General features: G+C 67.2%; 61 protein-coding genes and 1 pseudogene (2 of these 62 cut by a window edge). 16 read left to right on the forward strand and 46 right to left on the reverse strand.

All coding sequences use genetic code 11. The annotated features are described in order from the left end of the window. The 4 genes in view from QUE68_RS23405 to QUE68_RS23420 are tightly spaced (at most 29 nt apart) and all read right to left on the reverse strand, a layout consistent with a single transcriptional unit that may run on beyond the window. Positions 1–979, reverse strand: partial view of an ArnT family glycosyltransferase gene (locus QUE68_RS23405; RefSeq protein ID WP_284235103.1) — the 5' portion only. It extends 671 nt beyond the left edge of the window; 979 of the gene's 1,650 nt are visible here — the first part of the coding sequence; it begins with the start codon at positions 977–979; the stop codon falls past the left edge of the window. Between the two features lie 29 nt (positions 980–1,008). Continuing rightward, positions 1,009–2,499: a glycosyltransferase gene (locus QUE68_RS23410; RefSeq protein WP_284235102.1), complete on the reverse strand. Its 1,491-nt coding sequence runs from the start codon at positions 2,497–2,499 to the stop codon at positions 1,009–1,011. Beyond that, positions 2,496–4,028, reverse strand: coding sequence for a hypothetical protein (locus tag QUE68_RS23415; protein ID WP_286274541.1), 1,533 nt, complete (start codon positions 4,026–4,028; stop codon positions 2,496–2,498). The genes QUE68_RS23410 and QUE68_RS23415 overlap by 4 nt, the downstream gene beginning before the upstream one ends. 1 nt (position 4,029) lies before the next feature. Then, on the reverse strand, positions 4,030–5,661 hold the full coding sequence (locus QUE68_RS23420; RefSeq protein WP_284235100.1) for a hypothetical protein: 1,632 nt from the start codon (positions 5,659–5,661) through the stop codon (positions 4,030–4,032). Between the two features lie 136 nt (positions 5,662–5,797). Between QUE68_RS23420 and QUE68_RS23425 the strand changes: the two genes are divergently transcribed. Beyond that, complete coding sequence (locus QUE68_RS23425) at positions 5,798–6,031, forward strand: hypothetical protein (RefSeq protein WP_284228661.1); 234 nt, start codon at positions 5,798–5,800, stop codon at positions 6,029–6,031. A 100-nt stretch (positions 6,032–6,131) separates the two neighbouring features. Here QUE68_RS23425 and rpsQ read toward each other — a convergent pair whose 3' ends face one another. From rpsQ to rpsJ, 11 genes are read right to left on the reverse strand one after another with little or no spacing between them, the layout of a single operon-like run. Continuing rightward, positions 6,132–6,422 carry a 30S ribosomal protein S17 gene (gene rpsQ, locus QUE68_RS23430; RefSeq protein ID WP_284228662.1) on the reverse strand — a complete coding sequence of 97 codons (291 nt, stop codon included), beginning with the start codon at positions 6,420–6,422 and terminating at the stop codon, positions 6,132–6,134. A 1-nt stretch (position 6,423) separates the two neighbouring features. Further along, complete coding sequence (rpmC, locus tag QUE68_RS23435; protein WP_284228663.1) at positions 6,424–6,657, reverse strand: 50S ribosomal protein L29; 234 nt, start codon at positions 6,655–6,657, stop codon at positions 6,424–6,426. Next, entirely contained in the window at positions 6,657–7,073 is a 417-nt protein-coding gene (gene rplP, locus QUE68_RS23440; RefSeq protein WP_284228664.1) for a 50S ribosomal protein L16, read from the reverse strand. Before rplP ends, rpmC begins: the two co-directional genes overlap by 1 nt. Next, a complete protein-coding gene (gene rpsC / locus QUE68_RS23445; RefSeq protein ID WP_284228665.1) occupies positions 7,074–7,967 on the reverse strand; it encodes a 30S ribosomal protein S3 in 894 nt (297 codons plus the stop codon). Then, a complete protein-coding gene (rplV, locus tag QUE68_RS23450) occupies positions 7,967–8,491 on the reverse strand; it encodes a 50S ribosomal protein L22 (protein ID WP_284228666.1) in 525 nt (174 codons plus the stop codon). The genes rpsC and rplV overlap by 1 nt, the downstream gene beginning before the upstream one ends. Before the next feature lie 3 nt (positions 8,492–8,494). Next, positions 8,495–8,776, reverse strand: a complete 282-nt coding sequence (gene rpsS, locus QUE68_RS23455) for a 30S ribosomal protein S19 (protein WP_057167020.1) — start codon at positions 8,774–8,776, stop codon at positions 8,495–8,497. Positions 8,777–8,788: 12 nt separating this feature from the next. Beyond that, positions 8,789–9,625, reverse strand: coding sequence for a 50S ribosomal protein L2 (gene rplB / locus QUE68_RS23460; RefSeq protein WP_284228668.1), 837 nt, complete (start codon positions 9,623–9,625; stop codon positions 8,789–8,791). Positions 9,626–9,658: 33 nt separating this feature from the next. Continuing rightward, the gene (rplW, locus tag QUE68_RS23465; protein WP_284228669.1) at positions 9,659–9,961 is read right to left on the reverse strand and encodes a 50S ribosomal protein L23; all 303 of its coding nucleotides are present in this window, start codon (positions 9,959–9,961) and stop codon (positions 9,659–9,661) included. Continuing rightward, on the reverse strand, positions 9,961–10,623 hold the full coding sequence (gene rplD / locus QUE68_RS23470; protein WP_286274542.1) for a 50S ribosomal protein L4: 663 nt from the start codon (positions 10,621–10,623) through the stop codon (positions 9,961–9,963). Before rplD ends, rplW begins: the two co-directional genes overlap by 1 nt. Then, positions 10,623–11,276 (reverse strand): 50S ribosomal protein L3, encoded by a 654-nt coding sequence (gene rplC / locus QUE68_RS23475; RefSeq protein ID WP_284228671.1) that lies wholly within the window; start codon positions 11,274–11,276, stop codon positions 10,623–10,625. Before rplC ends, rplD begins: the two co-directional genes overlap by 1 nt. Positions 11,277–11,290: 14 nt before the next feature. Then, positions 11,291–11,596: a 30S ribosomal protein S10 gene (rpsJ, locus tag QUE68_RS23480; protein ID WP_003925843.1), complete on the reverse strand. Its 306-nt coding sequence runs from the start codon at positions 11,594–11,596 to the stop codon at positions 11,291–11,293. 861 nt (positions 11,597–12,457) lie between these two features. Between rpsJ and QUE68_RS23485 the strand changes: the two genes are divergently transcribed. After that, positions 12,458–13,351, forward strand: a complete 894-nt coding sequence (locus tag QUE68_RS23485) for a phytanoyl-CoA dioxygenase family protein (RefSeq protein WP_284235099.1) — start codon at positions 12,458–12,460, stop codon at positions 13,349–13,351. A 33-nt stretch (positions 13,352–13,384) separates the two neighbouring features. On the opposite strand, the gene QUE68_RS23490 is transcribed toward QUE68_RS23485, so the two are convergent. Together QUE68_RS23490 and QUE68_RS23495 are read right to left on the reverse strand one after the other, a co-directional pair. Next, positions 13,385–13,885: a TetR/AcrR family transcriptional regulator gene (locus QUE68_RS23490; protein ID WP_286274543.1), complete on the reverse strand. Its 501-nt coding sequence runs from the start codon at positions 13,883–13,885 to the stop codon at positions 13,385–13,387. Positions 13,886–14,415: 530 nt separating this feature from the next. Next, a complete protein-coding gene (locus QUE68_RS23495; RefSeq protein WP_286275925.1) occupies positions 14,416–15,957 on the reverse strand; it encodes a carboxylesterase/lipase family protein in 1,542 nt (513 codons plus the stop codon). A gap of 161 nt (positions 15,958–16,118) precedes the next feature. Between QUE68_RS23495 and QUE68_RS23500 the strand changes: the two genes are divergently transcribed. Then, complete coding sequence (locus QUE68_RS23500; protein ID WP_284228689.1) at positions 16,119–17,372, forward strand: cytochrome P450; 1,254 nt, start codon at positions 16,119–16,121, stop codon at positions 17,370–17,372. On the opposite strand, the gene QUE68_RS23505 is transcribed toward QUE68_RS23500, so the two are convergent. Beyond that, entirely contained in the window at positions 17,338–18,000 is a 663-nt protein-coding gene (locus QUE68_RS23505) for a TetR/AcrR family transcriptional regulator (RefSeq protein ID WP_284228690.1), read from the reverse strand. The two genes, QUE68_RS23500 and QUE68_RS23505, sit on opposite strands and share 35 nt — an antisense overlap. Positions 18,001–18,082: 82 nt before the next feature. On the opposite strand from QUE68_RS23505, the gene QUE68_RS23510 reads away from it, so the two are divergent. Together QUE68_RS23510 and QUE68_RS23515 are read left to right on the forward strand one after the other, a co-directional pair. Beyond that, positions 18,083–19,660: an MFS transporter gene (locus QUE68_RS23510; RefSeq protein ID WP_284228691.1), complete on the forward strand. Its 1,578-nt coding sequence runs from the start codon at positions 18,083–18,085 to the stop codon at positions 19,658–19,660. A 4-nt stretch (positions 19,661–19,664) separates the two neighbouring features. After that, positions 19,665–20,330: an aspartate/glutamate racemase family protein gene (locus QUE68_RS23515; RefSeq protein WP_284228692.1), complete on the forward strand. Its 666-nt coding sequence runs from the start codon at positions 19,665–19,667 to the stop codon at positions 20,328–20,330. On the opposite strand, the gene mftG is transcribed toward QUE68_RS23515, so the two are convergent. The 7 genes from mftG to mftA form a co-directional block, all read right to left on the reverse strand. Beyond that, positions 20,320–21,732 carry a mycofactocin dehydrogenase MftG gene (gene mftG / locus QUE68_RS23520; RefSeq protein WP_284228693.1) on the reverse strand — a complete coding sequence of 471 codons (1,413 nt, stop codon included), beginning with the start codon at positions 21,730–21,732 and terminating at the stop codon, positions 20,320–20,322. The genes QUE68_RS23515 and mftG overlap by 11 nt on opposite strands. An 8-nt stretch (positions 21,733–21,740) precedes the next feature. Next, positions 21,741–23,153 (reverse strand): mycofactocin biosynthesis glycosyltransferase MftF, encoded by a 1,413-nt coding sequence (gene mftF / locus QUE68_RS23525; RefSeq protein WP_284228694.1) that lies wholly within the window; start codon positions 23,151–23,153, stop codon positions 21,741–21,743. Beyond that, the gene (gene mftE / locus QUE68_RS23530) at positions 23,150–23,896 is read right to left on the reverse strand and encodes a mycofactocin biosynthesis peptidyl-dipeptidase MftE (protein ID WP_284236136.1); all 747 of its coding nucleotides are present in this window, start codon (positions 23,894–23,896) and stop codon (positions 23,150–23,152) included. Before mftE ends, mftF begins: the two co-directional genes overlap by 4 nt. Before the next feature lie 126 nt (positions 23,897–24,022). Next, the gene (gene mftD / locus QUE68_RS23535) at positions 24,023–25,207 is read right to left on the reverse strand and encodes a pre-mycofactocin synthase MftD (RefSeq protein ID WP_286274544.1); all 1,185 of its coding nucleotides are present in this window, start codon (positions 25,205–25,207) and stop codon (positions 24,023–24,025) included. 2 nt (positions 25,208–25,209) lie between these two features. Beyond that, positions 25,210–26,397: a mycofactocin radical SAM maturase gene (gene mftC / locus QUE68_RS23540; protein WP_284235094.1), complete on the reverse strand. Its 1,188-nt coding sequence runs from the start codon at positions 26,395–26,397 to the stop codon at positions 25,210–25,212. Continuing rightward, entirely contained in the window at positions 26,394–26,711 is a 318-nt protein-coding gene (mftB, locus tag QUE68_RS23545) for a mycofactocin biosynthesis chaperone MftB (RefSeq protein ID WP_454786387.1), read from the reverse strand. Before mftB ends, mftC begins: the two co-directional genes overlap by 4 nt. 2 nt (positions 26,712–26,713) lie before the next feature. Then, the gene (gene mftA / locus QUE68_RS23550) at positions 26,714–26,809 is read right to left on the reverse strand and encodes a mycofactocin precursor MftA (protein ID WP_284228698.1); all 96 of its coding nucleotides are present in this window, start codon (positions 26,807–26,809) and stop codon (positions 26,714–26,716) included. A 91-nt stretch (positions 26,810–26,900) separates the two neighbouring features. Between mftA and mftR the strand changes: the two genes are divergently transcribed. The 3 genes from mftR to QUE68_RS23565 all read left to right on the forward strand — a co-directional run bounded on the left by mftR (position 26,901) and on the right by QUE68_RS23565 (position 29,430). Further along, positions 26,901–27,509 (forward strand): mycofactocin system transcriptional regulator, encoded by a 609-nt coding sequence (gene mftR / locus QUE68_RS23555; RefSeq protein WP_286274545.1) that lies wholly within the window; start codon positions 26,901–26,903, stop codon positions 27,507–27,509. A 107-nt stretch (positions 27,510–27,616) separates the two neighbouring features. Beyond that, a complete protein-coding gene (locus QUE68_RS23560) occupies positions 27,617–28,135 on the forward strand; it encodes an RNA polymerase sigma factor (RefSeq protein WP_286274546.1) in 519 nt (172 codons plus the stop codon). After that, positions 28,132–29,430 carry a VOC family protein gene (locus QUE68_RS23565; RefSeq protein WP_286274547.1) on the forward strand — a complete coding sequence of 433 codons (1,299 nt, stop codon included), beginning with the start codon at positions 28,132–28,134 and terminating at the stop codon, positions 29,428–29,430. The genes QUE68_RS23560 and QUE68_RS23565 overlap by 4 nt, the downstream gene beginning before the upstream one ends. Before the next feature lie 61 nt (positions 29,431–29,491). Here the strand turns inward: QUE68_RS23565 and QUE68_RS23570 are convergent, their stop codons facing one another. Then, positions 29,492–30,667, reverse strand: coding sequence for an NAD(P)/FAD-dependent oxidoreductase (locus QUE68_RS23570; protein WP_284235092.1), 1,176 nt, complete (start codon positions 30,665–30,667; stop codon positions 29,492–29,494). A gap of 57 nt (positions 30,668–30,724) precedes the next feature. Further along, positions 30,725–31,171, reverse strand: coding sequence for an Lrp/AsnC family transcriptional regulator (locus QUE68_RS23575; RefSeq protein WP_284228703.1), 447 nt, complete (start codon positions 31,169–31,171; stop codon positions 30,725–30,727). A gap of 125 nt (positions 31,172–31,296) precedes the next feature. Here QUE68_RS23575 and ddaH point away from each other — a divergent pair, with 125 nt between their 5' ends. The 4 genes and pseudogenes from ddaH to QUE68_RS23595 all read left to right on the forward strand — a co-directional run bounded on the left by ddaH (position 31,297) and on the right by QUE68_RS23595 (position 35,892). Continuing rightward, complete coding sequence (ddaH, locus tag QUE68_RS23580) at positions 31,297–32,199, forward strand: dimethylargininase (RefSeq protein WP_454786480.1); 903 nt, start codon at positions 31,297–31,299, stop codon at positions 32,197–32,199. A 56-nt stretch (positions 32,200–32,255) separates the two neighbouring features. Continuing rightward, positions 32,256–33,461, forward strand: a complete 1,206-nt coding sequence (gene rocD / locus QUE68_RS23585) for an ornithine--oxo-acid transaminase (protein ID WP_455013525.1) — start codon at positions 32,256–32,258, stop codon at positions 33,459–33,461. A gap of 19 nt (positions 33,462–33,480) precedes the next feature. Further along, positions 33,481–34,979 (forward strand): annotated as a pseudogene (locus QUE68_RS23590) (amino acid permease). Positions 34,980–35,010: 31 nt separating this feature from the next. After that, positions 35,011–35,892 carry a universal stress protein gene (locus QUE68_RS23595; protein ID WP_284235090.1) on the forward strand — a complete coding sequence of 294 codons (882 nt, stop codon included), beginning with the start codon at positions 35,011–35,013 and terminating at the stop codon, positions 35,890–35,892. 37 nt (positions 35,893–35,929) lie between these two features. Here the strand turns inward: QUE68_RS23595 and QUE68_RS23600 are convergent, their stop codons facing one another. From QUE68_RS23600 to QUE68_RS23640, 9 genes are all read right to left on the reverse strand, one after another. Then, positions 35,930–36,661 carry a dienelactone hydrolase family protein gene (locus QUE68_RS23600; protein ID WP_284235089.1) on the reverse strand — a complete coding sequence of 244 codons (732 nt, stop codon included), beginning with the start codon at positions 36,659–36,661 and terminating at the stop codon, positions 35,930–35,932. A gap of 62 nt (positions 36,662–36,723) precedes the next feature. Then, positions 36,724–37,569 carry a mycofactocin-coupled SDR family oxidoreductase gene (locus tag QUE68_RS23605; protein WP_284228708.1) on the reverse strand — a complete coding sequence of 282 codons (846 nt, stop codon included), beginning with the start codon at positions 37,567–37,569 and terminating at the stop codon, positions 36,724–36,726. A gap of 169 nt (positions 37,570–37,738) precedes the next feature. Further along, positions 37,739–38,602, reverse strand: coding sequence for an SHOCT domain-containing protein (locus QUE68_RS23610; protein WP_284235088.1), 864 nt, complete (start codon positions 38,600–38,602; stop codon positions 37,739–37,741). A gap of 79 nt (positions 38,603–38,681) precedes the next feature. Continuing rightward, positions 38,682–39,410: a PP2C family protein-serine/threonine phosphatase gene (locus tag QUE68_RS23615; RefSeq protein WP_284236134.1), complete on the reverse strand. Its 729-nt coding sequence runs from the start codon at positions 39,408–39,410 to the stop codon at positions 38,682–38,684. A 157-nt stretch (positions 39,411–39,567) separates the two neighbouring features. After that, positions 39,568–40,758, reverse strand: coding sequence for an elongation factor Tu (gene tuf / locus QUE68_RS23620; protein WP_284228710.1), 1,191 nt, complete (start codon positions 40,756–40,758; stop codon positions 39,568–39,570). A gap of 87 nt (positions 40,759–40,845) precedes the next feature. Then, positions 40,846–42,948, reverse strand: coding sequence for an elongation factor G (gene fusA, locus QUE68_RS23625; protein ID WP_284228711.1), 2,103 nt, complete (start codon positions 42,946–42,948; stop codon positions 40,846–40,848). Positions 42,949–43,026: 78 nt separating this feature from the next. Next, positions 43,027–43,497, reverse strand: a complete 471-nt coding sequence (gene rpsG / locus QUE68_RS23630; protein ID WP_056557334.1) for a 30S ribosomal protein S7 — start codon at positions 43,495–43,497, stop codon at positions 43,027–43,029. Beyond that, a complete protein-coding gene (rpsL, locus tag QUE68_RS23635; RefSeq protein ID WP_140690792.1) occupies positions 43,497–43,871 on the reverse strand; it encodes a 30S ribosomal protein S12 in 375 nt (124 codons plus the stop codon). Before rpsL ends, rpsG begins: the two co-directional genes overlap by 1 nt. A 321-nt stretch (positions 43,872–44,192) precedes the next feature. Beyond that, complete coding sequence (locus QUE68_RS23640; protein ID WP_284228712.1) at positions 44,193–44,804, reverse strand: TetR/AcrR family transcriptional regulator; 612 nt, start codon at positions 44,802–44,804, stop codon at positions 44,193–44,195. 151 nt (positions 44,805–44,955) lie between these two features. On the opposite strand from QUE68_RS23640, the gene QUE68_RS23645 reads away from it, so the two are divergent. After that, positions 44,956–45,333, forward strand: a complete 378-nt coding sequence (locus QUE68_RS23645) for a DUF3060 domain-containing protein (protein WP_454786304.1) — start codon at positions 44,956–44,958, stop codon at positions 45,331–45,333. Positions 45,334–45,335: 2 nt separating this feature from the next. Beyond that, positions 45,336–45,728, forward strand: coding sequence for a DUF3060 domain-containing protein (locus QUE68_RS23650; protein ID WP_284228713.1), 393 nt, complete (start codon positions 45,336–45,338; stop codon positions 45,726–45,728). Here QUE68_RS23650 and QUE68_RS23655 read toward each other — a convergent pair. The 4 genes from QUE68_RS23655 to QUE68_RS23670 all read right to left on the reverse strand — a co-directional run bounded on the left by QUE68_RS23655 (position 45,715) and on the right by QUE68_RS23670 (position 49,887). Beyond that, the gene (locus tag QUE68_RS23655; protein WP_284228714.1) at positions 45,715–46,503 is read right to left on the reverse strand and encodes a crotonase/enoyl-CoA hydratase family protein; all 789 of its coding nucleotides are present in this window, start codon (positions 46,501–46,503) and stop codon (positions 45,715–45,717) included. The two genes, QUE68_RS23650 and QUE68_RS23655, sit on opposite strands and share 14 nt — an antisense overlap. After that, positions 46,500–47,234, reverse strand: coding sequence for a PaaX family transcriptional regulator C-terminal domain-containing protein (locus QUE68_RS23660; protein WP_284228715.1), 735 nt, complete (start codon positions 47,232–47,234; stop codon positions 46,500–46,502). The genes QUE68_RS23655 and QUE68_RS23660 overlap by 4 nt, the downstream gene beginning before the upstream one ends. Next, on the reverse strand, positions 47,235–48,173 hold the full coding sequence (locus QUE68_RS23665) for a crotonase/enoyl-CoA hydratase family protein (RefSeq protein WP_284228716.1): 939 nt from the start codon (positions 48,171–48,173) through the stop codon (positions 47,235–47,237). A gap of 85 nt (positions 48,174–48,258) precedes the next feature. After that, positions 48,259–49,887 (reverse strand): acyl-CoA dehydrogenase family protein, encoded by a 1,629-nt coding sequence (locus tag QUE68_RS23670; RefSeq protein WP_284235083.1) that lies wholly within the window; start codon positions 49,885–49,887, stop codon positions 48,259–48,261. 139 nt (positions 49,888–50,026) lie between these two features. Here QUE68_RS23670 and QUE68_RS23675 point away from each other — a divergent pair, with 139 nt between their 5' ends. Beyond that, entirely contained in the window at positions 50,027–50,368 is a 342-nt protein-coding gene (locus QUE68_RS23675) for a cupin domain-containing protein (protein ID WP_284235082.1), read from the forward strand. Here QUE68_RS23675 and QUE68_RS23680 read toward each other — a convergent pair. The 5 genes from QUE68_RS23680 to QUE68_RS23700 form a co-directional block, all read right to left on the reverse strand. Beyond that, on the reverse strand, positions 50,273–51,418 hold the full coding sequence (locus tag QUE68_RS23680) for a phosphatase PAP2 family protein (RefSeq protein ID WP_284228719.1): 1,146 nt from the start codon (positions 51,416–51,418) through the stop codon (positions 50,273–50,275). The two genes, QUE68_RS23675 and QUE68_RS23680, sit on opposite strands and share 96 nt — an antisense overlap. 88 nt (positions 51,419–51,506) lie before the next feature. Then, the gene (locus QUE68_RS23685; RefSeq protein WP_284235080.1) at positions 51,507–52,256 is read right to left on the reverse strand and encodes a deoxyribonuclease IV; all 750 of its coding nucleotides are present in this window, start codon (positions 52,254–52,256) and stop codon (positions 51,507–51,509) included. Between the two features lie 31 nt (positions 52,257–52,287). Next, a complete protein-coding gene (locus QUE68_RS23690) occupies positions 52,288–53,223 on the reverse strand; it encodes a 1-phosphofructokinase family hexose kinase (RefSeq protein WP_284228721.1) in 936 nt (311 codons plus the stop codon). Beyond that, positions 53,220–53,993, reverse strand: coding sequence for a DeoR/GlpR family DNA-binding transcription regulator (locus QUE68_RS23695; RefSeq protein WP_284228722.1), 774 nt, complete (start codon positions 53,991–53,993; stop codon positions 53,220–53,222). The genes QUE68_RS23690 and QUE68_RS23695 overlap by 4 nt, the downstream gene beginning before the upstream one ends. Next, positions 53,990–55,267 (reverse strand): FGGY-family carbohydrate kinase, encoded by a 1,278-nt coding sequence (locus QUE68_RS23700; protein WP_284228723.1) that lies wholly within the window; start codon positions 55,265–55,267, stop codon positions 53,990–53,992. The genes QUE68_RS23695 and QUE68_RS23700 overlap by 4 nt, the downstream gene beginning before the upstream one ends. 69 nt (positions 55,268–55,336) lie before the next feature. On the opposite strand from QUE68_RS23700, the gene QUE68_RS23705 reads away from it, so the two are divergent. Then, on the forward strand, positions 55,337–56,179 hold the full coding sequence (locus tag QUE68_RS23705) for a class II fructose-bisphosphate aldolase (RefSeq protein WP_284228724.1): 843 nt from the start codon (positions 55,337–55,339) through the stop codon (positions 56,177–56,179). Between the two features lie 83 nt (positions 56,180–56,262). On the opposite strand, the gene QUE68_RS23710 is transcribed toward QUE68_RS23705, so the two are convergent. After that, positions 56,263–56,405: the end of a type IV toxin-antitoxin system AbiEi family antitoxin domain-containing protein gene (locus QUE68_RS23710; RefSeq protein WP_284228725.1), read on the reverse strand. The gene runs 721 nt beyond the window's last position; the window shows 143 of its 864 coding nt (coding positions 722–864); its start codon lies off the right edge, out of view; it ends in the stop codon at positions 56,263–56,265.

Genomic DNA, 56,405 nt, shown 5'->3' on the forward strand with positions numbered 1-56,405 from the left:
GCAGGAACGGAAACGTCGACCCCGTGGCATAGCTGAGGGCCTGGAAGGCCAAGGCCGCCCCGTACACGAACGTCGGCACGAGCAGCACCGTCCAGTTCGGTTGGCGGTAGCGCCGAATTCCGCACCACAGCGCGAGTGGCACCAGGGTGGGGGCTAATAGCGTGATGCAGACCAGCGCGAAGGTCAGGCCCGCGGTGAAGGTCCCCGTCGGCTGACCGGACTGAGCGAGAATGGCGGCGTTGCCGTACTGAGAGGTGAACTGCGCGAAAGCCTCCCCAGTGATCAACCAGCTGGCCCCCGCCCAACCCACGAACGCGGCGAAGCCGGGCCCGCTGACCAACAGCGCGTCCAGCAGTGCGCGCCGAAACCGCGGCTGGGGCGTGGCCCGCAGATAGGTGGTAGCTCCCACCAGCAGCCCCGCGGCTGCCACGCACGCGACCGCGTCGTAACGGGTCAGATAGGCCAACCCCATCGCGATGCCACCAGCGGCGACGAGGTGATGGACGTCGTCGTCGACCATCCACGTGATGAGGCGGCGCACCGCCCATGACATGAAGAAGATGAACGGAGCCTCACTCATCCCGTTGGCGCCGTAGAACACGATCATCGGGTTGAGTGCGAACAACGCCGTGACGGCGAGGACGTAGCCGCGCGGCAGTCCACGGTCGGTGCCCATTCCGAGGATCTGGACGACGCCGCCCGCCATGAAGATCGCGGACATGATGGTGCCCGAGAAGGCGCGTTCGGTCATCGCCGGCCAGAGCGGGCTCAGCAGGATGGCGGGTATCTGCGCCACCGACGTCAGCGGAGTGAAGATGAAGCCGATGGCGGCCAGATGTGGGTCGCGGCTGAAGATGGCGCTCTGGGCGGCCGAGACCCGGGCCAGCGCGTCGCCGAGGATGAAACCGTTGCGGACCTGGAGCCAGTATCCGACGGCGAGGTAGACCGTCAGCGCCACCAGGTAGACGGCGATCTTCAACCGCCGGTCGGACCTCCGGACACCGGTAATCACGGTACCGTCGAATCGGGTTCATCCTCGAGATCGGGACGTTGCGACAGCCCGTGAAAAGTCTTCTCCCAGTAGGACGGATTGCGGATCAACTGATAGCAGCCCTTGGCCGCGGCCACGCTCATCATCACCCAGAACACCGGCACGGTCAGCCCGGGAACCAACAGGTCGGACCGATCGTCCTCGCGAAGCGCGATCAAATTCATGTAGAGGGTGGCGCCGTTGCCCAGGATGAGTGCGATGAGCGCGGGAAAATAGATGTACGGCGGGAAAACGGCGCCGACGAGAGCGGGTTGCCCCAGGAACCAGGTCATCGTGATGAACCAGAACACCAGGTTGAGCACCGCGATGATGGGAGTGCCGGCCAACACCAGATTGAACCGGACGAAGCTGCGAAGGCCGATGGTACGCAACAGTTGCCGTGGCCGCCGGATGTGCACCAGCCAGGTCTGCAGGTAGCCCTTGTACCAGCGTGAGCGCTGCCGAATCCAGTTGATCGGGTCGCTGTTGGCTTCCTCGAGGGTTTCGGAGTCGACGACCGCGGTGCGGTAGCCCGAGGCGGCAATGCGCAACCCGAGGTCGGCATCCTCGGTCACGTTGAACGGATCCCAGGAGCCGATCTCGTCCAACACCGATCTTATGAGGTGATTCGACGTGCCGCCCAACGGAATTGGGGCCGTCGTCCGCATCATGCCCGGCAGCAGGTAACCGAACCACAATCCGTACTCCGCGGTGAACCAACCGGTCAAGAGGTTCTGATGCCCGTTGTGATATTTCAGCTTGGCCTGCACGCACACGACGTCGTCCGGTAACTGCCTGAACGTGGCGACCACGCGGCGCAACTGCAACGGCTCCGGCAGGTCCTCGGCATCGTAGATCGTGACGATGTCGCCGGTGGTGAAGTGCAGGCCGTAGTTGCAGGCCTTCGGCTTGGTGCGCGGCTCGGCGGGTGGCACCAAGACGATCTGGATGATGTCGGAATCTCCGCACGCGCGTGCAGCCGCGATCGTCACGTCGTCATCTGCCTCGAGCAACAGAAGCACCTGCAGCTTGTCCGGCGGATAGTGCAGCCGAGCCATCGCACCGATCAGATCGCCGACTACTTCCGGCTCGTTGTAGGCGGGGACCAGGATGGTGTAGCGCGGCAGGTCGGCGTAGGGGATCGCCAGGGCTTCCTCGTCGGAGATGGCAATCGCCCGAGAGGCCAGGCCCTGGCGAAAGATCATCACCCGATCGAGCATGGTCACGACGTAACCGAAGGTGCAGATGCCGATCAGCGCCACGGCGGTCGCCATCGGCGCTGCGAGTAGACAGACCACGAGGATCAACAGCAGCGCCCACAGTACGGGCCGCTGCCAACCAACGAGCGGAGTCGATGCCGAGTTCAGCGGATCGTTGTCGCGCAGACCGTTGATTGCCAGATAGAGCGCTTGTTCGCCCTCGCTGTCGATACGGACATCCGCTGCAGGGCGGCCGACCTCGGCGTTCACCGCCCCTCACCCTCCCGAATACCTTGTGCGGCAACCAGAGCGCGACCGAACTGTGTCAACAGATCCGCGTCCTTGAAGGTTGGTGTGCGGTCGGTCGTGGCAGCGTTACCCCGCAGCAGGATGGTGAACAACGTGCCAAGCGTCGGCACGAAACCACCGGAGGGTGCCGGAAACGGGGCGCCGGCTTCATGGTTGTCGACCGCGAACAGCACCACTCGCTGGGCGACGTCGGCGTCGCCCCTGGTGAACTGCAGCGCGTTCCAGGTGACCAGAAGGCGGTCGTCGACGACGGAGACCAACTGGCCCTGCACGCCCGAACCCAGGTCGACGAGGCGCGGTGCGCTGAGCCGCGCCCCGGCCACGTCATAGATGACCCGGGCCGGAAAGACGTTGAAGGAGAACGGGCGTGCGCTCGTCACGCTGTCGACCACCACCGTCCGAGGTCGTCCGAGCTTGTCCCAGGTCGGGTTCACCGTGTCGGCGGTGATTCGCTGCCGAATCAGGTCCGCCCCCGACCCGTACATCCGATGAACCCAGTCGTAGGTGTGCTCCGAGTCGAGGTGCCAGCCGGGCGGCACCGCCAACGGCTGCCCTTGGCGCAGGGCCTCGCCGCCGGCGGGGGCGACCGGGGTGCCACTCACCGTGGGCGGGAGATGGACCAGGGCGAGGGCGATCCCGACGATGACCACGACCGGAACTCCGGCCCAGACCTGCTTGGCGGCGAGTGGCTCGACCTTGCGGTCCAACACCCGTTTCGGCGCTCCGCGGCGTGCGTACAGGAAGAATCCACCACCGACTACGCACACCGTCGAGACCGCTGGAATCATTTGAAAGGCGAGCAGCGGCGCGTCGTGGAAGTACACGGCCATGATCACCAGGACAAGGCCGCCGAAGGCCCATGACAACAGGGATCCGATCAGCCCGCGCCGAACCGTCCGACCCAGTGCAATTCCCGTTCCCACCCCCGAGATCACGAGTGCCGCGGCACCCGCGGCCACTCTGCCGCCGCCGAGGACGACGACCGCTACGTAGTAGGGCAGCGGGAATACCAGCAACAACGCCATCCCCCACACCCACGCGAAGCGGGCGACCGGGCGGAGCCCGAAAAGCACGATGCTCGAGCTGAACACATAGAGCCACATCGCCACCAGGTCGAGCCGCAGCAGATGGAAGTACAGCGCGTAACGCGCCAGAAGCACCCCGTGGATCAACAGCGCGAGAACCAGGCCCATGGTTCCGACGATGACGTCTGTCTGGCGGTCGTGAATCGGCAGTTCGGTTCGGTGCCAGCGGGATACGCCGACGGCCACCAAGATCACCACCACCGCGACCGTCCAGACGAAACCGCCGAGCCCGCCGGCGCGCGTCGTGTCCACCAGGCTGATGATGCTGTCACGAAAGGCGACCACCGCCGTCGTCGCGATGAGCCACCAGCGCAGCGACACCCGGTAGATGGGATGCAGGCCGTAGTACCGGGCAGCCAGCCTCCGCCCGGCCTTGGAGGGCCCGACGTCGGTGGATGCCGTCATCTCAGCGGCCCGGCGTCTTCGACCTCGTGCGCCACCAGATGCCGGCGCCTGCGATCACGACTGCGACGATGCCTCCACCCAACCACCAGTACGGCCGGTCATCATTGCCGTCGACGGCGTTGGCGGCTGGCCGCGGGCTGCCCGCGCCGAAACTCACCGGGTCGCGCCCAGCGGGGGCGAGAACCGCGGTTCCGGTCAGCCGCGACCAGCGCACCGGGGCGGCATCCAACCATGCCAACAACGCATCAACCTGTTCTGGCGCACCGTTGGACGTCGCAACGATTGCCGTTCGGCGGCCGTCGAATACCGTCTGAAGAGAGCCGAATCGCTGCGCGGGATTCAGGGTCAGGGTGGTCTGGTCGGTGCCGCCGTCGACACCCGTGACCCTGAGCTCCCCGGATTCGTTTGCCCCCACCGGCAACGTGATCCGCGGATCCGACCAACCATCGGCTGAGATGAGCACTGCCGGGTTCGGCGAGTCGATGGCCTCCCGCAGCGGCATCACTACGGTGTCCATTGGCAATGCACTCATTCGCTGCAGTCCCACCAGTATCGACACCGCACGTCGGGTGTCGGCGAAACCATCCTCGCCGACGCCGACGTCGATTCTCGGCATCAGCGCCTGCGGGACCGACTGGAATCCAGCGGTCAAGGGCGGGTCGGCTCTAGTGGTCTGGACCGGGCTGTCACCGTCGATGGTCAACGTGATCGGCTGAAACTCCCCGCAGCGCCCGGTGTTTCCCGCGATGTTGATGGCCACCCCGAGGTTGGTGTAGCGCTGCAGCAGCCGGTCCGGAATGTCGACCCAGCGGTCGATCACCCCCGTGTCGTCGACCGGCCACTGGTCGATCGTCTGGCCGTTGATGGCCGTGACCACGCTGCCGCCAATGCCGTTCGGCAGCGGAGTGTAAGTACCGCGCAGGTGCACTCGCACGTTCCGCGCCGAGCGACCAAGCCTGGTCTGATCCAGTGCGATGGATACCTGCGGGTTCAACGCGGTGGCGTTCACACCCGGCTGGCCGAGTTGGCGGATGGTGGTCACGTCCGCAGGCAATTGGGGAACCGTCTTCAAGGGACCCGCCACGGCCAGTGAGCTCACGGCAAGTCGGGACAGGTCGCTGGACAGCAACCGTGCCTGGTTGATCAGTTGGTTGGGTGGCCCGCCGATGAGCAGCGAGGGGAATCCGCCGCCCTGCAGGGCCACCGCGACCTCCGGTCCCTCGCGGATGACGATCTGGCGTTCCATCGGCGCCGACGGCTCGACCGGCTCCGTCTGACGGTCGGCCAGTGGCAGCACCGCAACCTCGGGGTTCTGCTTGCCGTACCGCGCTACGACCGCCATGGCGACTCGGGCCGCCGCCTCGGACTCGATGTTCATCGGCCGTGCTGGAATGAGAATCGTCAGTTTGCGCAAGATGGGCGGGAGGAAGTCCGCGACCGTCGCGGGCGGTATCTCGGCTCCCTCATAACGAATAGCCACATCGGTAAAGCGCAGCGGATTAGTCGGTTCGAGGCAATAACCTTCGACCGGCACTAGGTAGCTGCGCAGGGTCACGGTCACCGCATTGTCGATGACGTCGACACCGTCGAGCGGCACGACTATCGGGAGCCTGTCACCATCGGGCAACCGCACCCGGGAAATTGTCCTGTCGTCTTGAGTCACATTCAGGGTGCCGAGTCGAACGTTGACCGGTAATTCCACGATGGCGGTGAGTTCTGCTGGCCGCAGACCCGGCGGAACTGGGATGACGAGCGTCTCAATGCCCTGCGTGCCGAAGAAGGACAACGTCGTGTTCGCACCAAGTGCCGGCAGGCCCAGAATGGGGGGTTCCGTTGGTATTGCGCCGTCATCGGGCGCCGCCGTCGCAGTTGGCGAATTCGGACCTCCAATTGGCATTGTCACCAACACCATTGCCATTGCAGTCACCAACGCCATTGCCATTGCAGGCGCCATTGCAATGGGTGTGACACGAAACGGCTTGCGCTTCATCCCCGGAGATTAACTACCGACTACCGTCGGCCGATGCCAAATGGAACTAAAGACCGTGAAACGCCAATCGCCCGATCCGTTGGCACGGACCGGGCGATCGGAAGAACTTGGTGCTATTTGGCGCGTTCGAGCACCTCGACGAGGCGCCAGCGCTTGGTGGCCGACAACGGCCGGGTCTCCATCAGCGACACGCGGTCACCGACACCGGCAGCGCCGTTCTCGTCGTGGGCCTTGACCTTCGTCGTCGTCCGAATGATCTTGCCGTACAACGGGTGCTTCGAGCGGTTCTCCAGCTCGACCACGATGGTCTTCTGCATCTTGTCGCTCACCACGTAGCCAATGCGCGTCTTGCGCTGTCCGCGTACGGTTTCCACGCTCTCGGTGTTCTTCTGATCTTCTGCCATCTTACGAATCCTCACCAACGGGTCCGGAGGCCAGACCCAACTCACGTTCACGAAGCACGGTGTACACGCGTGCGATCTCTTGGCGCACCACGCGCAGCCGACGGTTGTTGGCCAGCTGCCCGGTGGCCATCTGGAAGCGAAGGTTGAACAGCTCTTCCTTCGACTCGCGCACCCGGGCGGCGAGCTCCTCGTCGGTCAGCTCGCGCAGTTCGCCGGGCGAAACTCCCACTGCCATCAGAACTGCTCCTCTCGGGTGATGATGCGTGCCTTGATCGGCAGCTTGTGGATGGCGCGGGTCAGCGCCTCCTTGGCGACCTTCTCATCCGGGTAGCTGATCTCGAAGAGCACGCGACCGGGCTTGACGTTGGCGACCCACCACTCTGGTGAACCCTTACCGGAACCCATGCGGGTCTCGGCGGGCTTCTTGGTCAGCGGGCGGTCGGGGAAGATGTTGATCCAGACCTTGCCGCCACGCTTGATGTGCCGGTTGATGGCGATACGCGCGGACTCGATCTGCCGGTTGGTGACGTAGGCGTGCTCCAGGGCCTGGATGCCGTAGTCACCGAAGCTCACGGCCGTGCCACCGCTGGCAATCCCGCGCTGGCGCGGGTGATGCTGCTTGCGGTGCTTGACCTTACGGGGAATCAACATTTAGCTCTCCGTGCTCTCTGCCGCTTCGGGGGCCGCGACGGCCTCGGGAGCGGCGGACGTGTCGGCGTTCACTGGAGTTTCGGCGACGGGCGTCTCTTCACTGGCGGCGCGACCTGCTTCGGTGCTCGTGGCCGTGGTGCCCGATGCGCCGCTGCGACGCGGACGGGTACCTGCCGGACGATCGCGACGCGGACGTTCTGCGCCGGCGGCGGCGGGGGCAGCCAGCTCACGCTTGCCACCGACGACGTCACCCTTGTAGATCCACACCTTTACGCCGATGCGGCCGAAGGTGGTCTTGGCCTCGTACAGGCCGTAGTCGATGTCGGCGCGCAAAGTGTGCAGCGGCACCCGACCCTCGCGGTAGAACTCCGACCGGCTCATCTCTGCACCGCCGAGGCGACCCGAGCACTGCACCCGGATGCCCTTGACGTTCGGCTGACGCATCGCCGACTGGATCGCCTTGCGCATGGCGCGACGGAACGCGACGCGGTTGCTCAGCTGCTCGGCCACACCCTGGGCGACCAGCTGGGCCACCGACTCGGGGCTCTTCACCTCGAGGATGTTGAGCTGGACCTGCTTGCCGGTCATCTTCTCCAGCGTTCCACGGATGCTGTCGGCGGCTGCGCCGCGACGTCCGATGACGATGCCAGGCCGCGCGGTGTGGATATCCACCCGGACCCTGTCACGAGTCCGCTCGATCTCGACCTTGGCGACACCGGCACGTTCTAGTTCGACGTTGCGCTCACCGGGGATGACGAACGGTGCGAAGAGCCGACGACGGATGGCGACGTCTTCCTTCACGTACTCGGCGTACTGCTTGTCGGCGTACCAGCGGGACTTCCAGTCGGTCGTGATGCCGAGGCGGAAGCCGTGGGGGTTGATCTTCTGGCCCACTACTCCGAGCCTCCCTTCGAATCAGAAGTCTCTGCGACCTTCTTGGGCGCCGCCTTCTTGGCGGGAGCCTTCTTGGCCGGCGCAGTGGCGGCTGCCTTACTGCCCTGTGCACGACGCGCCCTGGCGGACGCCGTCGATGCAGAAGAACCCTTGTCCTTCGGCGGACGGCTTTCCACGATCACCGTGATGTGGCTGGTGCGCTTACGGATTCGGTACGCACGCCCCTGGGCGCGCGGCCGGATGCGCTTGGCGGTCGGGCCCTCGTCGGCGTGGATGGTCGCGACCACCAGGGTCGACGGATCCAGGCCATCGTTGTTCTGGGCGTTGGCCGCAGCACTCGCGATCACCTTGGCGACGGGCTCGCTGGCACCCTGGGGCGCCCAGCGGAGGATGTCGAGTGCCTCGGTGACGGACTTGCCGCGCACCAGGTCAATCACCCGGCGCGCCTTGGAGGCCGAGATGCGCACGAAGCGCGCCGAGGCAACCGCACTGGGATAATCAGTCGACTGAGTTGTCGTAGTCATGGCCTACCGCCGCTTCGCTTTCCGGTCGTCCTTGATGTGACCCTTGAAGGTCCGGGTGGGGGCGAACTCGCCCAGCTTGTGACCGACCATGGCCTCCGAGACGAACACCGGCACGTGCTTGCGTCCGTCGTGGACGGCGAAGGTGTGTCCGATGAAGTCGGGGATGATCGTCGACCGACGGGACCAGGTCTTGATGACCTGCTTGGTGTTCTTCTCGTTCTGGACGTCGACCTTCTTCAGGAGATGGTCGTCGACGAACGGGCCCTTCTTCAGGCTGCGTGGCATCGCTGGATACTCCTAGCGCTTGTTCTTGCCGGTGCGCCGGCGTCGGACGATGAGCTTGTCGCTCGGCTTGTTCTTGCGGGTGCGGCCCTCGGGCTTACCCCACGGGCTGACCGGGTGGCGGCCACCGGAGGTCTTACCCTCACCACCACCGTGCGGGTGGTCGACCGGGTTCATGACGACACCACGAACGGTGGGGCGCTTGCCCTTCCAGCGCATACGGCCGGCCTTGCCCCAGTTGATGTTGCCCTGCTCGGCGTTGCCGACCTCGCCGACGGTGGCGCGGCAGCGCACGTCGACGCGGCGGATCTCACCGGACGGCATACGCAGCGTGGCGTACGTGCCTTCCTTGCCGAGCAGCTGGATGCTGACACCGGCCGAACGGCCCATCTTGGCGCCACCACCCGGGCGGAGCTCCACGGCGTGGATGACGGTGCCCGAGGGGATGTTGCGCAGCGGCAGGTTGTTGCCCGGCTTGATGTCGGCGTTCGGCCCCTGCTCGATGCGGTCGCCCTGCGACAGTCCCTGCGGCGCGATGATGTAGCGCTTCTCGCCGTCCAGGTAGTGCAGCAGCGCGATGTTCGCGGTGCGGTTGGGGTCGTACTCGATGTGCGCAACCTTGGCGTCGACGCCGTCCTTGTCGTGGCGACGGAAGTCGATGACTCGGTACGCGCGCTTGTGCCCGCCACCCTTGTGACGGGTGGTGATGCGTCCGTGCGCGTTGCGGCCACCGGTGCTGTGCAACGGGCGGATCAGCGACTTCTCCGGCGTCGACCGAGTGACCTCGGCGAAGTCCGAGACGCTGGACCCGCGACGACCGGGGGTCGTCGGCTTGTACTTGCGAATAGCCATGTCTGTGTAGTCCTCTGTGCTTCCCGCCGGCGGTTAGGCCGGTGCTCCGAACAGGTCGATCGGCTTGCTGCCCGCGGACAGCGTCACGATGGCGCGCTTGGTGCTCTTGCGCTGGCCGAACCCGCTGCGGGTGCGCTTGCGCTTGCCCTGACGGTTGAGCGTGTTCACCGAATCGACCTTGACGCTGAAGATCTTCTCAATGGCGATCTTGATCTGCGTCTTGTTCGAATCCGGGTGCACGACGAACGTGTAGGTGTTGTCCTCGATCAGCCCGTAGGACTTCTCGGAGATCACCGGCGCCAGGATGATGTCGCGGGGGTCAGTGACGGTCGCCATCAGGCCGAAACCTCTTCCTTGTCAACGCTGTTCGCCTGAATGTAGGCGTTCAGTGCTTCCACGCTGAACACCAGATCATCGGCGTCGAGCACGTCGTAGGTGTTGAGCTGATCCGCTGAGATCACCCGCACACCAGGCAGATTGCGCGCGCTCTTGGTGCCGACCTCGTCGCTGCGGCCGATCACGATCAGCACCTTGCGGTGATCCGCGGTCAACAGCGTCTCGAGGAACGCCTTGGCGATCTTCGTCGACGGCGTCTGACCACTGATCAGCTCGGTGATCGCGTAGATCCGATCGTTGCGGGCCCGATCCGACAGCGCGCAACGCAAGGAGGCGGCAATCATCTTCTTCGGGGTCCGCTGGCTGTAGTCACGCGGCTTGGGACCGTGCACGATGCCACCGCCGGTGAACTGCGGTGCCCGCGTCGAACCCTGACGGGCGCGGCCGGTGCCCTTCTGCCGGTACGGCTTCTTGCCACCACCGGAGACCTCGGCGCGCGTCTTGGTCGAGTGCGTGCCCTGGCGCTTGGCGGCCAACTGCGCCGTCACCACCTGGTGCATCAGCGCGATGTTGGGAGCCACGTCGAACAGAGCGGCGGGCAGCTCGACGCTGCCGTCCTTCTTGCCGTCCGGCGTGAGAACGTCGATCTTCTTGGAAGCCATTACTTCTCACCTCGTTTGATCGCAGTGCGGACTACGACGAGCCCACCGTTGCGGCCAGGAATGGCGCCCTTGATCAACAGCACACCGTTCTCGGCGTCGACCTTGTGCACCTTCAGGTTCTGGGTGGTGATCTTGTCGGTACCCATCCGGCCGGACATGCGGGTGCCCTTGAAGACACGGCCCGGGGTGGAGCAGCCACCGATCGAACCGGGCCGACGGTGCACTGCCTGCGCGCCGTGGGAGGCGCCCTGACCCTTGAAGCCGTGACGCTTCATGGTTCCGGCGAAGCCCTTGCCCTTGCTGGTGCCGGTGACGTCGACGTAGCTGCCGTCGGCGAAGATCTCGGCGGTCAACTCCTGACCCACCTCGTAATCGGCGGCGGCGGCCTCGTCTTCGAGCCGGAACTCGGCCAGGTGCCTGCGTGGGTTGACACCCGCGGCGGCGTACTGACCGGTGACCGGCTTGTTGACCTTGCGCGGGCTGATCTCGCCGTAGGCGAGTTGCACGGCGCTGTAGCCGTCGCGCTCGGTGGTGCGGATGCGGGTCACCACGTTGGGGCCGGCCTTGACGACCGTGACTGGGACGACCTTGTTGTTCTCGTCGAACACCTGCGTCATGCCCAGCTTGGTGCCCAGAATGCCTTTGCGTGCCATTGTTCTGGAATCTCCTACTGGATGTTGACGTCGACGCTCGCCGGCAGATCGATGCGCATGAGAGCGTCAACGGTCTTCGGCGTCGGGTCGAGAATGTCGATCAGGCGCTTGTGGGTGCGCATCTCGAAGTGCTCCCGCGAGTCCTTGTACTTGTGCGGGGACCGGATGACGCAATAGATGTTCTTCTCCGTCGGCAGCGGCACCGGACCAACGACGCTCGCGCCCGTACGGGTGACCGTCTCGACGATCTTGCGCGCCGAGGCATCGATCGCCTCGTGGTCGTAGGCCTTCAGCCTGATGCGGATCTTCTGTCCCGCCACGCTTCTCCTACCTCACTACTAACGGGGCCCATACTGGCCCATGTCTACGTGCGACACGCACTAGGTGCGTTCCGCTGGCTATGCCGCCGCTGTTTACCTGTCTGTGGTCCACCGGCCCCCGCGCTCGGGTGTGTCGCCCTTGCACGCACTCTCCTGCGCCGAAAACTCCGTCGCGATCAAGGTTGGGACCGGATGCGCCCGCGAGGGCGCTGGTCGTATGCCCGACCAGGCGAACCTGGCTCGAGGCAACCCGAACAGTATGCCTCAGAACTGGGCGGGCTCCAAATCCCTCGGGAACGCCCATACCCGCCGCATGGGGACCGTCCCTCGGCGCAATGAAATGGACATCGATGCGTCGTAGGGCCGTCACGCACCGCGGGTTGGCTCTAGAGCACACCGACTGGAGGAACCGCGCCGGCGCTGACCGCGGTCCCGCTCGCAATTCCGAACACCCCACCGGAAAACGAGGGTCCTTCCCCCATGAGTATCGACGCAACGGACATCGCCCCTGCCGAGGCGGTCGCCCGACCCACCCCGCGGTGGTCTCCATACGGTGCGCGTGGTCAGCCTCGACGTTCAGCCCGGCGAGGGGCGACCTTCCCCTGCAGCCGGCCATCCGAATCTTAGGGCACTAGCTTCTGTCCCTTGTCGATGTCGAGTGAGCTCTCGCAACAGCACGGGCGAAGTGGCCTCCTTCTCCGCTCGAGTGCCGAGGCCCAGCGTCCCATCGGCTTAATGCGATCGTCATCGAAACTTACGAGGTGGTCATCCCGCGGACGCCATAATGGAAATACGACTGAAGTCGCGTTTGATGTCCGATCGGCCGAACCGGCCGCAGACCCACCCACGGAGCCACCTGCCATGACCAGATTGACCCATGTTCCCGCCACCACACCCGTCGACGACTTGGTCGAACATCTGCGTCGCGACAACTACGTGATCGTCGACGACCTCGCACCAACGGCCATGATGGACGCCATCGAGGAGGAAGTCGCCCCCTACCTCGACTCCACTCCCATCGGCTACAACGAAATCCTCGGCAAGAAGACTCGCCGCACCGGCGCCCTCATCGCCCGCTCCCCCACCTGCCGCGAGCTCATCCAGAATCCCACCATCCTGGGCACAGTCGGCCAATTCCTCGGCCACGCCACTGCATTTCAGCTGATGCTCACCCAGATCATCTCCATCGAACCCGGTGAATCCGCTCAGGGGCTGCACCGCGACCAAGTGGCGTGGGACTTCTTCCCCTTTCCGGCCGACTACCACGTTCAATGCAACATGCTCTGGGCCCTGTCGGACTACACCGCCGAGATGGGTGCCACCCGCGTCGTCCCCGGCAGCCACCTCCCCGACGCCCTCACCCCCAAGGAATACACCGACTCCGACTGCCTCCAAGCCGAGATGACCCGCGGCTCGGTCCTCCTCTACAGCGGCAAGATCGTCCACAGCGGCGGCGCCAACAAGACCACCGACAAGACCCGGCGCGCCATCAACATCAACTACTCCGTGGGCTGGGTCCGCCAGGAAGAGAACCAATACCTCTCCGTGCCAATCGACGTCGCCAAGACCCTCGACGACGACCTCCTCAAGCTGATGGGCTACCAGGAGGGCGCGTTCTCCATGGGCTACATCCGCGACTTCGAAGACCCGCTACGCGCCATCCGCGGCGACGCGATCGCCTACGGCTACGACCCCAACCGCGTCCGCGCCGACGCCTCCCCGGAGTATGCCGCGTTCCTTGCCGGCAGCCAGTAGGCGACGCTCAACGCCTCGCCTTCGGCGCGGTCGTCACACGGCCGCGCGTCGCGCTCGCGCGCTGGGGCTCGATCGTTCCGAATAGTGCGCCAGATACTGGATCAGGACGATTCGGATCTCACCGATGATCTGGTGATCACCTCGCACCTCGTCGGTGTAGGCGTATTGGAAGAGGCGCTCGCAGATCTCGATCGCCACCAGGGATTGTCGGAGCGAGCACTGGTCGAACGACGGTTCGGCCTTCTGCAGCGCGGCCAGAAGCGTCTTCGCGACGTCCTGCATCCACTCGCGGTCGGCTGCCCGCACCGGGGGCGTGAGGTTTTGACCCACCCACAGTTCACGAACCAGCGGACGTCCGAAGCAATCCCGGTAGAACTCGATGAGAGTGTCGACGACGCTGTGCCAGTGCGTGATCGGGTTCGTCTCGAGCATGTCACCGAGTAATGCAGCAGACTCCTGCATGCACTGGAAGGCCAACTCCTCGAGAACTTTCTCGGGTGTCTCGAAGAACGAGTAGAACGATCCTCGGCTCACCCCCGACTCCCGGAGAAGCAAGGTCGGTGAGGCCGCGATCGCTCGATAGCCCACCTCGACCAGCAGGCGTGACGCGGTATCCAGGATGCATTGGGTCGTGGCCTTGGAACGAATTTGAAGTGGCTGCTTTCGCAAGCCGCCCGGTGTGATCGTCGCTCCCCCGCGTTGCTCCGATACGCGGCCCGAAGAGTGTTCCTGCACAGTGCTCCTCATCATGCCGGTGCCGCGAAGCGAGACAACCGCCTTCGTTCGTTGCCGACACGTCTTCCCGGACGGCATGTCACATGAAACACGACTGCAGTCAAGACTAGCGCCGGTTCAACATTGTTCGCGGCGTGACGTCGTGCGTCAATTCAACGAGAACCAGGGCTGCGTGCCGTGGACTCCTTCATCACCGCCGCCGATTCCGGCGGCCACGATCACGCACGATTGGCATGCTCGGCCGCATCGACGTGGCGGCCAGCCCGGATGTGCTTCGTCGGCGCGTGAACGAAGCGACGCAGGCGGTCACCGGGCCGGTGTCGCCTCCGTCACTCCTTCGGACCGGCCCAGAACGCACACTGATGCCGCTGGTCGAAGTCGGTCTCCACCGTGGCCCCGCCGGGCAGCAGTGACCACCGCTTCTCCTCGCCGTCGAAGGCGGGCCAGGCGTCTCCGGGATGGCCGTCGCGGACGAACTGGCTCCAGGCGTCGACCATCTGGTCCGACAGCACCTGCTGATCGGGGCTGAGCGGCGGCGCTCCGCCGACGTCGAACAGATAGCGCAGCTCCAGTGAGTGACTGGCACCGACCGGAAACGGCAAGGTGCGCATGGCATCCGGGGCAGGGGCGTTGCGGTCGTTGAACTCGTAGGCGTACACCGAGTCCGTCTTGGCCAGCCCGTCGGCCATTCTGTCGGCGACGCAGGCGAAGACACCGTCGGTGACGGCCGCCGAGTACGCCAGCGGCACGCTACCCTGATAGCGCTCCAGCGGGTAGCGCGCCTCGACCGCCCTCGCATCGCGACCGAACGTCTGCGTCAACAGCTTCGGGTACTGCGCCGCGGTGTAGGGCTGCTTCAGCCGCAGATACTCCAAGGCGACGAAGAGCGTGAACTCATCATGGTTGGTACCGATCATCACGGGCACCTTGGCGGCCTGCGCCCGCGCGATCGCCACCATCGGATCCGTCGGCAGCACCGTGGTTCCCGTGACGGGTCCGCTCAGCGCGTCGTCGCCGATGCGGTAGTACCACACCGGTTTTCGCAACCTTTCGGCCGGCAACCCGCGAAGGCAGTCGGCGACGGTTCTGAGGTCCTCGCAGCCGGCGTCGCGGGCGTAGGCGATGCTGGTCCGCTGCGCCTCGGGAAGGGCGACCTGCGCCTGGCACGGCCCACTCTGGATGATCGCCGCCCGGAAGAGTCCCTCCGACCCCGGGGCAACGAGGTGATCACACACCGACATCCCGCCCGCGGACTCCCCCGCGATCGTGACGGCATCGGGATCGCCGCCGAAACCGGCGATGTTGTCGTGCACCCATCGCAGCGCGGCCTGCTGGTCGGACAGCCCGTAGTTGCCGACCGCACCCGGGGCACCGAGGGCGGGATGCGCCAGGAAGCCCAGCGCACCCAGCCGGTAGTTGAGGGTGACGACGATGATGTCGCCACGTGACGCCAGCCACCGCGAGTCGTAGATGTTGGCGCTGCCGTTGATGAATGCACCACCGTGGATCCACACCATCACCGCCCGCTTGCGATCCGAGGGCGGTGGCGTCCAGACGTTCAGCGTCAGGCAGTCCTCGGACGTCTGCCTGCCCAGCTCCATGTCACTGGCGTCCTGCATGCAGCGCGCACCGGTATGCGTCGCATCACGCGCCCCTTGCCACGGCGCTGCCGGCGCGGGCGGCTGCCACCGCAGCGGGCCGACGGGCGGGGCTGCATAGGGAATGCCGGCGAACAGGCGGTGCTCCGGTGTCACCGTCCCCCGGACGGCCCCCGTCGCCGTCTCGGCGATCGCCGGGTCGGTGGGCGCACTTGCGGAGGTGGCCGGGGCCGCGCCGTCGCCGCGCGCACAACCGGCCAACAGGACCATCATCACGAGCAGCAGCGCGGTCGCACCCCGCCCGACCGAATCACATCGCACGACCGCCGAGCCTACTGGGACACCGATCCGGGCAATCCCCTCCGCACGTTCGCAAGCCCGCCCTAAACTGCCGGTTGACACCCGTCAAGTGCAGCCGCGTATCAGGAGCCCGAATGACCACACCGACCATTGGCGACGCCGTCAAGGTCCTGGCCGATCCCACCGCCTACGCCGACGATGAGCGCCTGCACGACGCGCTCACCCTGCTTCGGGCCACCAATCCCGTTGCCTGGGTGGACGTCCCGCCCTACCGGCCGTTTTGGGCGATCACCAAGCACGCCGACATCATGGCGATCGAACGTGACAACGAGCTGTTCTTGAGCGAGCCGCGGCCGCTGCTGGCCACGGCGGCGGCCGACGACATGGCCAAGGAGCAACTCGCTGCGGGCATGGGCCTGCGCACGCTGATCCACATGGACGATCCCCATCACCGCAAGGTCCGCAAGATCGGGGCGGACTGGTTCCGGCCCAAGGCCATGCGCGACCTGCAGATCCGCGTCGACGAATTGGCCAAGCGCTACGTCGACAAGATGCGTGACATCGGACCCGAGTGCGACTTCGTGACCGACATCGCGGTCGACTTCCCCCTGTACGTGATCATGTCGCTGTTGGGCCTGCCCGAATCCGACTTCGGCCGCATGCATTCGCTCACCCAGGAGATGTTCGGCGGCGATGACGACGAGTACAAACGCGACGGCGGGTCACTCGAGGATCAGCTGGCCGTGCTCCTCGACTTCTTCGCGTACTTCAACACGCTGACCGCGTCACGCCGTGAGCACCCGACCGGTGACCTCGCCTCGGCGATCGCCAACGGCACCATCGACGGCGAACCGCTGTCCGAGGTCGACACCGCGTCGTACTACGTGATCGTGGCCAGCGCAGGCCACGACACCACCAAGGATGCGATCTCGGGCGGCCTGCAGGCGCTCATCGACAACCCCGGCGAGTTGCAGCGCCTGCGCGACGATCCCGGCCTGATGGGTACCGCCGTCGAGGAGATGATCAGATGGTCCACTCCCGTCAAGGAATTCATGCGCACCGCGGCCGCTGACACCACGATCGGCGGCGTCGACATAGCGGCGGGCGAGTCGGTGTACCTGGCCTACGTCTCGGGGAACCGCGACGAAGAGGTGTTCACCGAGCCATTCCGGTTCGACGTCGGCCGCGATCCGAACAAGCACGTCTCCTTCGGTTACGGCGTGCACTTTTGCCTCGGTGCGGCACTGGCCCGGATGGAGATGAACAGTCTGTTCACCGAACTGGTCCCGCGACTGGAGTCGATCGAACTCGCCGGGCCTCCGGAACTGTCCGCGACGACGTTCGTCGGGGGCCTCAAGCACCTTCCGATTCGATACTCGGTGAAGTAGTCGGACCGCCGGCCCCCTTGGCGAAGCTCTTCAGGAAACCGTCGACGGCCGCGACCGCCACCTTCTGGTAGTCGAACTCGGCGAGCGTGCTGATCCGTCCGAACGCCAGGGGGCCGATCAGCAGGGCCAAGGCGACCGTGCGATCGACCTCGGCGAGTTCTTCGGCCGCTTGCGGACTGTCGAAGATCACGTCGAAGGGTGCCGAGTACTGCTGCGCGATGCGTTCCCGCAGCGATCGCATCTCGGGGCTGCTCAGATCGGTGTGCTGCATCTCGGGCAGCCGGGCCATGTCCGGTCCGAGAGACAGCCACGACATCGCCGTCAAGGTGGTGGGTGCCTCGGCGATCGACTCGGCCCAGGCCACCACGATCGCGATCAGCCGGTCACGCAGCGTGCCCTCCTCCGGCGGCATCGGCGGCGGCGGGATGAGGCTGGTGAAGCTCGCGGCCAGGAGGTCGTTGGCACTCGAGAAGTGGCGGTACAGCGTGGCTCTGGCGACGTTCGCGGTGCGCGTGACGGCGTCGATGGTCACCGCGCTCGGGCCGCCGGAGCGCAACAGGCTCGTCGCCGCGTCGAGCAGTCGCGCCCGCGAGCGAGCGGGACGCGGGTCCGAGCGCTCGGTGGTCATCGTTTACCTCGTCTCAACCGGGGAATCAACGCTACGAGACTGTTAGTCTCAAAAGTAACTGACGAAAGGAGCGTGCCCGCCGATGGCCGACACGATCACGCCGTCCGACCAGGATATCGACTCCAGTCTCGCAGCCCTGTCCAAGCGGGCGCGGGTGTGGTTGTTGGTGGTCGCATGCCTGGCCGTGTCGATGGTCATCTCATCGATGGTCGCCCTGAACTCCGCGCTGCCCGACATCGCCGTCGAAACCTCTGCCACCCAGTCGCAGCTGACCTGGATCATCGACGGCTACACCCTCGTTCTCGCCTGCCTGCTTCTGCCCGCCGGTGCCATCGGGGACCGATACGGAAGGCGCGGAGCACTTCTCATCGGACTGGCCATCTTCTCGGCGGCTTCGCTGGCACCGATCTTCCTCGACGGCCCGATCGAATTGATCATCGCCAGAGCGGTGGCGGGAGCCGGTGCGGCCTTCATCATGCCTGCCACGCTGTCGCTGCTGACCGCGGCCTACCCGAGGGCCGAACGCAACAAGGCGGTCGGCATCTGGGCAGGCGTCGCGGGCACGGGCGCCGTGCTCGGCTTCCTGGTCACCGGCATCCTGCTGCACGTCTGGTCCTGGCACTCCATCTTCTGGGCCTTTGCCGGTGCGGGCGTCTTGCTCTTCGCCCTCGCGTGCACTGTGTCGTCATCACGCGACGCCGACGCCGCGCCACTGGACTGGATCGGCGCGATGTTGGTCGGGTCCGCGGTGGCGATCTTCGTCTTCGGTGTCGTCGAGGCTCCCGCCAGGGGCTGGAGCGATCCCCTGGTGTGGGGCGGCATGTCGGCGGGTGTGGCGTTGTCGGCCGCGTTCACCGTGCACCAGTTGCGCCGCCGCTTTCCGCTGCTGGACGTCCGCCTGTTCGCCAAGCCCGAGTTCACGACGGGCGCCGTCGGCGTGACGCTGTTGTTCTTCGCCAACTTCGGGTTCTTCTTCGTCGCGATGCAGTACATCCAGCTGGTCATGGGCTACAGCCCACTCGGCACCGCGTTCGCCCTTGCCCCGCTGATCGTGCCCGTCTTCATCCTCAGCGTCACCGCCAGCTGGTACCTGCCTCGCGTCGGCTTGCGAGTCGCGGTGACGGTCGGCCTCCTCCTCATCGCCGCGGGCCTGGTCAGCTTGCGAGTGCTGGAGGTCGACTCCACCTACGTCGATCTGGCGTGGCCACTGCTGATCATGAGCACGGGCATCGGACTGTGCACGGCACCAACGACTTCCGCCATCATGGGCGCCGTACCCGACGAGAAGCAGGGCGTGGCGTCGGCCGTCAACGACACCACCCGGGAGATTGGTGCCGCACTCGGCATCGCCGTGGCCGGTTCGATTCTCGCCGCGCAGTACACGACAACGCTCTCCCCCATGCTCACCCAGTTCCCCGAGCCGGTGCGCGAACGTGCGCTCGGCTCACTCGCCGAAGCCCTCGCGGTATCCGAGCAGATCGGGCCACTCGGCCCCCGTCTCACCGAGCTCGCGCGGACCGCCTTCCTGCACGCCATGGACTCCTCGGTGATGGTCCTAGCGATCGTGATCGTCACCGCGTCGGTGTTCATCGGGATCTGGTCGCCCGGCCGCGACGGACGACAGTCGGGCGTCGTGCGCAGGCTAAGGCGCATACCCTGATTGGGTGCGCCTGCTGATCGTCAATCCGAATACCACCGCGTCGATGACCGTCGCCATCGGGACGGCGGCGCGCGCGGTCGCCAGGCCCACCACCCAGATCGTCGCCCGCAATCCCGCCGACGGTCCCGCCAGCATCGAGAGCGACGAGGACGAACGGCGTTGCCTCCCCGGGCTTCTCGACCAGGTGCGGAGGGCAGCAGCCGAGAGGGACTCTCCCGACGCCTACGTCATCGCCTGCTTCGGTGACCCTGGCCTGGAGGAGGTGCGTGCGACCGTCGAGGGACCCGTTCTGGGCATCGCGCAGGCGGCGATGCACGCCGCGGCCCTGGCCGCGGGCAGTTTCTCTGTCGTGACGTCGATGTCCGCCACGGTGCAGACGGCGTGGACGCTCGCCAAGACCTACACCCCCGGCCAGTGCCTTGGGGTGCACGCCACCGACATTCCCGTCCTGCAGATCGACGCAGATCCCGCGACCGTCGGACCCATCGGTGATGTCTGCGCCAACGCGTTGGCCGAGGACGGCAGCCGGGCAATCGTATTGGGTTGTGCCGCAATGGCGAAGTTCGCCCGGCCCCTCACCGAGCGGCTTGGCGTGCCGGTCGTCGACGGGGTGGTGGCGGCAACGCTGCTGGCCGAGGCACTCGTCACCATGCGGCAGTTCACCGGATGAACTCGGCCGCGCGGTGGCCAATCATCGCGATCGTGGCGTGTGGTCCTCGGCTGGTGATGTCGGGCAGGATCGACCCGTCGACCACCCACAGGCCCTCCACGCCGCGCACCCGGCACCTCTCGTCGAGCGCCCCCTCGCCGTCACGACCCATGGGCACGGTGCCGCACAGGTGCTGCGAGGTCGACCAGAAGGACTCGCGGGCCTCGTAACCGGATCCCGCGAGATCGTGGGCAAGGGCGGCGCCTGCCTCGAGGGCCGCGACGTCGGCCGGTTCACTGTCGTATCGGTGTTCGATGGACGGGGGCACCGCGGCGTCCCCACTGGCGAGGACGACGCGTCCGCGCGAGTGCGGCCGCATGAGCGTGACGCCGAGATGCGGCCGGTCGGCCGGGTCGTACCCGGCGCCCGTCATCGAGGCGAAACCAGTTGTATAGCAACGAATCTCGAGACTATCCTCCGTGGTGAGCAGCACCTCTAGCGGCGGCCGGTCCGGCGCGGCGGGCCAGTCGACCGGAAGGACCAGCTCGGGGTGGTCGATGCTCGCCGTTCCCACCGGCAGGTCCAGCAGCACCGGCACACCCGCGGCGGACAGCTGCGACGCGGGCCCGACACCCGACACCATGAGCAGCTGCGCCGACCCGATGGCACCCGCCGACAGGACGATGCGGTCGGCGGTGAAGCGCTGCGGTCCGTCCGACCCGACGCAGTCGACGCCCACCGCACGGTGCCGGACCATCTCGATGCGCGTCGCCCGACGCTTTTCGAGCACGGTGAGATTGGCGCGCCCGGCGGCGCGATCGAGGAAGGCGTCACCGGGCCCGACCCGGGTGCCGCCGTTGATGTTCAAGGGTACGGCGCCGACACCGGGCCGCCCGGGATCCGCACCATTGAGGTCGGCGACCCACCCGTACCCGTGGCGCAGGGCCGCATCGATGAAAGCGCTTGCCCCTTGGTTGAATTCGGCCGTGCGCCGGATCACCATCGGGCCGTCGGCACCGTGCAGCGAGCCGTCGAAGTCCAGGTCGGTCTCGATCTCCCTGAAGTGCGGCAGGACGTCGTTCCACGTCCACCCGGGGATGCCCCACTCGTCGAAGTCGGAGGCCAGGCCGCGGCAGAAGTACCCCCCGTTGACGGCACCGGACCCGCCGACGACGTCGCCCCGCACGAGCGAGGCGCTGCGTCGAGGGCTCTCGGTCAGGGTGGTCTGGTAGCGCCGAACGACCGAGCTGGCCACGCCGATCGGCAGTCGGTGGCCGTCGTCGATTTGTTCCCGGACGCCCGGGTCCGATCGGCCGGGGCCCGATTCGACGATCGTCACCCGGCACCGGGGGTCGCGCGAAAGGCTTTCGGCGAGAACGCAACCAGCGCTGCCCGCACCGACGATCAGGACATCGGAGTGCAAGGGAAGCTTCAGGTCCGGATCTGTGGTTTGAGCGCTCCGATGTCACGCTCACGTACGACGCCGGTCCACAACCCGAGCCCGTACGCGATGTCGTCGAGCCGTTTGAGCAAGAGGTAGGCCAACAGTCCCATGCGCTGGTCGCCGTCGTCGACGTTGCCGTTGCGGGTCGCCCAGTCGACCACCCCGTCGACGATGGCCGCCACCAGGACCACCTGCCTGCAGCGCCGGAACAGAACGGCGGCCACCAACGCGATCGGCCAGTAGTGCCGGCAGATGGCCGAGGCCAACTGCAGCGCGGCCGACCAGAGGCCCTGCGCGGCGACCGCGGCCACCTGCTTCGGTCCGGTGTCGACGGTGCTCAACACCTTGGCGATCTTGCGACCGGTGATGGCGGCCACGATCGTCGACGCGAAGAAGCCGATGCCCGACCCCATGGCAAGCAGCAGCCACACCAGGAAGGTCCAGCCGGACAGCACTAGGGGTGCAGTCTTGCCGGGGTGGCGGACGGCCAGCGGTGCGGCGGATGATCCGTAGAATGCCTTGCGCCCGAACCACTCTCGCAATTCGGTCCGATGGTCGTGCCCGACCAGGGCGATGGGTTCGTACCGCAGCCGGGCCTCGGCCTCGATGAGGCGCCAGCACAGGTCGACGTCCTCACCGGACCTCATCGTCTCGTCGAACCCGCCCAGCTCGTTGAGCGTGGTCCGCCGGCAGATGATGGCGGCGCTGGGCACATAGGACACCGTGCCGTAGGGAACGACGGGAGCCTCGCGCAGACCCAGGTCGAGCGATGACCGCACCGCCTCGTATCGGGCTACCAGGTTCTGCGGCTCGCGCAGTCCGACGATGCGTGGTGCCACCAGCGCGACGGCGGGATCGCAGAAGTGTCCGAGCAGCGCTTCGAGCCAACCGCGGCGGGGTACGACGTCGGAGTCGAGGAACGCGACGAAGTCCGTCTCGCAGACGGCCAGCCCCGCGTTGCGAGCGGCGGCCGGGCCCCGGCTGGTGGCATGGCGCAGGACACGCACGTCACAGTGCAGACCTGCGAAGTCACTCACCTGCACGGGCTGCGACGACCCGTCGTCGACCACCACGACGCGCATCCCGCGCAGCGCTTCGACCAATCGCCTAAGCCCAGTGGCATTGTCCAGCACGGGAATCACCACGGTGACGTCCCGGTGTGACGGCCCGCTGGCGGGTCGCGGATGGGCCACGGTGGCGTCGAGCAGGGTGCGCGCCAGCTGCGCGCTCTGCGCGTCGTGTACCTCGAGGCGCCCGCTGGTCAGCATGGTCTGCGCGGCGGGAGCCAGCCGCAAGAGCCGGGTGGGTGAGCCACCGAGGAGCGCCGATCCCTCGCCGAGCACCCGCACCCTTCTATCCACCTGGACGGCGAATCCGTCGGGCAGTCGCGGACCCGTCACTGCAGCAGACCCCCGGGGCCGGGGACCCATGCCGCAACACGGCTGGCGCAGGTGTCGACCATCTCGGCAAAGATACGCGACCCCTCTTCGGCGGACGCGGTGGTGGGGTTGCCGAGCACTCCAACCGGGCTGACCGCCGCGACGCCGCCGGCGCGCATCCGGGGCATCAGATCCGACACCGGCGCCTCGTTGCCGGCGACCCATTCGTCCACGCGGACGGCGGTCGGTGAAATATGTAGCAATACAGACGTTTCGGTGTGGCCGGCGTGGGCGTCGGCGCCGGGCACGCTGCAGGCGCACCACGCCACGTCGCGGCCCTCTCGGCGGAGCAGGGTCACCGCGCTAGCAACGGCGGTGACGTTGCCGCCATGGCCGTTGACGAACACCAGGCGGGAGGCCCAGTCACAGGCCGACCTGGCGTACTCGACCAGCACGAGCTGCAGCGCAGCGGTCCCGATCGATACTGTGCCGGGGAATCCTTGATGCTCACCGCTGGCTCCGTAGCCGATCGCGGGGGCCAGCATCCAGTCCCCCGTCAACCGTTCAGCAATCCCGTATGCCACCGCGGAGGCGATGCGAGTGTCGGTGTCCACTGGCAGGTGTGGCCCATGCTGCTCGGTCGAGCCTAATGGGATGATCAACGCGGGCGACAGTTCGCGGAGCTGCCTCGCCGTTGAGTTCCCAAGCTCGCTGGGGTACGCCACCCGCCGATCGTAGGCCGAATTAACCTGGTGTGCGCCGATTGTTGGCGTTTGCGTCGCTTTTGTCCCGACCGGTTCCAGCCGGGACCCAGCCGCGTTTCACGTCCGTCTCGCCAGCACCGCCAGTACCACCGAGACCAGGCCCGATGACGTCGGCGGTCAGGTGCCTCAGGCCGTCGGCACTCCGAGGGCCCGGGTGAACCCCGGCGGAGTCAGCACGTCGTCCGCGCCCAGGTCGTGGATCGAGGCCTTGCCGAGACCCATCAGGGCGGAGTCGATACCGCTCCGCATGATGTCGAGGACGTTCTCCACGCCCGGTTGACCCTCTGCAGCCAGACCCCACAGGTAGGCCCGCCCGATCATGACCGCGCGGGCCCCGAGGGCTAGTGCCTTGACGACGTCGCTGCCACGGCGGATGCCACCGTCGAGGAGCACCTCGACCTGGTCTCCGACCGATGCGGCGATGGCCGGCAACGCCCTGATCGACGCAGGCGTCCCGTCGAGGTTGTTGCCACCGTGATTGGACACCGAGATCGCCGAGACCCCGGCGTCGACAGCGCGTTTCGCATCGTCGACCCGCATGACACCCTTGAGCATCAGCGGACCACCCCACAGCTCGGCGAGCCAGGCGATGTCGTCCCACGTGGGCGGGGGCGTTCCCATCCACTCCCCGTAGGCGGCGAAGAACGGTGGGCCCGCCTCGCCGGGGTTGCCCTGATTCGGCACGCGCAGGGTCGGCGGGTGGAGGGTCTTGGCCCACTGCAGCAACCAACTCGGACGGGCCAAACCCTCCGGCATCATCCGGACGGTGGTGCGCAGGTTCATCTCCTCGGGGATCACCGGGCTGCCCCAGTCGCGGCCGTGCGAGAAGCTCCAGTCGGTGGTGACGATGATCCCGACCGCGCCGGCCGCCCTGGCCCGCTCGACGCGCGCGGCGATAGCATCGCGGCCGCCCAGCCAGTAGACCTGGAAGAACAGCTTTGGGTTGGCGGCGATGACCTCTTCGATGGGCTTGCTCGCGAACGAGGAAAGACCCATCGCCGTCCCGCGGGCCGCCGCGGCCCGCGCCACGGCGACCTCACCGTCGGGGTGGACGGCCTGCACACCCGTCGGCGAGATCATCACCGGTAGTGAAATCTCTTGTCCCATAACGGTGGTCGCCAGATCACGCTTCTCGATCGCACCGATCACGTGTGGCGCGAAGCCGAGCTCACCGAACGCGTCGACGTTGTCGGCGACGGTGATGCCACGCTCGCTTGCGGCGATCAGCGCGCTGTAGACGGACTTCGGCAGCCGCTTCTTCGCGCGCTGCTGAGCGATGGCGACGGTTTCGAACCAGATATCGCGAGCCATGGTTATACGGGACTTTCGTTGCAGATTCTTTGGGGCGGAATGGTGAGGAGCTTCAGCGAGACGGGTCCCTTGCGCCCACCGGCGCGGGAGTGGTCGACGCTGGACTTGGGCTTGTCCCGTTCGCGGGCCAGCGCGGGTTCGCCGTAACCCTGGACGCATTCCGGATCGGGTCCGTCCAGCGGCAGGCCCGTGAAGAACTTGGCGGCCATGCAGCCGCCGCGGCAGCCGTCGTAGTGGTCGCAGCTGCCGCAGGCGCCGGCGGACTGCGGCTCGCGCAGCTCGCGGAACAGTGGGGCGTCCTTCCACACGGTGTCGAATCCGCCGTCGCGCAGGATGTTTCCGGCGAGGAAGCGATCATGGATCGCGAACGGGCAGGCGTAGACGTCACCGACGGGGTCGATGAGGCACACCACCCGGCCGGCACCACACAGGTTCAGGCCTGCCAGCGCGCCGGGTTGGCCGAGCCCGGACAGGTGGAAGAACGAGTCACCGGTCAGGATGCCCTCCCCACGGGCGACGAGCCAGTCGTACAGCTGGACCTGCTGCTCGGCGGTGGGGTGCAGTTCGTCCCACACGTCGGCGCCGCGACCCGATGGGCGCAGTCGCGTGATGCGCAGTGTTGCTCCGTACTTGTCTGCCAGCGCCTTGAATTCGTCGAGCTGGTCGACGTTGTGGCGGGTGACGACGACCGAGATCTTGGCGTCCTTGAACCCCGCGGCGGACAGGTTCTCCAGTGCGCGGATCGCCATCGCGAAGGACCCCGGCCCACGCACTGCGTCGTTGACCTCGGCGGTAGCGCCGTCCAGTGAGATCTGGACGTCGACGTAGTCACTCGCGGCGAGCTTCGCGGCGACCTTCTCGTCGATCCGCACCCCGTTGGTGGAGAACTTGACCCCGACGTGATGCTCGGTGGCGTAGTCGACGAGCTCCCAGAAGTCGGATCGGACGGTGGGCTCGCCGCCGCCGATGTTGACGTAGAAGACCTGCATGCGTTCGAGCTCGTCGATGATGTCCTTGCATTGGCGCGTGGTCAGCTCGCGCGGATCGCGCTTACCCGACGACGACAGGCAGTGCACACAGGACAGGTTGCAGGCATAGGTCAGCTCCCAGGTCAGACAGATGGGAGCGTCGAGTCCGTGCTCGAACTGCTCGACCAACTTGGGTACTCGCGCCGGTTGCATGGTGGTCATGCGTTCTCCTCGCCGTCCTCGCGGACAAGCATGTTGGACTTCACGAGCACGCTCAGTGCGTGCAGATAGGGCGCCTGGGCGGCGTCGTCGATTCCCGCCGCACGGCAGGCCGACCTGGCATCGGGGTGGGCATCGAGCGACTTGACGATCTCGACGATCTTGACGTTCTTGAGGAACGAGAGTTTGCGCGTCCCAAAGTGATACAGCAACGCACCGAATGGCTCGGGCCGTACCGCCACCTGGTGGTGCAGGCGCCAGCGGGCGTCAGGATCGAAGGCCTGGGCGTCCACTGGCGCCTCCGCGGATGCGACCACCGTCAGTAGACGCCGCACATGCCGTCGATCGACACCTCTTCGACGAGGCTCTCGGTGACGAGCTCGGTTTCGGTTTCCGCCTGCTGGGTTGGCTCCATGGTGTGTGCCCTTCCGGATCGGGGTCTCGACAAATGTGACCGAGGTCGCAAGAATATGGCATCGAGTGCCGAAACGGAAGGGCGGATTCGAATGAGTGGTGAAACCGGGGCACGGGTGGGCCGTCGCCGGTCCACCACCGGCGACCACATCACCAGCGTGGCCCTCGAGCTGTTCGCCAGCCGTGGCTTCGACGAGGTCAGTGTCGACGACGTCGCCCGCGCGGCCGGTATCGCCAGGCGCACCCTGTTCCGCTACTACCCGACCAAGAACGCCATCCCGTGGGGTGACTTCGATGCACACCTGGACCTCATGCGTCAGCTGTTGGACGCGGAGCCCACCGACGCACCGACCACGGTCGCACTGCGCTCGGCGTTGTTGGCGTTCAACAGTTTCGACGAGGCCGAGACCGCCCATCACCGTCAGCGCATGCGCGTCATCTTGGAGACCGACGCCCTGCAAGCCCACTCGATGACGATGTACGCGGGCTGGCGGACCGTCGTGGCCGAGTTCGTCGCGCGTCGCCTCGGCCTCACCACGGGTGACCTCATCCCCCAGACCACGGCGTGGTCGATGCTGGGCGTTGCCCTGTCGGCCTACGAGCACTGGCTCGGCGACGAGTCGGTATCCCTTCAGCGGTCGCTCGGCGACGCCTTCGACACCGTCAACGCCGGCCTGGCCCAACTCGACCACCTCGCGTAGCGATTCGTGCACGGTTACCCGTGCTCGCCGCGGGTTCAGGTGCACGGATCGCGTCCAATGTGGGAAGAGGGTGTCGGAGTGTGGCCCTCGACGGCGACGATGGGAGTGTGAGCGCCGAACCCGACTCCTCCGACGCGCCGAGAGCGCTTCTCGAGTTGTACGACGACGCCCTGCCCGCCGTCTACGGGTACTTCATCCGCCGCTGCGGCGATCGCGGCGCGGCCGAGGACCTGACGTCGGAGACGTTCCTCGCGGCAATGGATGCCGCACGTCGCGATTCACCCCCGCCGATCACCGTGGCGTGGCTGATCGGCGTGGCGCGGCACAAACTCGCCGATCACTATCGGCGACGGCACGACCGGTTCACGGTGCCGGTGGCCGAGCTGCCCGAACCCGCCGACCCGGCCGACCGGTGGGACGCCGAGCTCGACCGCATCATGGCCGAGAGCGTGCTGGCGCAACTGCCCGAGCACCACCGGGCGGTGCTCGCCCTGCGCTATCTGGACGACCTTTCGGTGCCCGAATGCGCCGAGCTGATCGGCCGTACCGTCCACGCCACCGAGGCCCTGCTGGTACGGGCGCGTCGGGCCTTCAGATCGAAGTACCCGGAAGGAGGGGCGTCATGACTCACTTCGACGGCTACGACCCGCTGACCGTGCTGCACGGTGACGACCTTCCGGTTCAGCCCGACCCGGCGTTCGCCGCCCGGCTGCGGGCACGCCTCGAATCAGCTGTTGCACTACCCAATCGAGCCGAAGGAGTCATCATGAGCGGCACCGATACCGCCATCGCCGACCTCAATGCGTCAGCCGCCCCGGCCACCGTCGCACCTCCTCCACCCAGGCCCGCGGCCCTGCCCTACCTCGCGGTCGCGGGCGCCGCGGCGGCCATCGCGTGGTACGTCGACGCGTTCGGCGCGGTGGTCGTCGGCGAGCCGATCATGATGGACGACGGCCGCATCGGGCACGCCGAGTTGTCCATCGCCGGCGGGATGATCTACCTCGCCGACGAGTTCCCCGAGCTCGGGTTGAAGGCGCCCTCGCCGGGTGCGGTGTCGGTGAGCCTGATGCTGCCGGTCCCCGACACGGACGCCGCGCTGGCGCGGGTGCGCGAACGCGGCGCGAACGTCGAGCGGGAGAGTTACGAGGGGCACGGCTCTCGCGCCGCGACCGTCATCGACCCGTTCGGTCACCGCTGGATGCTGACTGGACCCGTCACCGGTGCGACGAACCCGGTTCGCCACGGCGACATCGGCTACGTGTCGGTGTGGACCGAGGACCCCGACCGGTCCGCGAGGTTCTACGGCCGCGTGCTCGGATGGACGTTCGACGCGGCTTCCCGCCAGGTGACCAACACCGACCAGCCCATCGGCATCGTCGCCGTCGCCGGTCCGCCCACGTTGTTCTGCTGCTACGCGGTGGTCGACGTGGCGGCCGCGCGGCAGGCGATCCTGGACGCCGGCGGACAGGCCGGCGAGGTCACGCAGACCCCCCACGGTCCGACGGTGGACGCCATCGACCCGGCGGGCACGGCGTTCGCGGTCTACCAACCCGTCGCGGACGAGCCACGCCCGGCGCTGAACGGCACTGGGCCAGGCGAACTCTCGTACGTGACGTACCAGGTGTCGGACTCCGCCGACTTCCGCCGGTTCTACGGCCGCGTGCTGGGCTGGAGTTTCGAGCCCGGTCGGATCGAGGACGGCTGGGAGCCGCGGTCGGTGCACCCGATGGTGGGGATGGCGGGCGGCAGCACCGCACCCATGGTTGTCCCGATGTGGACGGTGGCCGATGTACACGCCGCGGTCGACCGCGTCCGGGCAGCCGGCGGCACCGTCATCGAGGAGCCGTCGCAACAGTCGTACGGCAGTTCGGCGCTGTGCACCGACGACCAGGGTGTCCGCTTCTACCTCGGCCAGCACTAGCCCGCGCGATTTGTGCACCCAAACCCGCGGTCACCACCGGTTTGGGTGCACAAACCGCGGGCTAGGTGAGGACGTCGGCGATGGGAGCGCCGGCGGCGATCTTGCTGCGCGCCTTCATCACCTTGCCGGGCATGCCGCCGCCCACCACGCCGACGACCGCGCCGTCGCGTTCGTAGTAGGCCAGGAACTTGCGGCCGTCATCGGCGACGAGGTGCACGACGTCATCGGCCTCCGGCTCGCCCAGGCACTGGATCTTGACGTCGTACTGATCGCTCCAGAAGTAGGGCACGACCACCGCGGAGGCGGCGTCGACACCGAGCATGGCGGGCACGATGGCGCGAGCCTGCTCGGCGACGTTGCTCCAATGCTCAACGCGCACTTGATGTCCGGTGACGTCACGCCAGGACGCCACGTCGCCGATCGCCCACACGTTGGGCGCGCTGGTGCGGCCCGCCACGTCGCAGATGACACCGTTGTCGACGGCGACGCCACTCCCCTCCAGCCAGTCGGTGGACGGCCGGGAGCCGATGCCCACCACGACGATGTCGGCGTCGAGCTCGGTGCCGTCGGACAGCACGACCTTCTCGACGTGGCCGCTGCCCTGCACCTCGTTGACCCCGATGCCGCATCGCACGTCGACGCCCTCGGCGCGATGCAGCCTGGCCACCAGCTCACCGATCTCCGTGCCCAGCACCGAGGCCAGCGGCGTCGGCTGCGGCTCGACGAGGGTCACGTCGACCCCGAGGCTGCGCAGGCTGGCCGCGACCTCACAGCCGATGAACCCGGCGCCGATCACGACGGCGTGCCGCGCGGAGCCCGCGTGCTTGCGCAACGCCAGGCTCTCGTCGAACGTCCGCAACATGCGGATGCCCTCAAGATTTGGGAACGACGTAATCCGCTTGGGCACCAGTCCGGTTGCGATGACCAGCTCGTCGTAACCAATCACCTCACCATTGGCGAGCGTCACGGTCTGCGCCTCGGTGTCCAGAGCCGTCGCACCCGACCCCAGGCGCAGCGTGATGTCCTTCTCGCCGTAGAACTCGGCAGGCTTGAGCATCACGTCGTCGGTCTCGGCGCGCAGCACCTCCTTGGACAGCGGCGGCCGGTCATACGGCAGATGCTCCTCATCGCTGACGAGGGTCAGCGGACCGCCGTACTCGGCGCGGCGCAGCTGTTCGGCCGTGCGCAGCGCAGCCAGTCCACCACCGACGATGACGATGCCCCGAGTAGTACTCACAGGGCAGTTCTTACACGATGGGCGCCATCTGTAGCGCGGCACCCATGGCACACGTGCTCAGACCCGGGCCCGCTCGATGATGTTGGACAACACGACGATGCTCTCGCTGCGTTCGATGTCCGCGCTCGCCCGGATCCGTTCGAGGGCCTCCTCGAGGTGCCGCATGTCGCGGGCCAACACGTGCAGGATCGCGTCCGCCGTACCGGTCACGGTGGCCGCGCTGACGACCTCGGGAATGCCGACCCAGGCTTTACGAAGCTCGGCGGGCGCAATCGTGCCGTGGCAGAACACTTGGACGTAGGCCTCGGTGTTCCAACCGATCGCATTGCGGTCGACGACCGTGGTGAAACTGCGGATGACCCCGTCGTCGAGCATGCGGTCGACGCGTCTCTTGACGGCGGGCGCGGACAGGTTCACCCGCTGGCCAATCTCGGCGAAGGTGGCCCGCGCGTGGTTGGCCAATTCGGCGAGAATGCGTTCGTCGGTGTGGTCGAGCCGGTCCACGAGCCCTCGTTTCGTCTCAGTGCACAACAAACCGCCGCAAGATCAGCTTTGGCACAATGAATTGTGCACCAATACGCAACGAGTGGCGATTGATTGCGTAAAGCCCAGCCCATATCGTCATTTACATGACGATCTCCGATGTCGCCGGCACTCCGGCGTTCGAAGTCGCCGCAACGACGCCGGGGCGAGCGCAGCGACGCGAAGTGGATCCGCGCACGCATCCGATCCGTACCCCCCGCCTCCGCCGATACGCCATGACGGCGCCGACCTTCTTCACCGTCTCCTATGCCATCAACCCCTGGATGGACACCTCCACACCCGTCGACACCGGCCTCGCGGTCCGCCAGTGGGAGACCCTGCTGTCGACCTACCGGGCACTCGGACACACCGTCGAGATGGTCGAGCCCATCGACGGCCTGCCCGACATGGTCTACGCCGCCAACGGCGGTCTGATCGTCGACGACACGGCGGTCGTCGCCCGGTTCGCCTACCCGCAGCGGGCGGGCGAGGCGGACGCCCATGCCGACTGGATGACCGCGAACGGTTTCAAGCCGAACTACACCCGACACGTCAACGAGGGCCAGGGCGACCTACTGGTGGTCGGCTCGATGATCCTCGCGGGCTACGGTTTTCGGACCGATCGACGGGCGCATTCCGAGGTCGCTCATATCACCGGCCGGCCCGTCATCAGCCTCGAGCTGGTCGACCCGCGGTTCTATCACCTCGACACCGCCCTGGCCGTGCTCGACGACACCACGATCGCGTACTACCCGCCGGCGTTCTCCAACGACGCCCGCGCCCACCTACGACAGCTGTTTCCCGACGCCCTCGAGGTGTCCACCGCCGACGCCTACGTTCTGGGCCTGAACGTCGTCTCCGACGGCAAGCACGTGCTATTGCCCACCGACGCCACCGGATTCGCCCAGCAGATCGCCGACGCCGGGTTCGAACCCATCGGCATCGACCTGTCCGAATTGTTCAAAGGCGGCGGATCCGTCAAATGCTGCACATTGGAGGTGTATTCGTGACCATCCTGGATACCGTGACGACTCGACCCGGCCAGCTCACCGAGGCCGCGATCGCGATGGACGATCAGTACGCGGCGCGCAACTACTCGCCGCTGCCCGTCGTCGCGGCGTCCGCCGAGGGCGCCTGGATCACCGACGTCGAAGGCCGCCGCTACCTCGACTGCCTGGCCGCCTACTCGGCGGTGAACTTCGGGCACCGCCATCCGCGGATCACCGCGACGGCGCACGCTCAACTCGACACGGTGACCCTCGTCAGCCGCGCCTTCCACTCCGACCGGCTAGGCCCGTTCTGCGCCGCGCTCGCCGAGCTGTGCGCCAAGGAGATGGTGTTGCCGATGAACAGCGGCGCCGAAGCCGTGGAGAGCGGTCTCAAGGTTGCCCGCAAGTGGGGTACCGACGTCAAGGGCGTACCCGCAAGTGAGTCCAACATCATCGTGGCGCACAACAACTTTCACGGCCGTACCACGACGATCATCAGCTTCTCCGACGACGAGACGGCGCGCCGCGGCTTCGGCCCCTACACGCCCGGTTTCCGTGCGGTGCCCTTCGGGGACGCCGACGCGTTGGCCGCCGCCATCGACGAGAACACCGTCGCGGTCCTGCTCGAACCCATCCAGGGCGAGGCCGGCATCATCGTCCCGCCCGACGACTACCTGCCGCGAGTGCGCGCACTATGCACCGAGCACGACGTCCTGATGATTGCCGACGAGATCCAGTCCGGGCTGGCCCGCACCGGACGGACGTTCGCGTGCGATCACTGGGGTGTGGTCCCGGACGTGTACCTCCTCGGAAAGGCACTCGGCGGGGGCGTCGTGCCGCTGTCGGCCGTGGTCGCCGACCGCGACGTGCTCGGTGTCCTGCACCCGGGTGAGCACGGCTCGACGTTCGGCGGCAACCCGCTCGCGACGGCGATCGGTACCACCGTCGTCGAGATGCTGAAGACCGGTGAATTCCAGTCGCGATCAGAGCGTCTCGGCGAACATCTGCATCGCCGACTTCGCAGCCTGATCGGTCACGGCGTGCTCGCCGTACGCGGCCACGGGCTGTGGGCGGGTGTCGACATCGATCCAGGAATCGGCACCGGAAAGCAGATCAGCTTGCGGTTGGCCGCCCTCGGTGTTCTCGTCAAGGACACCCACGGTTCGACATTGAGATTCGCGCCACCCATCGTCATCACCGAGGAGGAGATCGACTGGGCCGTCGATCGGTTCGCCGACGTGCTGGCCGACGTGCTCTCTGCACCCACGACGGCGCCCGCTTGACACCTGCCGAGGAGGCACCATGGCATCACCCTCACCGACGGTGAACTTCACCGAACAGATGCTGCGGCGTCGCCCCATCATCGGGGCACCGGTCGCCCATGGTGCCGACTCGGCTCTCAAGCGCACCATCGGGGTCTTCCAGCTGACCATGTTCGGGGTCGGCGCCACGGTCGGCACGGGCATCTTCTTCGTGCTGTCGGCGGCAGTACCCGAGGCGGGGCCGGCCGTGATCCTCTCGTTCCTGCTCGCGGGCGTCGCGGCGGGCCTGGCGGCGATCTGCTACGCCGAAATGGCCTCGGCCGTGCCCGTTTCGGGGTCCACCTACTCGTACGCCTACACCACCCTCGGCGAGCTGGTGGCCATGGGTGTCGCCGCCTGCCTCCTACTGGAGTACGGCGTCTCGACCGCGGCGGTGGCCGTCGGCTGGAGCCAATACCTCAACAAGCTCCTGACCAATCTCTTCGGCGTCGAGCTGCCGACGGCGATCACGGCCGCGCCGTGGGACGCCGAACCGGGCATCGTCAATCTGCCCGCCATCCTGCTCGTCGTCATGTGCATGCTGTTGCTGATCCGCGGCGCATCGGAGTCGGCGAAGGCGAACACCATCATGGTGATGATCAAGCTCGGCGTGCTCGGCATGTTCATCGTCATCGCATTCACCGCGTTCCAGACCGATCGGTTCGCGAACTTCGCCCCGATGGGCACCGCCGCGATCGGGCTCGCTGCGGGCACGATCTTCTTCTCCTACATCGGACTCGACGCCGTCTCCACGGCCGGTGACGAGGTGAAGGACCCGCAGAAGACCATGCCGCGGGCCATCATCGCGGCGCTGTTGATCGTCACCACCGTGTACGTCCTGGTGGCCTTCGCCGCTCTCGGCGCCCAGCCCTGGGAGGAGTTCGAGGGCCAGGAGGCCGGGCTAGCCGTCATCTTGGAGAACATCCTCCAGAACCAATGGGCCAGCACTGTTCTCGCTGCAGGTGCGGTGATCTCGATCTTCTCGGTCACCCTCGTCACGATGTACGGTCAGACCCGCATCCTGTTCGCCATGGGCCGCGACGGACTGCTTCCGTCGATGTTCGCCAAGGTCAACCCGAAGTCGATGACACCGGTCAACAACACGATCATCGTGGCGATCGTGGTCAGCCTCCTCGCCGGGTTCATCCCGCTGGACAAGCTCGCCGACATGGTCTCGATCGGCACGCTGACCGCCTTCATCGTGGTGTCGCTCGGCGTCATCATCCTGCGCAGGCGCGAACCGGATCTGCCACGCGGTTTCAAGGTGCCGCTGTACCCGGTCACACCGGTCCTGTCGATCATTGCGTGCGGCTACATCCTGTAGGGCCTGCACTGGTACACCTGGATCGCCTTCAGCGCCTGGGTCGCCGTCGTCGTGGCGTTCTACTTGATCTGGGGTCGCACCACAGCGCGTTGAACGACGGCGGCGACGGTGTCATCGCTTCTGCTGCAGCGGGTATCGACGAGGTGGAGATCGTGACGCCGAAGGAGGAGCGGTGACTGGCCAGCGAGCAGCGAAGCGGGATCGCGCATGACGGTCGTCGTGGGGTTCCTGCCCGGCAAGGCCGGGGTGTCCGCGCTGAACCTGGGCGTCGAGGTAGCGCGCACCCTCAAGACGTCCCTGTCCGTCGTGACCGTCGTCCCCAAGCCGTGGTCCACGCCGTCCCCTGCCAAGGTCGACGCGGAGTACGCCCAGTACGCCGATCGGCTGGCGGCCGACTCGGCCAGCCAGGCCACGGCGTGCGTCGAAGCGATCGACGACACCCTCGAAGTCAGCTGTCACAAGTACGCTCACCGGTCGGCGCCCGGAGGTCTGCTGCAGGCCGTCGCGGACCTGAAAGCCGAAGTGCTGGTACTGGGTTCGGCATCGGACGGCAGCCTCGGCCAGGTCGTGGTCGGATCGACCGCCGATCGTCTGCTGCATTCGTCACCCGTGCCGCTGGCGGTCTGCCCGCGCGGCTATCGCGGATCCAAGTCCCACGGGCTGACCCGGATCACCGCCGCGTACCCGGGGACGCCCGACACGCTGCACGTCGTGGAGCGGTCCGCCGCCCTCGCAGCGCAACTCGGCGTACCGCTGCGGGTCATCACGTTCGCCGTGCGCGGCCGCACGATGTACCCACCGGAGGTCGGACTGGACGCCGAGACGTCCATCCTTCACTCGTGGGCACTGGCATCGCGAGAAGCGTTGGCGGCGTTGAAGAGCACGGGCGTCGTGGGAGACGACGTCGTCCTGCAGGTCGTCACGGGCAACGGCTGGGACCAGGCTCTGGACGCCGCGGACTGGGAAGACGGTGAAGTGCTCGCCATCGGCACGTCACCACAGGGTGCGATCGCTCGGGTCTTCCTGGGCTCGAAGGGAACCAAGATCGTGCGCCACAGCCCGGTGCCGGTACTGGTGCTGCCGAATTAGCCGGTGCCCCGGTTGCTTCGCTCCCTGCCCGCCGGACCTACCGGCCGAACGTCTCGGCCAGCATGTCGACGAGGCTGGCCCACGCACGTCGGGCCGTCACCTCGTCGTATTGAATCCCGTGTTCGGGATCGTGGGCGAAGGGGGCCATGAAGGCGTGCATCGCGTGACCGTAGGCGTGCACCTGCCAGTCGGCTCCGCGGGCGGTTAGTTCGGCGGCCAGCGCCAGCACGTCCGCCGGTGGCGCGAAGGGGTCCTCCCACCCGTGGTAGACGGCGATCCTGGTGGCGATCGGCGTATCGGGTGTGACCGGTGGCGGGGTGAGCACGCCGTGGAAGCTGCCGACGGCCCGCAAGGGTGCGTCATACCTGGCCAAGTCCAGGACGCACAGTCCGCCGAAGCAGAAGCCGATCGCCGCCATGGCGTCACGCTCGACCGTGGGCAGTCCGCCGACGGTCTCCACCACGCGCAATAACCTGTCGCGCAACATGTCCCGATCAAGCAGGAGTTCATCCATCGCCGGGGCGCCTGCCGCCATGCCCTCGCGACCGACGGCCTGGCTGACCTCGCGACCGAAGATGTCGACCGCGACTGCGCGGTACCCCGTCGCGGCGAGTCGCTCGCAGAACTCGACCTGCGCGTCGCTGCGGCCTTCCATGCCGTGGAACACCAGCACGGTGGGCGCCTGCGCGTCGTCACCGGACACCATGACGCCGTGGCAGTCGAGGCCGTCGAGTTCGTAGTCGAACGACAGGGTTGCGAGCGAGCTCATGACGCGACCGTACCCACCGCGTTCGCCGATGGGACCGCCGTTCGCTCAGCGCTGAGCGTCGCTCAGTACTTCATCGTTCCGCGGTCGACGGCGATCTGCGACCCGGAGATCGTCGCCGAGCCATCGCCGGCCAGCCACGCCACCACGTCCGAGACCTCTTCGGCCGTCATGAATTCCTTCAGCCCCTTCTTGCCCTCGTGGTTGACGGGGTGGAACGGCATCGGCGAGAAGCTGTGGATGAAGCTCGGGTACTTGCCGAAGATCTCCATCATGGCGTCGGGCTCGACCATCGGCGTGTCGATCGAATACGGGTGGATCGAGTTGACCCGGATGCCGTACTCCCCCACCTCGAGCGCGAGCGAGTTGGTGATGGCGACGAGGCCGTGCTTGGACGCGGCGTAGTGGCTGTTGCCCGGGGTGGCCTTGAGACCTGCCGACGAGCTGACGACGATGATCGACCCGCCGTTGCCCGCCTCGATCATGGCGGGCACCGCGGCGCGCATGGTTCGCCAGGTGCCGTTGAGGTTGACGTCGATGACGCTGTCCCACTGCTCTTCTGACATCTCGAACATCCGGCCCCAGCTGAGCACGCCGGCATTGGCCACCACTACGTCGAGCCGGCCGAACTGCTCGATGGCGTCGGCGACGACCTGCTGCTGGGCGGCGAGATCTCGGATGTCGACCTCGCGGGCGAGCACCTTGCGCCCCGTCGCCTCCACGGCGCTTGCGGTCTCGGCGAGCTCGACGGACGTCGCGGGCGCATAGGTGATCGTGTCGGACACCGGCCCACACACGTCGATGGCGACGATGTCGGCACCTTCGGCGGCCAGTCGCACCGCGTGCGCCCGCCCCTGCCCCCGTGCGGCGCCGGTGACGAATGCCACGCGACCCTCGAGTGTTCCCGCCATCGATCGCCCCTTCGTCACTCATTCGCGGCGCGAACGCGTGCGCCAGGAGCAGGCTAGCAGCCTAACTGGAACGTGTTCTACTTCGCCTCGACCGTGCCAATTCATCCGCCGCGAGCGGCGAGTCACGTATGAAACTGCACACTCGAGCCAGAGGTCGGCGGCGAGCCCGTCAGAGTTCGGAGATGATCTGCTGACGTTTGGTGCCGTACTCGGCGTCGGAGATCGTGCCCATCGCGCGCAGCGTCTCGAGCTCCTGCAATCGCTGGGCGGTCGACGGTGCCGGCGCGGCGGGCATCGGTGGCGGCACGTACGCCGCCGCCGGATCCACCGAAGGCGCCGCCATGTGCGCCGCGGGCGGAACCTGCTGCGCGGCGGCCCGCCTCACCACGTTCATCACCTGCTGCCGGACCGCCGGATTGGACCGGATGTCGATGGTCCCGTTCAGCGGTACCCCGTTGGCCTTGAGGATCTGCATGATCTCCATCAGCGGACCCGCCTGGCCGGACAGGTCGTAGGTCCGGTTGCCGTCCTCCGCGAGCGTGAACTGAGCTGGCATCATGCCGCCCACCAGCGCGCTTCGGTTCCAATCGATTTGGTACTCGTTGGTGGCCGGGTCGACCAGCACCACCAACTTGCGCCCGGTGATCAGGGGCAGCCTCGTCACCGAGGCGATGACCCGGTCCTCGACGTCGAACGGCCGGATCCCCGGTCCCTCGACGTGCAGCCCGATCTTCACCATCGGTTGGTCGTTGATCCTGGTGCCTGTCTCGCTGATGAACGTGACCTGCGCCAGCGCCAGCACGCCGCCTGTCTCCAACATCTGAGTCTTGGCAGCGGACTTGGCGCCGTAAGTGGCCAGCCCAATGGCGATCAGCACGTCAGCGGCGGTGATCAGCAGGCCGACCCAGAACATCCACCCGATGTAGGGTCGCGTGGCCTCGCCGAGCGCGAAGTACACGGCGAGGAAGATCGGGCCGACGAGGCCGCCGCACAGCAGCACCATCAACTGCGCCTTGACGTAACGTCCCACCATTGCCACTGCTCCTCGTCCGACCGGCCGGTTCGCAGGAAAGACTAACGCCAACGGCCCGAAATGGACCCGTTTGCGCCGCTCAGATCGCGTCGTCGAGATCGGGGATCGCGACGATGATGAACGAGAAATTGTCGTGGGCGCCATTCGCGCGCGTGGTGGCGATGATGTCGGCCGCGAGGTCGTCGAGGTCGGACTGATGGACCGCCGTCGCCAGTTCCGCGGGTGTCATGACGCCGCTGACGCCGTCCGAGCACATCAGGTAGGAACCGGCTTGGCGCGGAAGCACCGTCAGATGCGGCTGCACCGGCGGGAACTGACCAAGCGACTGCGTGATGATGTTGGTCGGCCTGCCGTTGGAGTCGAACACCGAGTCGTCGATCGAGATCTGAGTCAGGACACCGTCGGTGATCGAGAAGACCGGGCTGTCACCAACATTGAAGACGACGATCGCGTCGTCGGTGATGCAGAGCCCTCCGACCGTCGTGCCCAGCCCTTGCAGGTCTGCGTCGACGCCGACGGCCCGAACCCTCGCGTTGGTCTCGACCAGTGTCGCTGCGATGTCCTCGTCGGTGCGCCAGTCGAGCGACTCCTCGGCGACGACGGTGAGCGCGACCCGGCTCGCCAGGTCGCCGCCGGCGTGGCCGCCCATACCGTCGGCAACGGCACACACGAACGGGGTGGACAGCGCGAAATCCATTGTCACGAGGGAACCTTCGCGTGTCTGTTTGAGCCAGCCAGCGACCAGGATGGCGTCCTCGTTGCGCTTGCGCACCAGACCGACGTCGGTGAACGCCCGTACGTTGATCACGGACAAGCCGCACCACCCTTCCCGTTTCACCTGCTCGGCACGCTCATCGTGCCAGACCGTGGCCCAATCGCAGCGCGTAGCGCAATCCAGCGAGGGTACCCACGCGAAAGCGGCGCCCACCCCGAAGGGTGAGCGCCGCTTCTTCGACTAGCTCAGATCACTTGATGATCTTGGTGACACGGCCCGCGCCGACGGTCTTGCCGCCCTCACGGATCGCGAACCGCAGACCCTCGTCCATCGCGACGGGCTGGATCAGCTTGACGCCGATGTCCACGTTGTCGCCGGGCATCACGATGTCGGTGCCCTCGGGCAACGTCACGACGCCGGTCACGTCCGTGGTGCGGAAGTAGAACTGCGGACGGTAGTTCGACAGGAACGGCTTGTGACGGCCGCCTTCTTCCTTGGACAGGATGTAGACGCTGCCCTCGAACTCGGTGTGCGGCGTGGTGGTGCCGGGCTTGACCACGACCTGGCCACGCTCGACGTCCTCGCGCTTCACACCGCGAACCAGCAGACCGACGTTGTCGCCGGCCATGCCCTGATCGAGCAGCTTGCGGAACATCTCGACGCCGGTGACGGTCGTCTTGGTGACGGTCGGCTTGATGCCGACGATCTCGACTTCCTCGTTCACGTTGATCACGCCACGCTCGACGCGACCGGTGACCACGGTGCCGCGGCCGGTGATCGTGAAAACGTCCTCGACGGGCATCAGGAACGGCTTGTCGGTTTCACGAATCGGATCCGGGACCGACTCGTCGACGGCATCCATCAGGTCCTCGACGGACTTGACCCACTTCGGGTCGCCTTCGAGCGCCTTGAGGGCCGAGACCTGGATGACAGGCGCTTCCTCGTCGAATTCCTGGGCGGCCAGCAGTTCGCGGACCTCCATCTCGACGAGCTCGAGGAGCTCCTCGTCGTCGACCATGTCGGCCTTGTTCAGCGCGACCAGGATGTAGGGCACGCCGACCTGACGAGCGAGCAGCACGTGCTCCTTCGTCTGGGGCATCGGGCCGTCGGTCGCGGCGACCACCAGGATTGCGCCGTCCATCTGGGCGGCACCGGTGATCATGTTCTTGATGTAGTCCGCGTGGCCGGGGGCGTCGACGTGCGCGTAGTGACGCTTCTCCGTCTGGTACTCAACATGCGAGATGTTGATCGTGATGCCACGCTCACGCTCTTCGGGCGCATTGTCGATCTGATCGAATGCGCGCGATTCGTTCAACGTCGGGTACTTGTCGTGCAGAACCTTGGTGATTGCTGCGGTCAACGTGGTCTTGCCGTGGTCAACGTGACCGATGGTCCCGATGTTGACGTGCGGCTTGTTCCGCTCGAACTTCGCCTTCGCCACTTCTGTGTCCTCCTGGACTTTGTTGGTGCTCTTCTAAAGCAGGGTTGATCTTTGCAGTTGTTCTTCGCCGCGGTAACGACGGGTCGGTTACTGACCCGTCGCCTTCGCGATGATCTCCTTCGACACGTTCGCCGGAACTTCGGCGTAGGAGTCGAACACCATGGAGTAGTTCGCCCGGCCCTGGGTCTTCGACCGTAGGTCTCCGACGTAGCCGAACATCTCCGACAGCGGCACAGTCGCCCGCACGACGCGGGCTCCACTGCGCTCCTCCATGGCTTGAATCTGACCACGGCGGGAGTTCAGGTCGCCAATCACTTCGCCCATGTAGTCCTCTGGCGTGGTGACCTCGACGGCCATGACGGGCTCCAGGATGGTCGGCTGCGCTTGCGCGGCAGCCTTCTTCAGCACCTGGGACCCGGCGATCTTGAAGGCCATCTCCGACGAGTCGACGTCATGGTATGCGCCGTCGAGCAGGGTCAGCTTCACGTTCACCAGCGGGTAGCCGGCGAGCACGCCGTACTGCATGGCGTCCTGCGCACCGGCATCCACCGACGGGATGTACTCGCGCGGGATGCGGCCGCCGGAAACTTTGTTCTCGAATTCGTAGGTCGCGCCGTCTTCGCCGCTGAACGGCTCGATGCTGACGAGAACCTTCGCGAACTGGCCGGAGCCACCGGTCTGCTTCTTGTGCGTGAACTCGACCTTCTCGACCTTGCGCTTGATGGTCTCCTTGTAGGCGACCTGCGGCTTGCCGACGTTGGCCTCGACCTTGAACTCGCGACGCATCCGGTCGACGAGGATGTCGAGGTGAAGTTCGCCCATGCCGCCGATGACGGTCTGGCCGGTCTCCGAGTCCTGGTGGACCTTGAAGGTCGGGTCTTCCTCGGCGAGCTTCTGGATCGCCAGGGACAGCTTCTCCTGGTCGCTCTTCGTCTTGGGCTCGATGGCCACCTCGATCACCGGATCGGGGAACGTCATCGACTCGAGCACGACCTGCTGCTGCGAATCGCTGAGGGTGTCACCGGTGGTGGTGTCCTTCAGACCGATCACGGCGTAGATGTGACCTGCGGCGGCCGTCTCGACCGGGTTCTCCTTGTTGGAGTGCATCTGGAACAGCTTGCCCAGACGCTCCTTCTTGCCCTTGGTCGCGTTGATGACCTGGGCGCCGGAGTCGACCTTGCCGGAGTACACGCGGACGTAGGTGAGCTTGCCGAAGAACGGGTGCGTCGCGACCTTGAACGCCAGCGCCGAGAACGGCTCCGTCGTCGACGGCTTGCGGGTGACCAGTTCGTCTTCCTTGCCCGGCACGTGTCCGGTCACGGACTCGACGTCCAGCGGGGAGGGCAGGTAGTCGATGACGGCGTCGAGCATGGGCTGCACGCCCTTGTTCTTGAACGCACTGCCGCACAGCACCGGGTAGATCTCGGAGTTGACGGTCAGTTTGCGGATCGCGCCCTTGATCTCTTCGACCGTCAGCTCTTCGCCGCCGAAGTACTTCTCCAAGAGTGTCTCGTCGGTCTCGGCGACCGTCTCGAGCAGCTTGGTGCGGTACTCGTCGGCCTGCTCCTGCAGTTCGGCCGGGATGTCGATCGTCTCGTAGGTCTCACCGAGCTTGGTCTCGCCACGCCAGACCTTGGCCTTCATCTCGACCAGGTCGACGATGCCCTCGAAGTCGCCCTCGGAACCGATGGGCAGCTGAATGGCCAGCGCGCGGGCGCCGAGGCGCTCCTCGATGGTGCGCACGGTGAAGTAGAAGTCGGCGCCGATCTTGTCCATCTTGTTGACGAAGCAGATGCGCGGCACGTCGTACTTGTCGGCCTGGCGCCACACCTGCTCGGACTGCGGCTCCACGCCTTCCTTGCCATCGAAGACGGCGACGGCGCCATCGAGAACACGGAGCGAGCGCTCGACTTCCACGGTGAAGTCGACGTGCCCGGGGGTGTCGATGATGTTGATCTGGTTGCCATCCCAGAAGCAGGTGGTAGCGGCCGAGGTAATGGTGATACCCCGCTCCTGCTCCTGCTCCATCCAGTCCATCGTGGCGGCGCCGTCGTGCACCTCACCGATCTTGTAGCTGATACCGGTGTAGTAGAGGATGCGCTCGGTCGTCGTCGTCTTACCGGCATCGATGTGCGCCATGATGCCGATGTTGCGGACCTTGGTGAGGTCGGTGAGCACGTCCTGTGCCACGGCGTCTTCCCACTCTTTCTTGCTTGTTGGTTGTTGATCTGAGACCGGCGGTCGGCTTGCGCTAGCCGCCGGCGGCGATCACCAGCGGTAGTGCGCGAAGGCCCGGTTCGCCTCGGCCATCTTGTGGGTGTCCTCGCGTCGCTTGACGGCGGCACCCAGGCCATTGCTCGCGTCGAGCAGTTCGTTGGCCAGACGTTCGACCATCGTCTTCTCGCGACGCTGCTTCGAGAAGCTCACCAGCCAACGCAGCGCCAGCGTGGTGGACCGCTCGGGGCGGACCTCGACGGGCACCTGGTAGGTGGCGCCACCGACGCGACGGCTGCGAACCTCCAGCGCGGGCTTGACGTTGTCCAGTGCGCGCTTGAGGGTGACGACCGGATCGGTACCGGTCTTGTCGCGGGCCTGTTCGAGCGCCCCATACACAATGCGTTCGGCGAGGGATTTCTTCCCGTCGAGCAGAACCTTGTTGACGAGCTGGGTGACCAGCTGCGAACCGTAGACCGGGTCGTTGACCAGCGGCCGCTTGGGTGCGGGGCCCTTACGCGGCATTAGCTCTTCTCCTTCTTGGTGCCGTAACGGCTCCGGGACTGCTTGCGGGTCTTGACGCCCTGGGTGTCGAGCGAACCGCGAATGATCTTGTACCGCACGCCGGGAAGGTCCTTCACGCGACCGCCGCGAACCAGCACCATCGAGTGCTCCTGCAGGTTGTGGCCCTCGCCTGGGATGTAGGCGGTGACCTCAACTCCGGTGGTCAGCTTGACGCGCGCGACCTTGCGAAGCGCCGAGTTCGGCTTCTTCGGGGTGGTCGTGTACACGCGAGTGCACACGCCGCGGCGCTGTGGGCTGCCCTTGAGGGCCGCGGTCTTGACCTTGGCGATCTTGTCCCGGCGACCCTTGCGGACCAGCTGGTTGATGGTTGGCATGTACCGGCTTTCTGTGTTGCTTCTGGGTGCTGCTGCTGCTTGCTCTTCTGTTACTCGGTGGTGCTCAAGTCTGTGTACTGCGGTTACGCCCTGCCCTACTACCCCGCGGCCGGGTGTGTCGCACGCACCCTCACACCGAATCTCGTCGATGCGTCGTGGACATGCGAATTGGCCCGGCGTGCAGGCTGGCTTGCGGGCATCACAGCCCCAAGCGCCCTATCGGCCAGGCACGATCGACCACAATACCTGTCCGCGGGGGCGCAGGTCAAAGCGCGCCGGAGCGGCCCCCGAGCTGGGCGTCTGCGGGACTTTTCGGCGACGTCATCGCCTCTCCATCCCGGCCGCCAACCGCAGCACCATGTCGGTGAAAACGGCGTCGGTATCGATCGCATCCATCACGCCGGTCATCTCCAGCAGCACGAAACCGTGCAACGCCGACCAGAACTCGAGCGCGGCGAAGAACCCGTTCTCGCCCTCGAGCCCATAGGACGTGAGCACCGCGATGACCGGCTCCGCCGCCGCCCGCGTCGCCTCGGTGTATTCGGGATCGTCACCGCCCAGCGGCATCCGGGTGAAGGCGGAATAGCGGCCGGGATGGTGGTGGGCGTAGCTGCGGTAGGCACTCGCCATCGCCACCACCGCGTCATCGCGAGTACGGCCGTCGCCCACCGTGTTCAGCATCCCGATGATGTCGCCGACGACGCGCATGCGCACCGTGCGACGCAGGTCCTCGAGGCTGTCGACGTGGTTGTACAGCGACGGACCCTTCGTGCCCAGCTGCATCGCCAGGGCATTGATGGTGAGCGCGTCCCACCCCTCGCGGTCGAGGAACGTCAGCGCTGCGTTCACGATCGCATCGCGGCTGAGCTTGGTGGTCCTGGCGGGGCTTCGCGGTCGGCTCGCGCCGGATGCGGCGTCCGCCCTGGCAGTCATGGGGAATGACTCTAACCCTCCCAGCAGGCCAGGGGCGGTCATCACGGGCCGAGCGGCTGCCGGCGCGGAACCTGCGAACAGGTGCCTCCCGCACCACTGGGCAACGTAGAGTCCGCGGGAGAAGCGAGTCGGCACGCGAGGGGGAATCACCGTGGGTAGGCGCACGTGGGGCACTTCGCTGGTGGCGACCGCGCTCGCCGTGGCCGTCCCGTGGTGCATCGGTGTTCCCACGGCGCAGGCGAAGAACGGTGACACCCACATCACCGGTCAGGGCATCACCCAGACGCTGGACTGCAACGAGTCCGCCCTCATCGTCGTGGGCACCGGCAACTACATCACCGCGGTCGGGTCGTGCTGGGGCGTCTCGGTCCAGGGGTCGTCGAACATCGTGGTCGTCGACGACGTCGTCAACGACATCACCGTCTACGGGTTCGATCAGACGGTGCTGTTCCACACCGGCGATCCGGCGGTGTGGGACCGGGGCCGCGAACTGGGCATGACCAACCGCATCGACCGGGTTCCCGCCTAGCCGTGCCCGCATTCGTCACACCGTTGGCTTCGCTGGCCGCCGTCGCTGCGCTGAGCCTCACCGGTTGCGGCTCGAACGGTTCGCCGACGGTGACCGCCGGGTCGTCCGGCGTCCAGGTGGAAATCGCGAACACGATCAACTACGGCTCGGTCGGAACGACCGCCGAGATCGATTGCGCCGGGGGCAAGTCGCTCACCATCGGCGGCTCCAACAACACCCTGACGGTGAAGGGCACGTGCGCCAACGTGAACATCGGCGGCGCCGACAACAAGATCACGCTCGAGAAGATCGACGGCGGCCTTAGCGTCGTCGGCCTCAACAACGTCGTCACGTACGCCGACGGCGACCCGACGGTCAATGACACGGGATCGGGTAACACGATCAAGAAGGGGTGAGCGTCACGGCCCCGGTGCCGTGTCGCCCCGCTCCGTCAGCGAATCGCTTTGCACCAGAGAGCGATTCGGCCGCGACCCTCGACATGCTGCCGAACTCGACGTCCATCGCGTCGGACTCCGACATCCCCCACTGGTTGAGCGCGGACAGCCGGTCGGCCCGAAGGCACTGCTGCGGTAGCGCGGCGAGCTCAGCGGCCAATGCCTCGGCAGCCTCGCGGGCCTGACCCCGTGGCACGACGCGGTTCGCCAGCCCGATCGCGAAGGCCTCGCTCGCATCGACGCTTCGGCCGGTGAGGATGAGATCCATCGCCCGCCCGTGCCCGATCAGCCGCGGCAGGCGCACGGTGCCACCGTCGATCAGCGGCACACCCCACCGGCGGCAGTACACGCCGAAGACGGCATCCTCCTCGGCCACCCTCATGTCGCACCACAGCGCCAGCTCCAGCCCGCCCGCCACGGCGAAGCCGCTGACCGCGGCGATGACCGGCTTGGACAATGTCATCCGTGACGGGCCCATCGGCCCGGGCCCGGTGCGGTGGACCGGGTTCGCGTCGGGGGTGCCGAAGGCCTTGAGATCAGCTCCCGCGCAGAAGGTTCCGTTGTCACCCCAGAGCACGGCGACCGACGCCGAGTCGTCCCGGTCGAACTCCTCGAAGGCGGCGTAGAGGCCCGCGGCCGCCGGCCCGTTGACCGCGTTGCGGGCGCCGGGCCGGTTCATGATGACGGTGGTGACGGGACCGTTTCGTTCCACGCGTACGCCGCCGGAATAAGTCATCTGGCCTCCATCGATTCGGTGTCGTGGCGTCTCGCCGCCAGTTCGGCGGCGAAGTCGTGATAGGCCAGTCGCAGCGCGGGACCGGGCCAGTCGGCGGGCAGCAGTTCGGTCGGCAGGACGGGATCGGCGAGCAGGTGACGGACGATGCCCGCGGCGACGACGAACCGGGCCGGTACGTCTCCCGCACCAGCCATCTCGTCGAGCAGGCGGTGTCCGGTCTGCGCCCAGTCGGGCAGATCCCACAGCACCGCCACCAGGCCCGCCGGGTCGTCGTCCCGCGCGCGCAGCACCCGAACCCGACCGCGCAGCTCGCCGGTGAGCTCCTCCGCGAGGTTCGCCGGACGCATCCACACACCTTCGCGAAGCTCGCCGAACCGTTTGTCGTGCAACGTCGTTCGCAAGGTCGCCCGCGTCTTGGCGTCGATGCCGACGCTGGTGATCACCAGCGTCGTCCATGTCCCATCCCAGCGGCGGAGCTTCGGATCGAGCGCGTCGTCCTGACGCTTCTGGCGGGCCAGCAGGCGGTCGGAGAGCCGGTACCCGTCCGCGGAGCGCACCAGGTCGCCTGCGCCCACCATCCGGGTCAGGGCGACCCGCAGCGTCGGCTCTCTGATACCGAAATCGGCTGTCAGCGTGACCAATTCGCCCGCCGATGCCCAGGCGGGGTGGGCGCCCAGCAGCACGCTGAGCACCACTGAACGCGCCGTCAGCCGCGTGAGCGCCCGGCCCATCTAGACGCCGGACGTCTTGCGACCCGCATCACCGAACGGTTCGTCGCGCGCCTTCACGGCCTCGCGAAATCCGTGCGCGGTGGCCTCGGCGACGAACGCGTGCCCTTCCGGCGTGTGCCGGGCGACGCCGTCGAACACCGTGCTGACCATCCGACTGGTGGCGATGCCCTGGTTGTACAGCGCGGTGTTCAGCGCTAGCTTCGCCATGATCAGCTGGTTCACCGGCATGGCGGCGATGCGTTCGACGAGGTACTCCGTCCGCTCGTCGAGATCCTCGGGGGCCGGCGCCTCGACGGCGAGGCCCCAGTCGGCGGCCTGCGCCCCACTGATGCAATCACCCGTGAAGAGAAGGCGTTTGGCGCGCTGGTCGCCCAGTCGGTGCGCCCACAGACCCGCGGCGGGTACTCCCCACACCCGCATCGGCGGGTAGCCAATCTTCGCGTCGGAGGCCGTAATCACCTGGTCGGCGTGCAGCGCGATGTCAGTGCCGCCCGCGACGCAGTAGCCGTGGATCTTCACCACCGTCGGCTTGTCGGCGTGCATCAGGCTGGCGAACCCGCGCACGAAGCGGCTCATCATCTGGTAGTCGATCATCGGATCCCACGGCTGATCGGGCAGGTGGTTGATCGCCTGCGTCTTGCCGTCGAGCACGGTGCCCTGGTAGGTGCCCGTCCCGCCCGCGGAGCCCGTGCGGTCGGCGTAGGCGGACAGGTCGAAACCCGCGCAGAAACCGGCTCCGCGACCGGAGATCAGCATCACGTGGACGTTCGGGTCGAGGTCGGCCCGCTCCACCAATGCGGAGAGCTCCAAAGGTGTGTCGGCGACGATCGCGTTGCCCTTCTCGGGGCGGTTGAACGTGATTCGGGCGACGCGGTCGGTGACCTCGTAGGTCATCGTCTTGAGGTTGTCGAAGTCGACGGGCCTGATTGCGTGTGTCATGCCCGCCCCCTTCCCCGCGAGCAGACGCAAAGGGCCCTCGATTGGGGCATTTCAGGGCCCTTTGCGTCTGCTCGGCCAGGGCGGGTCATCCCTTGACCAACGCGCGCTCGATGATCGGGCCCAGGTCCAGCCCGGTCGGCAGCGTGCCGAACGCCCCACCCCACTGACCGCCGAGCCGGCTGGCGAGGAACGCCTCGGCCACCGCGGGGTGCCCGTACCGCACCAGCAGCGAGCCCTGCAGCGCGAGCGAGATGTCCTCGGCGATCTTGCGGGCCCGGTACTGGATGGTCTCGAGGTCGTCGAGCTCGGCCCGCAGCGACGTGACGTGGGAGTCCAAGCGCGGATCCTGCCCTGCGGTGCGGCTCAGCTCGTCGAACATCACGTCGATGCATTCGGGGCGAGTCGCCATGGCGCGCAACGTGTCCAGTGCGCTGACGTTGCCAGAACCCTCCCAGATGCCCATCAGTGGCGCCTCACGGTACAGGCGCGGCATGCCGGACTCCTCGACGTAACCGTTGCCGCCAAGGCACTCCATCGATTCGGCCGCGTGCGGAGTGGCGCGCTTGCACACCCAGTACTTGCCCGCGGCGAGGCCGATCCGGCGCAGCAGGGTCTCCCGCTCGTCACCGCGGGTGGCCGCGTCGGTGGCCCCGGCCATCCGCATGGCCAGCATGGTGGCGGCCTCGGCCTCGACCGCGAGGTCGGCGAGCACGTTGCGCATCAGCGGCTGGTCGATCAGATACGCGCCGAACGCCTTTCGGTGCTGGGCGTGGTGGATCGCCCGGGTCAGCCCGGTACGCATGCTGGTCGCACTGCCAAGGGTGCAGTCCAGCCGCGTCAGGTTCACCATCTCGATGATGGTCGGGACGCCGCGGCCCTCCTCGCCGACCAGCCAGGCCGTGGCGCCGTCGTACTCGACCTCGCTCGACGCGTTCGCGTGGTTGCCGAGCTTGTCCTTGAGGCGCTGCAAGAACATTCGGTTGCGGGTGCCGTCGGGCAGGATCCGCGGCAGGAAGAAGCAGCTGAGTCCGCCGGGTGCCTGCGCCAGCACCAGGAAGACGTCGCACATGGGGGCGGAGGTGAACCACTTGTGGCCCCGCAGCGAGTAGGTGCCGTCACCGTTGGGCGTTGCGTCCGTGGTCCCCGCACGGACGTCGGAGCCGCCCTGCTTCTCGGTCATCGACATGCCCGCGGTCAGGCCGGCCTTCGTCGTGGCGAGCTTGAGCTCCGGGTCATAGGAACGGCTCGTCAGCAGCGGCTCGTAGACCGCCGACAGCTCCGGGTTGTGGCGCAGCGCGGGGACGACGGCGTAGGTCATCGAGATGGGGCAGACGTGGCCCGCCTCGGGCGTCCACACCGAGGTCTTGGCGGCCCGCACGACGTGGGCGCCCTGGCGGTCGTCGGCCCACGGGGCGGCGTGCAGGCCATGGGCCACTGCCACTTTCATCAGTTCGTGGTAGGCGGGGTCGTATTCGACCTCGTCGACGCGGTGCCCGTAGCGATCGTGCGTGCGCAGCACGGGCTGATTGCGGTCTGCCAACTCGCCCCAGCGCTGAGCCTCGCTGCCACCCGCCAACGCGCCGAGTTCGAACACCTCGTCGACACCCCACGCGCCGCCCTCGCGGATCAGGGCCTCGGCGAGCACCGGCGACGTGGCGGGGTTGTAGTCCTGCAGCGGAGGGACCTGGTTGGTGACGACGTGCGTGTCCGACATGGCACCACTGTTACATTTTTCCGACAGCTGCACAAGACTCGTAACACCCCCATCGTCATCCCGCGAGCGTGAGTGTCTGTTCTGCGACACTCCGCGTTTCACCGTGCAAACGCGCACGCTCGCGAGCAAGGTGTTGGGGGTGAAGCCCAACTCCGTCGTCCACGCCGCAACGATCGACCTCGCTCACGAGCCCGTCCCCGCCGAACAGTCGGTCAATGGCGACCCGACAACGGCGGCAACTGCTTTGGAGCAGTTCGAGGGTCTCGAGGTCGGCGTCTGGGAGATGACGCCCGGTGTGATGAACGACGTCGAGACCGATGAGGTGTTCGTCGTGCTGACCGGTGCCGCGACGGTCGAGTTTGCCAACGGCAGCCCCACGCTACAGCTAGGTCGCGGAGACCTGGTCCGACTGGCGGCCGGCGCCAAGACGATCTGGACGGTCACCGAGACCCTCCGCAAGGTCTATCTCACCGCCGGCTGAACGCGCCCGCCGGCGCGCCTCGTAGCGGTTCAGCGCCATCACCACGACGGCGGCGAGCGCCCAGCCGAGCAGGATGTCGACGACGTAGTGCTCGGCGGTGTACACCAGCGTGAAGGCCATGATCAGTGGATACGCCACCAGCAGTGGGCGCCATCGCGGCCGCACCCGGGTCCAGAGGAACGCCGACACCGCGGCGGTCATCCCGGCGTGCAGCGACGGGATCGCGGCGACCAGGTTGACGCTGGCCTGGCCTTGATCGAGTAGCGCGGTCGCCGAGTGCAGGTGCAGGTTGCCCCACCCCCGCGCGACGATGCGCTCCACCCAGACGTTGGCACCGTCGTGGTTGATCTGCATCGCTCCGAGCAGGCCGCCGTCGGGCACGCCCCGGGCGGAACGGAACATGCACCCCGGGTTCGACGGCCCGCCCGTGACGTCGTCGGCGGTACAGCGCGCCGCGGCCCACGGTGGCGCGGCGGGCAGCAGCGCGTAGATCGCCAGGCCCGCGACGGACAACCCGACGAACAGCCGGACGAACGCCTTCCATTCGTCGCGGTCGCGCATCCACAGCACCGCCGCCACGACGTACGGAAGGATGAAGAACGACATGTACACCGAGCTGATGACCACCTCCCACCACGGCGGCTGCGGCAGTTTGAGGTGCTCCTGCAGCCACACCGTCGGCATCGTCCCGGAGAACAGCCAGCGGTCGGCGTCGGCCTGCCACTGCCACAGCGTCGGGCGGCCGATCAGCGTCGCCGCGCCCCGGCTTAGGTCGTAGGCGATCAGCACCACGGCGAACGGCAGCCAGTCCCGCACCACGTACAGCACCCGACGTCCTTGGCCGATGCTGGCCACCGCAAGACCCGAGCAGATGTAGAGGAGCAACAACTCCCGGTTGAACGCGAAGCCGTCGGTGGCGGTGCGGTAGACGACGATCCCCGCCCATATCGCGATCGCCGCCCACCGGACGATCTGCAGCGATCGGCGCCGGGTTGCCGCGGAGCTCTCGGTGCGCGGCAGCGCGAAGGCCGACTGGTCGATTGCTGACACGCAGGCCTTTCGAGGTCGGCAGAGTGAGGTCCCCGCCGATCCTAGTTAACCCGGTGTTATCCCGCAGTTGGGTGGCGATTCACGCATGTCACACGTGGTCGCGGAGGAACGCGATGTCGTCCTTGCGGCCCTCGTCGGACGTCTCGCAGATCACCGGGGCGTCCGCCGCCTTCACGACGGCGACGAGCAGCTGCGGGTCGATCTGGCCGGTGCCGAAGTTGGCATGCCGGTCCGCACCCGATCCTGCGGCGTCGCGCGAATCGTTGCAGTGCACCAGGTCGATGCGACCCGTGATCGACTTGATGCGTTCGACGGAATCGATCAACGCCTCACCCGCCGCCCACGCGTGACAGGTATCGAGGCAGAACCCAATCCCCTTGTCGCCGATGTGATCCCACAGCCTCGCGATGGTGTCGAAGTGACGCGCCATCGCGTGGTCGCCACCGGCGGTGTTCTCGAGGTACACCGGCACGTCGGTCGTCAGGTAGTCCAGCGCCTTGACCCACCGCTCGAAGCCCGCGTCCATGTCGTCGTCGTCGGCGTGGCCGCCGTGGACGATGACGGCCGTGGCACCGATGTCCGCGGCCGCATCGCAGGTGTCCTGCAGGATCTTGCGCGACGGGATGCGGACGCGGTTGTTCGCCGACGCCACGTTGATCAGGTAGGGCGCATGCACGTACAGGGGCACGCTCGACGAACGCAGCACCTCGGCGTCCTCGCGGGGCTTGGGCTTCTTCCAGCTCTGCGGGTTGCCAAGGAAGAACTGCACCGCCTCCGCACCTTCGGCGGCCGCAGCGGCCAGGGGGTCGTCGTCGTGGACATGTGAACCGATCAGCACACGCCGCAGTCTAGTGACGGCACCGACAGCGTCAGCTCAGCCGCATCTCCCCCCTGACGGGGGCGACGTGAACTGGCCGGTGCAGGTCGGGCGTGCCCAACAGCGTGCCGTCGTGCTCGACCGCCGTGGCACCGAATTGCAGCGCGCTGGCCAGCGCGCCGGCGCCGCCTGCGGGCACCGCCAAGAATCCGGCCAGGAAGGCGTCGCCCGCACCGACGGTGTTGACGACGCGCTGCGTCGGCGCGGTGCCGTAGAGCGGCTCGGGCAGATTCGCGTCGACCAGCAGGGCGCCGTCACCGCCAAGGCTCACCAGCACGCTGCCGACACCACGGTCCACCAGCGTCCGTGCCGCCGCAGTCACGTCGCCGAGGGTGCGCAGCGTGGTGCCGAGCACGTCGGCGAGTTCGTCGGCGTTGGGCTTGATCAGGTTCGGCAGACCGTCGCGGGCGTTGTCGAGCACGGCTGCCAGCGCGGCGCCGGAGCCATCGACGGCGACCCACCGGCCTGCCGCGCGCGCCTCGGCCACCGCGCCCGCCAGCCGGCTCGGAGCGAAACCGGACGGCAGGCTGCCCGCCCAGAGCACGCGCTCACCCCGTGCACCGGCCGCGGCGCAGAGCGCGTCGACCTCCTCGCGGGTCAAGGTGGGCCCCGGCTCGTTCACCTTGGTGCTGCGCCCATCGGATTCGACGAGTGAGACGTTGCTGCGCACCGTGCCGGCGATGGGCACCCCCACCGTGTCCAGCCCCAAAGCCTCGAGCGCCGCAACGATTTCGAGCCCCGCGGCGCCTCCCACCGGAAGGACGGCGCACACGTCGACGCCGACCCCGTGCAGCGCCAGCGCGACGTTGACCCCCTTGCCACTCGGCTCGGTCATGGTGACGGTGGCCCGGTTGACCTCCCCCGGCTGCAGCAGCGGCAGGTGCAGGGTGCGGTCCAGACTCGGGTTCGGCGTGACGGTGACGATCATCGGCCGGCCACCTCGACCGCGATGCCTGCGGCTCGCAGTCGCTTGCGTTGTGGGGCAGTGATTCCCGCATCGGTGATCAGCACGTCGACGTCAGACAGCTCGGCGTGGCGGGCGAGGCTGGTGCAGCCGAACTTGCTGGAGTCCACCAGGAAGATCCGCTGCTTGGCCGCAGCGAGCATTCGCCGCTTCACGTCCGCCTCCTCGGCGTCGGGGGTGGTCAGGCCGCGGTCGAGAGACAGCCCGTTGGTGCCCAGGAACGCGACGTCGACGTTGATCGAGGCGAGCGCCTGCGCGGTGAGCGTTCCGACGGCCGCCATCGTCGCCGGTCGGATCCGACCGCCGAGCGTCTGCACCGTGATGCCCCTGTCGTGGAGCGCGGCGCCGACCGGCCAGGAGTTCGTGTACACGACGAGTTCGCCGTCCGCGGGCAACATCTCGGCCAGCCGCAGCGTCGTCGACCCGGCGTCGAGCAGGAGCGACGCGCCGTGCGGAACGTGCCGCAGCGCGAGGCGCGCGATCGCCGTCTTCTCCGCCACGTGCTCGTCGCGATCGGCAACGTGTGATTCGGCGCGGCTGGCTTCGCGCGGGATGGCCCCGCCGTGAACCCGTCGCAGCAGTCCACGTCCGTCGAGCAGCGCGAGGTCCTTGCGCACGCTTTCGGCGCTGATGTCGAATGACGTTGCCAATCTAGAACTCTCGACGCGGCCCTCGGTCGCCAGCAGGCGCAGTATCTGGGCGTGACGCTCGTCGGCGAACCACGTCCTCGTCATGTGTCGGCCAGGTGCTCGCCTGGACCCAACGCGCCGCAGGCGCGCGCCGCGAGCGTGGCCGCGCCGAGCGCACCCGCCTCCTCGACTGTCGAGACCTCCAGCGGGCCGAAGCGAGCCCTCTTGGCGCGCAGTACTTCTGCGCTGTGTCGCCAACCCCCGGTGACCACGACCCGGGCGGCCGGGCCGACGACGGCGTCCATCGCGCGGTGCAGGGCCAGCGCTTCGTCCGCAGCGGTGGCCACCACCGTCCGCCACTCCGCTCCTGGACCGGCGTCGGGCGACCGCTCGGCGGCAGCGTCCAGGTCGGCTACGTCGGCCGGCTTCACCCCGAGACGTTCGAGGGTGCGCAACTGGGCCAGCCCGCCCTCGGTCCCGCCGAGCAGACTCCAGTGGCCCGGTTCGATGCTGGGGTCGGTAGTGATGCCCGTCGCGGCGAGTCTCGCGATGTCGGTGCGCGCGGGCGCAGGCATGACGGTGCGCACCAGCGCCTCGGCCGTACCCGACGAATCCAGTTCGTGCCCTTGGCCCGTCGCGCGAGCGCCAAGCGCGGACGCCTGGTGGTCATGGCCCGCCAGCGTCAGTACCGCACCCCGCAGATGGTGGCTCATTGCATCGGAGGTGACGGCGCCCACCGGCACACCCGCGGCGACGAGCGGTGGCATCAGGGCCCGCGTCGCACCGGACCAGTCGAGGGCGTCGTCCCACCAGTCGAGCGCGGTGACGTCGAGCCAACCGGTGCGCCCGGCCAGGGACAGTTCGAGGGCCACGTCGCCACCGAGCCGCCGGACCACCCACCCGCCGACGTCGAAGCGGATGGTGGCATCCCGGCTGGCGGGAACGTGCTGCCGCAACCATCGGTGCTTGGTCAGCGAGAACTGGCCCCGCAGCGGCTTTCCCGCGATACCACCGAAGGCGTCGGTTCCGATGGTCGCCGCGAGGTCGGCCACCTCGTCGCCGTCGCGGTCGTCGTGCCAGGCGATCACCGGCGCGAGCGGGCGCTCCCGGGCATCGGTGAGGACCCCCGACTCGCCCATGCTGGTGACGCCGACCGCACGGATGGGTACGCCCGCCATGTCCGCTGCGGCGTTCAATGCCTCGAAGGCACTGCGGCACAACCCGTCCGCCTCGATCTGGGTGCCATGCGGGGTGCTGTCCCACGTCATGGCGGCGCGGCCGGTACCGAGCACGGCGCCCTCGTCGTCGTAGACAACGGCCTTGCTCGAGGTCGTTCCGACGTCGAGGCCCGCGAACGCCGACATCGTTCTCCCGCCCATTGCCTTCGTTGGGTTTGAATGGTTATGGTGGCGTTTCGTTGGAGTTTCGTCAAGCCGTCGAGGAGCGCGATGCCGCTGATCACCACGGCCGAACTGGTCTCGGCTGCCGCTGAGCACGGTCGCGGCGTCGCGGCCTTCAACGTGATCACCCTCGAGCACGCCGAGGGCATCGTCGCCGGCGCGGAGCGGGCTGCGACGTCGGTGATCCTGCAGGTGAGCGAGAACGCCGTGGCGTTTCACGGTGCCCTCCGACCCGTCAGCGCCGCGCTGGTCGCCATGGCGCGCGATGCCGGGGTGCCGGTGAGCCTGCACCTCGATCACGTCGAAGCGCCCGACCTGTGGCAGCAGGCCGCGCCGGCGGGCTACTCGTCGGTGATGGTCGACGGCGGCGCCCTGTCGTACGACCGAAACGTGACCATCACCGCGGAGGCCGCCGCGCTGCTCCACACCCAGGGGCTGGCGGTCGAGGCCGAGCTCGGGTACGTCGGCGGAAAGGACTCCCAGGTGTCCAGCGCACACTCCCCCGGCGTGCGCACCGATCCACGACAGGCCGCCGAATTCGTCAGTGCCACAGGGGTGGACGCATTGGCGGTGGCGGTCGGCAGCTCACACGCGATGACCACCAGGACCGCCGAGCTCGACGTCGAACTCATCGCGGCCCTGCGCGACGCGGTGCCCGTCCCGCTGGTCCTGCACGGTTCGTCGGGGGTGCCCGACGAGGCTCTGCGGGCCGCAGTGCGCGCGGGCATCGTGAAGGTCAACATCGGCACGGCGCTGAACATCGCCTACACCGGCGCGGTGCGCTCGGCGTTGGCTGCCGAGGACGCGGTCGACCCGCGCCGGGCATTGCGCTCGGCGAGGGCGGCAATCGCCGACACCGTCGCGCACCTGCTCGACGTGGTCAGCGGCTGACGCGACCCCGTCATTAGTCCCGCGAGCAGACGCAAAGGGCCCTGAATCCACGCGAATGAGGGCCCTTTGCGTCTGCTCGCGGGTTAGGTGAGGAGGCGCTCGAGGCGGTCCGCCAGTTGTGGGGTCTGCCGGCGCACGTCGTCGACGACCATCGGCACCGTCGTCCATCCGCAGTCCTTCAGCCGCTCGACCTTCAGGCGATCGCGCTTCCAGATCGTCGGGTTCG

The sequence above is a fragment of the Mycolicibacterium sp. TUM20985 genome (genome assembly GCF_030295745.1).
Lineage (GTDB): Bacteria > Actinomycetota > Actinomycetes > Mycobacteriales > Mycobacteriaceae > Mycobacterium.

Coding starts and splice junctions, on each gene's coding strand:
- QUE68_RS23415 (WP_286274541.1), bottom strand. CDS start 4,028: ATGACGGCATCCACCGACGTCGGGCCCTCCAAGGCCGGGCGGAGGCTG.
- rpsQ (WP_284228662.1), bottom strand. CDS start 6,422: ATGGCAGAAGATCAGAAGAACACCGAGAGCGTGGAAACCGTACGCGGA.
- rpmC (WP_284228663.1), bottom strand. CDS start 6,657: ATGGCAGTGGGAGTTTCGCCCGGCGAACTGCGCGAGCTGACCGACGAG.
- rplP (WP_284228664.1), bottom strand. CDS start 7,073: ATGTTGATTCCCCGTAAGGTCAAGCACCGCAAGCAGCATCACCCGCGC.
- rplV (WP_284228666.1), bottom strand. CDS start 8,491: ATGACTACGACAACTCAGTCGACTGATTATCCCAGTGCGGTTGCCTCG.
- rpsS (WP_057167020.1), bottom strand. CDS start 8,776: ATGCCACGCAGCCTGAAGAAGGGCCCGTTCGTCGACGACCATCTCCTG.
- rplB (WP_284228668.1), bottom strand. CDS start 9,625: ATGGCTATTCGCAAGTACAAGCCGACGACCCCCGGTCGTCGCGGGTCC.
- rplW (WP_284228669.1), bottom strand. CDS start 9,961: ATGGCGACCGTCACTGACCCCCGCGACATCATCCTGGCGCCGGTGATC.
- rplD (WP_286274542.1), bottom strand. CDS start 10,623: ATGGCTTCCAAGAAGATCGACGTTCTCACGCCGGACGGCAAGAAGGAC.
- rplC (WP_284228671.1), bottom strand. CDS start 11,276: ATGGCACGCAAAGGCATTCTGGGCACCAAGCTGGGCATGACGCAGGTG.
- QUE68_RS23485 (WP_284235099.1), top strand. CDS start 12,458: ATGACCAGATTGACCCATGTTCCCGCCACCACACCCGTCGACGACTTG.
- QUE68_RS23495 (WP_286275925.1), bottom strand. CDS start 15,957: ATGATGGTCCTGTTGGCCGGTTGTGCGCGCGGCGACGGCGCGGCCCCG.
- QUE68_RS23500 (WP_284228689.1), top strand. CDS start 16,119: ATGACCACACCGACCATTGGCGACGCCGTCAAGGTCCTGGCCGATCCC.
- QUE68_RS23505 (WP_284228690.1), bottom strand. CDS start 18,000: ATGACCACCGAGCGCTCGGACCCGCGTCCCGCTCGCTCGCGGGCGCGA.
- QUE68_RS23510 (WP_284228691.1), top strand. CDS start 18,083: ATGGCCGACACGATCACGCCGTCCGACCAGGATATCGACTCCAGTCTC.
- mftD (WP_286274544.1), bottom strand. CDS start 25,207: ATGGCTCGCGATATCTGGTTCGAAACCGTCGCCATCGCTCAGCAGCGC.
- mftC (WP_284235094.1), bottom strand. CDS start 26,397: ATGACCACCATGCAACCGGCGCGAGTACCCAAGTTGGTCGAGCAGTTC.
- mftA (WP_284228698.1), bottom strand. CDS start 26,809: ATGGAGCCAACCCAGCAGGCGGAAACCGAAACCGAGCTCGTCACCGAG.
- mftR (WP_286274545.1), top strand. CDS start 26,901: ATGAGTGGTGAAACCGGGGCACGGGTGGGCCGTCGCCGGTCCACCACC.
- QUE68_RS23565 (WP_286274547.1), top strand. CDS start 28,132: ATGACTCACTTCGACGGCTACGACCCGCTGACCGTGCTGCACGGTGAC.
- ddaH (WP_454786480.1), top strand. CDS start 31,297: ATGACGATCTCCGATGTCGCCGGCACTCCGGCGTTCGAAGTCGCCGCA.
- rocD (WP_455013525.1), top strand. CDS start 32,256: ATGGACGATCAGTACGCGGCGCGCAACTACTCGCCGCTGCCCGTCGTC.
- QUE68_RS23595 (WP_284235090.1), top strand. CDS start 35,011: ATGACGGTCGTCGTGGGGTTCCTGCCCGGCAAGGCCGGGGTGTCCGCG.
- QUE68_RS23600 (WP_284235089.1), bottom strand. CDS start 36,661: ATGAGCTCGCTCGCAACCCTGTCGTTCGACTACGAACTCGACGGCCTC.
- QUE68_RS23605 (WP_284228708.1), bottom strand. CDS start 37,569: ATGGCGGGAACACTCGAGGGTCGCGTGGCATTCGTCACCGGCGCCGCA.
- QUE68_RS23610 (WP_284235088.1), bottom strand. CDS start 38,602: ATGGTGGGACGTTACGTCAAGGCGCAGTTGATGGTGCTGCTGTGCGGC.
- rpsG (WP_056557334.1), bottom strand. CDS start 43,497: ATGCCGCGTAAGGGCCCCGCACCCAAGCGGCCGCTGGTCAACGACCCG.
- rpsL (WP_140690792.1), bottom strand. CDS start 43,871: ATGCCAACCATCAACCAGCTGGTCCGCAAGGGTCGCCGGGACAAGATC.
- QUE68_RS23640 (WP_284228712.1), bottom strand. CDS start 44,804: ATGACTGCCAGGGCGGACGCCGCATCCGGCGCGAGCCGACCGCGAAGC.
- QUE68_RS23655 (WP_284228714.1), bottom strand. CDS start 46,503: ATGACTTATTCCGGCGGCGTACGCGTGGAACGAAACGGTCCCGTCACC.
- QUE68_RS23660 (WP_284228715.1), bottom strand. CDS start 47,234: ATGGGCCGGGCGCTCACGCGGCTGACGGCGCGTTCAGTGGTGCTCAGC.
- QUE68_RS23665 (WP_284228716.1), bottom strand. CDS start 48,173: ATGACACACGCAATCAGGCCCGTCGACTTCGACAACCTCAAGACGATG.
- QUE68_RS23670 (WP_284235083.1), bottom strand. CDS start 49,887: ATGTCGGACACGCACGTCGTCACCAACCAGGTCCCTCCGCTGCAGGAC.
- QUE68_RS23690 (WP_284228721.1), bottom strand. CDS start 53,223: ATGATCGTCACCGTCACGCCGAACCCGAGTCTGGACCGCACCCTGCAC.
- QUE68_RS23695 (WP_284228722.1), bottom strand. CDS start 53,993: ATGACGAGGACGTGGTTCGCCGACGAGCGTCACGCCCAGATACTGCGC.
- QUE68_RS23700 (WP_284228723.1), bottom strand. CDS start 55,267: ATGGGCGGGAGAACGATGTCGGCGTTCGCGGGCCTCGACGTCGGAACG.
- QUE68_RS23705 (WP_284228724.1), top strand. CDS start 55,337: ATGCCGCTGATCACCACGGCCGAACTGGTCTCGGCTGCCGCTGAGCAC.